Annotated in this window: 51 protein-coding genes and 1 pseudogene (1 of these 52 only partly in view); 32 read left to right on the top strand and 20 right to left on the bottom strand. The window is 68.9% G+C overall.

Annotated features, from left to right (window positions below):
• The 3 genes from KY661_RS22075 to KY661_RS22065 all read left to right on the top strand — a co-directional run.
• Positions 1-1,219, top strand: partial view of a M61 family metallopeptidase gene (locus tag KY661_RS22075; protein WP_225412100.1) — the 3' portion only. 551 nt of this gene lie to the left of the window's left edge; only the last 1,219 of its 1,770 coding nucleotides appear in the window; its start codon lies beyond the left edge, outside the window; the stop codon is at positions 1,217-1,219.
• 25 nt (positions 1,220-1,244) lie between these two features.
• The gene (locus tag KY661_RS22070) at positions 1,245-2,699 is read left to right on the top strand and encodes a hypothetical protein (RefSeq protein WP_225412099.1); all 1,455 of its coding nucleotides are present in this window, start codon (positions 1,245-1,247) and stop codon (positions 2,697-2,699) included.
• A gap of 133 nt (positions 2,700-2,832) precedes the next feature.
• Positions 2,833-3,468, top strand: a complete 636-nt coding sequence (locus tag KY661_RS22065) for a hypothetical protein (RefSeq protein ID WP_225412098.1) — start codon at positions 2,833-2,835, stop codon at positions 3,466-3,468.
• A 58-nt stretch (positions 3,469-3,526) separates the two neighbouring features.
• Here KY661_RS22065 and KY661_RS22060 read toward each other — a convergent pair whose 3' ends face one another.
• The gene (locus tag KY661_RS22060; RefSeq protein ID WP_225412097.1) at positions 3,527-5,233 is read right to left on the bottom strand and encodes a glycoside hydrolase family 71/99-like protein; all 1,707 of its coding nucleotides are present in this window, start codon (positions 5,231-5,233) and stop codon (positions 3,527-3,529) included.
• 342 nt (positions 5,234-5,575) lie between these two features.
• On the opposite strand from KY661_RS22060, the gene KY661_RS22055 reads away from it, so the two are divergent.
• From KY661_RS22055 to KY661_RS22005, 12 genes and pseudogenes are all read left to right on the top strand, one after another.
• The gene (locus tag KY661_RS22055; protein ID WP_225412096.1) at positions 5,576-7,021 is read left to right on the top strand and encodes an MATE family efflux transporter; all 1,446 of its coding nucleotides are present in this window, start codon (positions 5,576-5,578) and stop codon (positions 7,019-7,021) included.
• A 213-nt stretch (positions 7,022-7,234) separates the two neighbouring features.
• A complete protein-coding gene (locus KY661_RS22050) occupies positions 7,235-8,458 on the top strand; it encodes an inositol-3-phosphate synthase (RefSeq protein WP_225412095.1) in 1,224 nt (407 codons plus the stop codon).
• A gap of 3 nt (positions 8,459-8,461) precedes the next feature.
• Positions 8,462-9,487, top strand: a complete 1,026-nt coding sequence (locus KY661_RS22045) for a Gfo/Idh/MocA family protein (RefSeq protein ID WP_225412094.1) — start codon at positions 8,462-8,464, stop codon at positions 9,485-9,487.
• The gene (locus tag KY661_RS22040; protein WP_225412093.1) at positions 9,478-10,311 is read left to right on the top strand and encodes an MBL fold metallo-hydrolase; all 834 of its coding nucleotides are present in this window, start codon (positions 9,478-9,480) and stop codon (positions 10,309-10,311) included. Before KY661_RS22045 ends, KY661_RS22040 begins: the two co-directional genes overlap by 10 nt.
• Entirely contained in the window at positions 10,308-11,795 is a 1,488-nt protein-coding gene (locus KY661_RS22035) for a YcaO-like family protein (RefSeq protein WP_225412092.1), read from the top strand. Before KY661_RS22040 ends, KY661_RS22035 begins: the two co-directional genes overlap by 4 nt.
• The gene (locus KY661_RS22030) at positions 11,792-12,661 is read left to right on the top strand and encodes a sugar phosphate isomerase/epimerase family protein (RefSeq protein WP_225412091.1); all 870 of its coding nucleotides are present in this window, start codon (positions 11,792-11,794) and stop codon (positions 12,659-12,661) included. The genes KY661_RS22035 and KY661_RS22030 overlap by 4 nt, the downstream gene beginning before the upstream one ends.
• Entirely contained in the window at positions 12,658-13,944 is a 1,287-nt protein-coding gene (locus tag KY661_RS22025; RefSeq protein WP_225412090.1) for a glycosyltransferase family 4 protein, read from the top strand. Before KY661_RS22030 ends, KY661_RS22025 begins: the two co-directional genes overlap by 4 nt.
• Complete coding sequence (locus KY661_RS22020) at positions 13,941-14,723, top strand: PIG-L deacetylase family protein (RefSeq protein WP_225412089.1); 783 nt, start codon at positions 13,941-13,943, stop codon at positions 14,721-14,723. The genes KY661_RS22025 and KY661_RS22020 overlap by 4 nt, the downstream gene beginning before the upstream one ends.
• Positions 14,724-14,854: 131 nt before the next feature.
• A complete protein-coding gene (locus KY661_RS22015; protein ID WP_225412088.1) occupies positions 14,855-15,196 on the top strand; it encodes a carboxypeptidase-like regulatory domain-containing protein in 342 nt (113 codons plus the stop codon).
• Positions 15,197-15,257: 61 nt separating this feature from the next.
• Positions 15,258-15,401: pseudogene (locus KY661_RS37905) on the top strand (AHH domain-containing protein); the annotation flags it as partial.
• A 43-nt stretch (positions 15,402-15,444) separates the two neighbouring features.
• Complete coding sequence (locus KY661_RS22010; protein WP_225412087.1) at positions 15,445-15,780, top strand: DUF7668 domain-containing protein; 336 nt, start codon at positions 15,445-15,447, stop codon at positions 15,778-15,780.
• Between the two features lie 188 nt (positions 15,781-15,968).
• Positions 15,969-18,215 (top strand): WD40/YVTN/BNR-like repeat-containing protein, encoded by a 2,247-nt coding sequence (locus KY661_RS22005; RefSeq protein WP_225412086.1) that lies wholly within the window; start codon positions 15,969-15,971, stop codon positions 18,213-18,215.
• Between the two features lie 3 nt (positions 18,216-18,218).
• Here KY661_RS22005 and KY661_RS22000 read toward each other — a convergent pair whose 3' ends face one another.
• Positions 18,219-19,154, bottom strand: coding sequence for a DUF2267 domain-containing protein (locus KY661_RS22000; protein ID WP_225412085.1), 936 nt, complete (start codon positions 19,152-19,154; stop codon positions 18,219-18,221).
• A gap of 217 nt (positions 19,155-19,371) precedes the next feature.
• On the opposite strand from KY661_RS22000, the gene KY661_RS21995 reads away from it, so the two are divergent.
• On the top strand, positions 19,372-19,869 hold the full coding sequence (locus KY661_RS21995) for a VOC family protein (RefSeq protein ID WP_075007997.1): 498 nt from the start codon (positions 19,372-19,374) through the stop codon (positions 19,867-19,869).
• A gap of 30 nt (positions 19,870-19,899) precedes the next feature.
• On the opposite strand, the gene KY661_RS21990 is transcribed toward KY661_RS21995, so the two are convergent.
• The gene (locus KY661_RS21990; protein WP_225412084.1) at positions 19,900-20,682 is read right to left on the bottom strand and encodes an alpha/beta fold hydrolase; all 783 of its coding nucleotides are present in this window, start codon (positions 20,680-20,682) and stop codon (positions 19,900-19,902) included.
• Between the two features lie 540 nt (positions 20,683-21,222).
• Between KY661_RS21990 and KY661_RS21985 the strand changes: the two genes are divergently transcribed.
• Positions 21,223-22,494, top strand: coding sequence for an NfeD family protein (locus KY661_RS21985; protein WP_225412180.1), 1,272 nt, complete (start codon positions 21,223-21,225; stop codon positions 22,492-22,494).
• Positions 22,491-23,321 carry a slipin family protein gene (locus KY661_RS21980; RefSeq protein WP_225412083.1) on the top strand — a complete coding sequence of 277 codons (831 nt, stop codon included), beginning with the start codon at positions 22,491-22,493 and terminating at the stop codon, positions 23,319-23,321. Before KY661_RS21985 ends, KY661_RS21980 begins: the two co-directional genes overlap by 4 nt.
• Before the next feature lie 58 nt (positions 23,322-23,379).
• On the opposite strand, the gene KY661_RS21975 is transcribed toward KY661_RS21980, so the two are convergent.
• Both KY661_RS21975 and KY661_RS21970 read right to left on the bottom strand, forming a co-directional pair.
• Positions 23,380-23,559, bottom strand: a complete 180-nt coding sequence (locus KY661_RS21975) for a hypothetical protein (RefSeq protein ID WP_225412082.1) — start codon at positions 23,557-23,559, stop codon at positions 23,380-23,382.
• A gap of 254 nt (positions 23,560-23,813) precedes the next feature.
• Complete coding sequence (locus KY661_RS21970; RefSeq protein WP_075007993.1) at positions 23,814-24,017, bottom strand: cold-shock protein; 204 nt, start codon at positions 24,015-24,017, stop codon at positions 23,814-23,816.
• Positions 24,018-24,281: 264 nt separating this feature from the next.
• On the opposite strand from KY661_RS21970, the gene KY661_RS21965 reads away from it, so the two are divergent.
• Complete coding sequence (locus tag KY661_RS21965) at positions 24,282-24,824, top strand: GNAT family N-acetyltransferase (RefSeq protein ID WP_225412081.1); 543 nt, start codon at positions 24,282-24,284, stop codon at positions 24,822-24,824.
• 42 nt (positions 24,825-24,866) lie between these two features.
• Here the strand turns inward: KY661_RS21965 and KY661_RS21960 are convergent, their stop codons facing one another.
• Entirely contained in the window at positions 24,867-28,118 is a 3,252-nt protein-coding gene (locus KY661_RS21960) for a TIM-barrel domain-containing protein (protein WP_225412080.1), read from the bottom strand.
• A 1,026-nt stretch (positions 28,119-29,144) separates the two neighbouring features.
• Between KY661_RS21960 and KY661_RS21955 the strand changes: the two genes are divergently transcribed.
• Positions 29,145-29,357 (top strand): hypothetical protein, encoded by a 213-nt coding sequence (locus KY661_RS21955; protein ID WP_075007990.1) that lies wholly within the window; start codon positions 29,145-29,147, stop codon positions 29,355-29,357.
• A gap of 223 nt (positions 29,358-29,580) precedes the next feature.
• Here the strand turns inward: KY661_RS21955 and KY661_RS21950 are convergent, their stop codons facing one another.
• Complete coding sequence (locus KY661_RS21950) at positions 29,581-30,417, bottom strand: hypothetical protein (protein WP_225412079.1); 837 nt, start codon at positions 30,415-30,417, stop codon at positions 29,581-29,583.
• 838 nt (positions 30,418-31,255) lie between these two features.
• Here KY661_RS21950 and KY661_RS21945 point away from each other — a divergent pair.
• The 5 genes from KY661_RS21945 (at position 31,256) to KY661_RS21925 (ending at position 35,310) form a co-directional block, all read left to right on the top strand.
• Positions 31,256-31,780, top strand: coding sequence for a hypothetical protein (locus tag KY661_RS21945; RefSeq protein WP_225412078.1), 525 nt, complete (start codon positions 31,256-31,258; stop codon positions 31,778-31,780).
• A 5-nt stretch (positions 31,781-31,785) separates the two neighbouring features.
• Positions 31,786-32,622: a hypothetical protein gene (locus KY661_RS21940; RefSeq protein WP_075007986.1), complete on the top strand. Its 837-nt coding sequence runs from the start codon at positions 31,786-31,788 to the stop codon at positions 32,620-32,622.
• A gap of 341 nt (positions 32,623-32,963) precedes the next feature.
• Complete coding sequence (locus tag KY661_RS21935; RefSeq protein ID WP_225412077.1) at positions 32,964-33,743, top strand: hypothetical protein; 780 nt, start codon at positions 32,964-32,966, stop codon at positions 33,741-33,743.
• An 89-nt stretch (positions 33,744-33,832) separates the two neighbouring features.
• On the top strand, positions 33,833-34,684 hold the full coding sequence (locus KY661_RS21930; RefSeq protein WP_225412076.1) for a ribonuclease HII: 852 nt from the start codon (positions 33,833-33,835) through the stop codon (positions 34,682-34,684).
• Positions 34,681-35,310: a hypothetical protein gene (locus KY661_RS21925; RefSeq protein ID WP_225412075.1), complete on the top strand. Its 630-nt coding sequence runs from the start codon at positions 34,681-34,683 to the stop codon at positions 35,308-35,310. The genes KY661_RS21930 and KY661_RS21925 overlap by 4 nt, the downstream gene beginning before the upstream one ends.
• Positions 35,311-35,360: 50 nt before the next feature.
• Here the strand turns inward: KY661_RS21925 and acs are convergent, their stop codons facing one another.
• Together acs and KY661_RS21915 are read right to left on the bottom strand one after the other, a co-directional pair.
• A complete protein-coding gene (gene acs / locus KY661_RS21920; RefSeq protein WP_225412074.1) occupies positions 35,361-37,322 on the bottom strand; it encodes an acetate--CoA ligase in 1,962 nt (653 codons plus the stop codon).
• A gap of 93 nt (positions 37,323-37,415) precedes the next feature.
• Positions 37,416-37,886: a hypothetical protein gene (locus KY661_RS21915; RefSeq protein ID WP_225412073.1), complete on the bottom strand. Its 471-nt coding sequence runs from the start codon at positions 37,884-37,886 to the stop codon at positions 37,416-37,418.
• A gap of 70 nt (positions 37,887-37,956) precedes the next feature.
• Here KY661_RS21915 and KY661_RS21910 point away from each other — a divergent pair, with 70 nt between their 5' ends.
• The 3 genes from KY661_RS21910 to KY661_RS21900 are packed head-to-tail and all read left to right on the top strand — an operon-like array spanning position 37,957 to position 40,306.
• The gene (locus tag KY661_RS21910; protein WP_225412072.1) at positions 37,957-38,385 is read left to right on the top strand and encodes an NUDIX domain-containing protein; all 429 of its coding nucleotides are present in this window, start codon (positions 37,957-37,959) and stop codon (positions 38,383-38,385) included.
• Positions 38,386-38,397: 12 nt separating this feature from the next.
• On the top strand, positions 38,398-39,633 hold the full coding sequence (locus KY661_RS21905) for a M50 family metallopeptidase (protein ID WP_225412071.1): 1,236 nt from the start codon (positions 38,398-38,400) through the stop codon (positions 39,631-39,633).
• Positions 39,634-39,655: 22 nt separating this feature from the next.
• Positions 39,656-40,306, top strand: coding sequence for a hypothetical protein (locus KY661_RS21900; protein WP_225412070.1), 651 nt, complete (start codon positions 39,656-39,658; stop codon positions 40,304-40,306).
• A gap of 15 nt (positions 40,307-40,321) precedes the next feature.
• Here KY661_RS21900 and KY661_RS21895 read toward each other — a convergent pair whose 3' ends face one another.
• The 10 genes from KY661_RS21895 to KY661_RS21850 all read right to left on the bottom strand — a co-directional run bounded on the left by KY661_RS21895 (position 40,322) and on the right by KY661_RS21850 (position 50,103).
• Positions 40,322-40,984, bottom strand: coding sequence for a molybdenum cofactor biosynthesis protein (locus KY661_RS21895; protein ID WP_225412069.1), 663 nt, complete (start codon positions 40,982-40,984; stop codon positions 40,322-40,324).
• Between the two features lie 5 nt (positions 40,985-40,989).
• Complete coding sequence (locus tag KY661_RS21890; RefSeq protein WP_225412068.1) at positions 40,990-42,774, bottom strand: PKD domain-containing protein; 1,785 nt, start codon at positions 42,772-42,774, stop codon at positions 40,990-40,992.
• Positions 42,775-42,781: 7 nt separating this feature from the next.
• Positions 42,782-43,495 carry an MXAN_2562 family outer membrane beta-barrel protein gene (locus KY661_RS21885; RefSeq protein WP_225412067.1) on the bottom strand — a complete coding sequence of 238 codons (714 nt, stop codon included), beginning with the start codon at positions 43,493-43,495 and terminating at the stop codon, positions 42,782-42,784.
• Complete coding sequence (locus tag KY661_RS21880; protein ID WP_225412066.1) at positions 43,492-44,382, bottom strand: MXAN_2561 family MXYO-CTERM-anchored protein; 891 nt, start codon at positions 44,380-44,382, stop codon at positions 43,492-43,494. The genes KY661_RS21885 and KY661_RS21880 overlap by 4 nt, the downstream gene beginning before the upstream one ends.
• A 126-nt stretch (positions 44,383-44,508) precedes the next feature.
• Positions 44,509-45,537: an aspartate-semialdehyde dehydrogenase gene (locus tag KY661_RS21875; RefSeq protein WP_225412065.1), complete on the bottom strand. Its 1,029-nt coding sequence runs from the start codon at positions 45,535-45,537 to the stop codon at positions 44,509-44,511.
• 56 nt (positions 45,538-45,593) lie between these two features.
• The gene (gene tsaB, locus KY661_RS21870; protein ID WP_225412064.1) at positions 45,594-46,328 is read right to left on the bottom strand and encodes a tRNA (adenosine(37)-N6)-threonylcarbamoyltransferase complex dimerization subunit type 1 TsaB; all 735 of its coding nucleotides are present in this window, start codon (positions 46,326-46,328) and stop codon (positions 45,594-45,596) included.
• A gap of 9 nt (positions 46,329-46,337) precedes the next feature.
• Positions 46,338-46,793, bottom strand: a complete 456-nt coding sequence (locus KY661_RS21865) for a septal ring lytic transglycosylase RlpA family protein (protein ID WP_225412063.1) — start codon at positions 46,791-46,793, stop codon at positions 46,338-46,340.
• 8 nt (positions 46,794-46,801) lie between these two features.
• Positions 46,802-48,415, bottom strand: coding sequence for an RIP metalloprotease RseP (rseP, locus tag KY661_RS21860; RefSeq protein ID WP_225412062.1), 1,614 nt, complete (start codon positions 48,413-48,415; stop codon positions 46,802-46,804).
• Between the two features lie 78 nt (positions 48,416-48,493).
• On the bottom strand, positions 48,494-49,318 hold the full coding sequence (locus tag KY661_RS21855; RefSeq protein ID WP_225412061.1) for a phosphatidate cytidylyltransferase: 825 nt from the start codon (positions 49,316-49,318) through the stop codon (positions 48,494-48,496).
• The gene (locus KY661_RS21850) at positions 49,315-50,103 is read right to left on the bottom strand and encodes an isoprenyl transferase (RefSeq protein ID WP_225412060.1); all 789 of its coding nucleotides are present in this window, start codon (positions 50,101-50,103) and stop codon (positions 49,315-49,317) included. Before KY661_RS21850 ends, KY661_RS21855 begins: the two co-directional genes overlap by 4 nt.
• A 162-nt stretch (positions 50,104-50,265) precedes the next feature.
• Here KY661_RS21850 and KY661_RS21845 point away from each other — a divergent pair, with 162 nt between their 5' ends.
• Both KY661_RS21845 and KY661_RS21840 read left to right on the top strand, forming a co-directional pair.
• Positions 50,266-51,378, top strand: a complete 1,113-nt coding sequence (locus KY661_RS21845; protein ID WP_225412059.1) for a serine/threonine-protein kinase — start codon at positions 50,266-50,268, stop codon at positions 51,376-51,378.
• Positions 51,375-52,319, top strand: coding sequence for an RluA family pseudouridine synthase (locus KY661_RS21840; RefSeq protein ID WP_225412058.1), 945 nt, complete (start codon positions 51,375-51,377; stop codon positions 52,317-52,319). The genes KY661_RS21845 and KY661_RS21840 overlap by 4 nt, the downstream gene beginning before the upstream one ends.
• Here the strand turns inward: KY661_RS21840 and KY661_RS21835 are convergent.
• Positions 52,296-53,972 (bottom strand): long-chain-fatty-acid--CoA ligase, encoded by a 1,677-nt coding sequence (locus KY661_RS21835; protein WP_225412057.1) that lies wholly within the window; start codon positions 53,970-53,972, stop codon positions 52,296-52,298. The two genes, KY661_RS21840 and KY661_RS21835, sit on opposite strands and share 24 nt — an antisense overlap.
• A 41-nt stretch (positions 53,973-54,013) precedes the next feature.
• Between KY661_RS21835 and KY661_RS21830 the strand changes: the two genes are divergently transcribed.
• Positions 54,014-55,273, top strand: a complete 1,260-nt coding sequence (locus KY661_RS21830) for a DNA polymerase IV (protein WP_317987290.1) — start codon at positions 54,014-54,016, stop codon at positions 55,271-55,273.
• A gap of 140 nt (positions 55,274-55,413) precedes the next feature.
• On the top strand, positions 55,414-56,244 hold the full coding sequence (locus KY661_RS21825) for a mechanosensitive ion channel family protein (RefSeq protein ID WP_225412056.1): 831 nt from the start codon (positions 55,414-55,416) through the stop codon (positions 56,242-56,244).
• The last annotated feature ends 72 nt before the right edge of the window (positions 56,245-56,316 follow it).

Raw genomic sequence — 56,316 nt, 5'->3', positions numbered from 1 at the left:
TTGGGGTGACACCGTCCCGGACGCGGAGAAGCTGACCGCGGACCTGCAGCGCATCTGCGAGGCCCAGGCCCGGCTGTTCAACGGGCTGCCCATGACGCGCTACCTGTTCCTCGTCTACCTCACGGACAAGGGCCGGGGCGGCCTGGAGCACAAGAACTCCACGGCGCTGCTATTCCCCCGCGCGGGGCTGCACAGCGTGCGCGGCTGGGAGGACTTCCTCACGCTGGCGGCGCACGAGTACTTCCACCTGTGGAACATCAAGCGCATCAAGCCGCGCTCGTTCGTGCCCTTCGACTACTCGCAGGAGAACTACACCACGCTGCTGTGGGCCTTCGAGGGGATGACGTCCTACTACGACAACCTCTTCGTGCGCCGCGCGGGGCTCATGTCCGCCCAGCGCTACCTGACGCGCCTGGGGGAGACGTTCACCCTGCTCCACGGCACCCCGGGCCGGCGCACCCAGACGCTGGCGGAGGCCTCGCTGCTGAGCTGGATCAAACACTACCGCCCCGACGAGAACTCGCCCAACAGCGCCATCTCCTACTACCTCAAGGGCGAGGTGGTGTGCGTGCTGCTGGACCTGGAGATCCGCCGCGCCACGCAGGACACCAAGGGCCTGGACGACGTGCTGCGCCTGCTGTGGGAGCGCTACGGCGATGGCTCGGGGATGCCCGAGGACGGCATGGAGGCGGCGGTGCGGGAAGTCTCGGGCCAGGACCTCACCGCCTTCTTCGACCTGGCGGTGCGCTCCACGCGCGAGCTGGACTACTCGGTCCTCTCCCACGTGGGCCTGCAGGCGGAGTTCCGGGTGCGCGAGTCCACCAGCGACAAGGGCGGCACGCCGCCGCCGCGCAAGTCCAGCGAGGTGAAGCCCCGGGGCTGGCTGGGGCTGACCACCAAGGGCAGCGGCACGCTGGCCACCGTGGCGGAGGACTCGCCGGCCATGGAAGCCGGGCTGTGCCCCGAGGACGAGCTGGTGGCGCTGGACGGCTACAAGGTGGACGCGGCCAGCCTGCTGAGCCGGTGCGAGGACAAGCGCCCCGGCGACACGGTGCGCCTCACGGTGTTCCGCCGGGACAAGCTGATGGAGCTCTCCGCCGTCCTGGGCCAGAAGCCCGCGGACGCGATCTACCTCAGCCGGGTGGACAAACCGTCGGACGCCCAGAAAGCCGCCTTCCAGGCCTGGCTGGGAGCGACTTGGGACGAGACCCTGAGCTAGCCTTTCCCTCCTGAAGGGGAAGCGCATGACAGACACCTCCCCGGGGCCCTGCCGCCAGCACCCCCGGACCGCCGCGGGCTGGAGCTGTGAGGCGTGCCAGGCGAGGCTCTGCCCGGACTGCGCCACCGTGCGCCGGGCCCTGTCCACGGAGTACCTGGCCTGCGGCCGGTGCCAGGGCCCCATCGAGCCCATCCTCCTGCACCGCTCGAGCGTGCCGCTCACCGTGCGGCTGCGCCAGGCCTGGCGCTATCCCATGTCCTCGTCCGGCCTGCCCTTCCTGCTGGGGCTGAGCGCCGTCCTGGCCGTGCTGCGCTGGGCGCTGGTGGAGACCTTCCTGCTGCTCAAGTGGCTGCCCACGGTGATGTGGCTCGGCGTCTTCTGGGGCGCCTTCTTCTCCGTTGTCCGCTCCACGGCCCGGGGGGCGCGGGAGCTGGACGTGCCGGACTACTCGGACGTCTACAAGGACTGTGTGGCGCCCGCGCTCCGGGGCCTCGTGGCCACCTCCGTGGTGTGGCTGCCCGTGACCATCTACCTGCTGGGCTTCAAGGCCTGGGACGTGCGGGGGCCGGTGACGGACCTCTCCAACCAGCCCGCCTTCTACGTCACCGGAGGACTGCCCGCGCTCGACTGGGAGCCGGTGGTGACGGACCCCGTGCTCTGGCTGCTGCTCCTGGCCAGCTTCGCGTACCTGCCCCTGGTGCTCCTGCTGGCGGCGGCGGGCACCGGGGTGTTCCAGATGCTCAACCCGCTGACGGCCCTGCGGGCCGCGGCCCGCCTGGGCAAGGACTACGCCCTCACCCTGGGGGCGCTGGCCCTGCTGTGCGGCGTCATGGCGCTGGGCCATGGCGTGGCCGCGGGGTTCCGCTGGCTGCACCTGGCCTTCGTCTCCCCCTTCGCGGCGGAGTTCGTCACCAGCATCGCCCCGGTGCTCATGGCCCATGTCCTGGGCCTGCTGCTGTACACCCGGGGGGATGCACTCGGGTATGGCGAGCCCCGGGACTACTTCATGCCCGTGCTGGGCGCGGTGCAGCCCCGCACGGTGGCGCCCGCCATACGGGAAGGCCCGCCGCCGGCGGCCGAGGCCCCCACCGGGGCGCCCCCTCCCCAGGACGGCCTGCTCCAGGCCCTGGCGCAGGCCGTGGAAGCAAAGGATCCGGAGAAGGCCCTGGCGCTGTACGCCGGGCTCCAGACGCCCCAGGAATGGAAACAGGTGGAGGCCGCGCAGCACTTCTTCGTCGGCCAGGCCGCCATTGCCCGGGGTGAGTACGCGCTGGCCGTGAAGGCCCTGGAGTCCGCGGCCGACGTGGCCCCGGAAGGGCCCCTGGCCTCCCGGGCGCTCGTGCTCCAGGCGCGCGTCTGCGCCGAGCGCCTCCGGGACACCGAGCGGGCCGAGAACCTCTACCGCTACATCCTCCACCGGTACCCGGGCACGGAGGCCTCGCGCTTCGCCCAGAAGCACCTGCCCCGCCCCATCGCCTGAGCCAACGCTTCCGCCACCACAGGGCGAAGTCCGAGCCATACCCCCGAAGGGGTAAAGACGCCACGGCTTCAGTTGGCCCATGGTGCGCCGCGAACCTCAGACCGGCGCAACACAGGCCCTGTCTCACGGAGCTATGAAAAAACACCTCGTATGGATCTCGGCGGCCCTCTTCACCTGGGTGGGCTGCGGCGACGACTCGTCCGGAAACGACAACCCAGGGGGCAATCCCCCAGCGGCCAGTTGCAGTGCGGCGAACTGCGCCGGCTGCTGCTTCAACAACACCTGCCAGGCGGGAAACACCTCCGCCGCGTGTGGCAAGGCGGGGGCCGCCTGCACCACCTGCGGCACCGCCCAGGTGTGTCTGACGGCTCAAACCTGCGGCGTGGATCCGGACAGCGCCTGGCGGGTGCAACCCCTGTCTGCCCGGATTGCCGCTACCAACAATGGCACGGCCTGGGACGGTGAAGGCTCCGCGCCGGACGTCTTCATCGTCATGAAGTGCCCAGGCTCGGAGACCACCACGTCCACGCCCGAGGTGGAGAGCTACACCCCTGCGTGGAGCACGGGGGGGTGCACCGCGAGGGCGGGCCAGCTGCTGGCGGAACAGTGGATGTTCCAGGTGTGGGACAGCGATGTTACCAGCGATGACACCATCACCAGTGCCCTGGCGGTTCAGTTCACCGGGGAGCACTTCACCCAGGGAACGCTCACCTTCGAAGGCTCGGGGGGAATGACGTCGCTGACGGTGCAGCTGCAGAAGCAGCCTTGAGCGGTACACCCGGGCGCCTCCTTCCGGAAGCGCCCGGGCCCTTCGAGGACTTCAACGCCTACTGGCGGATGATCTGCACGTCGTCCAGGTGGACGAAGCTGCTGCCGGTGAAGGCCTGGGTGTGCAGGCCGAACTCCAGGTAGCCGTTGGTCACAGAAATGGTGGGCGTCTCCAGCTGCGTCCAGCTGCTGTAGGTGCCGAGGTTCGTGGCGGCCGGCGAGCAAGAGGCGCAGGTCTTCGCCTGGAGCCGCGAGAAGCCGAAGTCACCGCCCTTGCGGACCCAGGCGCGCACCCGGTAGTTGCCGTTGGGGATGCCGTTGACCGTCTGGTACGTCCACGTCTCGAAGGCCCCCGGGCTGTAGTGCGTCAGGTGGTAGGCGCTGTTGTAGCCCCCGTTGTACGTCTCGGTGAACGCGGCCCCCGCGGTGTTGTTGGGCGACCAGGTGTTCCAGCCGGACATGCCGGACTCGAAGCCCGCGTTGGTGACGGCGGGGTTGTTCGTGGGCGGCGGCGTGGTGCCACCGCCGTTGAGGATCTTCGCCGCCTCGTCCGGCCGCAGGTTCACGAAGTGATCGAACGCGGTGTTGAGCTGGGCCTGCTTGGCCGAGTCATTCGCGTACTGCTTGCGCTGCTCGTAGAGCTTGGCGATGAGCTCCAGGTGGCTCTGGTTGTAGGGCACGCCCAGCTTCTGCTGCAGGGTGGTCAGGAAGCCGTAGCCGAACTCGCGCGTCGGCTCGATCATCGTGCCCTCGCCGTAGTCATTCCACGTGGCGAGCTGGATCCAGTTCACGCCGCTGTTCTTGGCCAGGTCCAACGTCTGGCCGAAGGTGCCCGTACCGTTGTGGGCCAAGCTCCATCCGGGGCCCCCCCAGCCACCGGCGGTGTAGAAGGTGTTGAAGCCCGGGTAGGCCACGCCGAACTTCACGCCCAGCGGACGGTTGTTGTAGAAGTTCTGAAGGCCCGTCGTGAAGTCCGAGTAGATCCACGGGTACTCACCCTTGGCGTTGGTGCCAGCCTCCTGGCTCTCGTACCAGAGCGTCAGGAACGTCGGCTTGACGGACAGGGGCGAGAAGATGTTGCTCCAGTCCGACGGCGAGCTGAAGGTCTGCGGCCCGAAGTCCAGGAGCAGGGGCGCGTTGTTGATCTTGATGTGATTGCCGCGGGAGAAGTAGTTGTCCCGCAGGTAGACCATGTCGTTGCGGGCCGCGGCGAGCTTGTCCGGGACGGGGCAGCCGCTCTGGGGGGCCAGCGTGTAGTTGTTGTCCTCGTAGACCACCGCGAACTCCAACCCCACCGAGGAGGTCTTGTTGATGACGGCCTCGGAGTTCTGCTTGTTCTTGGGGTAGTCCAGGCAGTTGAGGGTCCCGGGCCAGTCGATCAGGACGCCATCCACGCCCGCGTACTTCATGAGCAGCAGCTGGTACTCGACGACATCCTTGTCGCCCGACGCATAGGGCCCGATGAGCGGGTAGTAATACGAGGCGATCTGCCGCTTGCCCGAGCCGTCGATGACGTTGGGGTTCTTGTTGGCCATCGTCCAGTGGATGCCCCAGGAGCCATTGCCCGAGGAGGTGTTGCTCTCGAACCAGGGCATGAGGTGGACGTAGATCTTCTTGTTGAAGCTCTTGGGCACGGAGGCCAGCGGGGCGGTGACAGCGGCGGCCGGTGCCTCCACCTCGGGCTCGGATGCCGCCTGCCCACAGCCCACCAGCATGAGCGCGGCGAACACGCCCGCTCCTCCGTTCACGAAACGATGACGCGTCATGAGAATGCTCCTTCGAGTCGGCTCGGGGGGCGTCGGTAGCACAGCGCCCAGGAAACAGAAATACCCATTCAACGCGTAAAACGACTTAAAACAGAAAATCTCGTTCTGAACGCTGGGGCGCTGCTCCCCTCGGAATACCGTGAGCCGCCTGCTGGGTTGTGGCGCGGTGAGCTTGCTCGCCGTGGGGCAGTGACGCCGCCTTCACCCTGGCGAGGACTCATGCTTCTGGCAGCCCCGCCCGCCCCCGAGCGGCTGTGGGCCCCCAGGAAATGAACGAGGGGACAGGGGCCGTTCCCTCGCGCGCAACGGTTTCACCCTTTTCTTCCCCCACGGCCCCCCTTCATGTCTCAGCCCTCCCTGTCCGCCGAGCTCACCTCGGAGGCCTCGCCCCCCGTCCTGGCCCGTCCGGGCTGGCGTGCCGCGCTCGCCGAGGCGGTGCGGGGCACCCACCACGACTTCTCCACGGGCTCCGTGGATCGCGCCCTGCTGCTGCTCTCCATCCCCATGGTGCTGGAGATGGTGATGGAGTCCATCTTCGCCCTGGTGGACGTCTTCTTCGTCTCGCGCCTGGGGGCGGACGCCGTGGCCACGGTGGGCCTCACCGAGTCCATGCTCACGCTGGCCTATACGGTGCCCCTGGGGCTGTCCATCGGCGCCACGGCGCTGATCTCCCGGCGCATGGGCGAGAAGGATCCCGAGCGGGCCGCGCGCACGGCGGTGCAGACGCTGGGGCTGGGCTTCGTGCTGTCCCTGCCCATGTCGGTGCTGGGCGTGCTGTTCGCCCGGCCGCTGCTCTCGGCCCTGGGCGCCTCCCCGGCCGTGGTGGCACAAGGCGCCGTCTACACCCAGGTGATGCTGGGCAGCTTCGTCATCGTCATGCCGCTGTTCCTCATCAGCGCCATCCTGCGCGGCGCGGGGGATGCGGCCACCTCCATGCGCGCGCTGCTGCTGGCCAACTCCGTCAACCTCGTGCTCGCCCCGCTCTTCATCTTCGGCTTGGGCCCGGTGCCCGGCCTGGGCGTGCTGGGCGCGGCGATCGCCACCACCGTGGGGCGCGGCACGGGCGTGCTCTACCAGCTCTACCGCCTGCTGCGCGGCGGGGGGCGGCTCTGCCTGGGGCGGCGCCACCTGAGCCTCGAGCCCGCCACCCTGGGGGCCCTCTTGCGGCTGTCCGGCGGCGCCATCCTCCAGTCCGTGCTGGGCCTCTCCAGCTGGCTGGTGCTGATGCGGATCGTGGCCAGCTTCGGCAGCGCGGCGATGGCCGGCTACACCCTCGTCATGCGGATCATCCTCTTCGCCCAGCAGCCCGCCTGGGGGATGAGCCACGCGGTGGGCACCCTGGTGGGCCAGAGCCTGGGCGCCCGGGACGCGGAGCGCGCCGAGCGCGTCACCTGGCGCGCCAGCTTCTTCACCGTGCTCTTCCTGGGCGCGGTGAGCCTGGTGTTCCTCACGTGCTCCGAGCCACTCATCCGCGCCTTCACCCTCGAGGCCGACGTTGTCTTCCACGCCTCGCGTGGCCTGCGGATCCTCAGTTGGGGCCTCATCCTCTACGCCTTCGTCACAATTATTCCTCACGCCTTTAACGGCGCCGGCGATACGCGCACGCCCACCGTGGTCAACCTGGCCTGCTCCTGGGGGCTACAGATTCCCCTCGCGTACGCACTCACCGGCCCCGCGGGGCTAGGACCCGAGGGCGCTTTCCTGGCCATCGCCATCACCTATGCGGCGCTGGGCGCCGTGAGCGCCGCCCTCTTCCGCCAGGGAAAGTGGAAGGCACAGGGCCTCTGAGCCCCGGCTTCATCGACCCGACACTCCCCTCTTGCTCCAGGCTGTATTGAAGCCTCGCCCCCGGGTGAGGACTCTCTTGGGGTACTCGCAGCGGGCGGATGCTTGGAAGCATCCCCCGGCAGCAGCTCCACACATCCGGGAGCCGCTCTCCAGGCACACCTGGAGCCATGGCGAGTTGGGGATGGTGCTGTCCGGGGGAGGAGTCGCAGGGTCATGGCTGAGAATGAGCGCTTGGGTGTTGCGATTGTGGGTTTGGGCGGGGCGGTAGCGACGACGGCGGTCGCGGGCCTGGAGCTGCTGCGCCGCGGGCGCGTCGACACCAAGGGGCTGCCGCTGGCCTCCGCGCGGGGCATGGGCCTCATCGACTACGAGGCCCTGACGTTCGGCGGCTGGGATTTGTTCGAGGATGATCTGGCGCAGGCGGCGCGCAACCACGCGGTGCTGACCGAAAGCCAGCTCGAGGCCGTGGCGCCGGTGCTCAGCCAGATGCGGCCCTGGAGCGCCGTGTCCAACCCGCGCTTCTGCAAGAACGTGGTGGGCACCTCCAGCAAGACGACGCGCAGCCTGCGCGAGCAGGTGCAGGCCATCCGGGAGGACCTGGCGCGCTTCCGCCAGGAGCAGAAGGTCAACCGCGTGGTGGTCATCAACCTGGCCTCCACCGAGCGCGCGGTGGACCTGACGCAGCCCAAGTTCCTCACGCCCCAAGCCTTCGAGGCGGCGCTCGACGCGAATGACCCGGACATCGGCCCGGCGATGCTCTACGCGTACGCGGCCATCGCCGACGGCACGCCGTTCGCCAACTTCACGCCGAGCATCGCCGCGGACGTGCCGGCGCTGCTGCTGCTGGCGCAGCGCAACGGCTCGCCCCTGGCCGGCAAGGACGGCAAGACGGGGCAGACCATGCTCAAGACGGCCATCGCCCCCGTGCTCCGGGACCGGGCGCTGCACGTCGAGGGCTGGTACTCCACCAACATCCTGGGCAACCGGGACGGGGAGGCCCTGAATGATCCGGCCTCGAAGGCCAACAAGATCGACACCAAGGGCGCCGCGCTGGACAGCATCCTCGGCTACAAGGTCCAGGACCACATCGTCCAGATCCAGTACTACCGGCCGCGCGGGGACAACAAGGAGGCCTGGGACAACATCGACGTGGTGGGCTTCCTGGGCCAGCCCATGCAGCTGAAGCTCAACTTCCTGTGTAAGGACTCCATCCTGGCCGCGCCGCTCGTGGTGGAGCTGGCGCGCACGCTGGACCTGGCCAAGCGCCGCGGCGAGGCGGGCGTCATCGACGCGCTGGGCTGCTTCTTCAAGGCCCCGATGACGCAGGACGGGGGCAAGGTGGAGCACGCCATGGCGGAGCAGCAGCGCCGCCTCATGAGCTGGCTGTCGCTGGGCCGCGTCCAGCCCACCCTCGGCAGAGAGCGCATCCGGGGCTGACCCATGTCCACACTCCCGCGAAGACTCGGCTGGGCCATCGTGGGCTGTGGCTGGGTGGCCCGCGACTACGTCGCACCCGCCCTCCAGGCCGCGGACAACGCGCGCCTGGTGGCCCTGTGCGACTCGGACGCGGAGATGCTCATGCGCATCTCCGGCAACGAGGCGCTCCGGTACACCTCGCTCCCGGAGGCGCTGGCAAACCCCGAGGTGGAGGCGGTCTACATCGCCACGCCCAACCACCTGCACGCGGCCATGACGGAGGCCTGCGCGGCCGCGGGCAAGCACGTGCTGTGTGAGAAACCCATGGCCCTCACGCCCGAGGACGGCACGCGCATGGTGGAGGCGTGCCGGCGGGCGGGCGTCCACTACGCCACCGCCTTCGATCAGCGCCACCACGCCCTCCACCGCCGCCTGCGCACCCTGGTGCAGGAGGGCATGCTGGGCACCGTCACCCAGGCGCGCATCCACTATGCGTGCTGGCTGCCGCGCGACTGGGCGCCCAACAACTGGCGCGTGGATCCGCGCAAGGCCGGTGGCGGGGCCATGATTGACCTGGCCCCCCACGGGCTGGACCTACTGGAGGTCCTGCTCCAGGACGAGTGGATCTCGCTCACCGCGCTGCTGCAGCGGCACGTCCATGACTACCCGGTGGATGACGGGGCGGTGCTCATGGGCCAGTTCCGCAGCGGCACCCTCGGCATCCTCCAGGTGGCCTACAACTGCCCGGACGCCTACCCACGGAGGACCCTGGAGCTGATCGGCACGAAGGCCCGGGCCCTGGCCTCCAAGAGCATGGGGCAGACGCCGGGGGGCACGCTGACGCTCACGGACGCGGTGACGGGCGAGGAGATGCCCGTGCCGGTCTCGCCCGCCGAGGACCGGTCTCCCTTCCTCAACCAGCTCCAGGCCTTCTCGGCCTGCGTCCTGGAGGGCAAGCCGCAGCCGTTCTCGCCCGAGCGGGATGTCCGCCTGGTGCGGCTGCTGGCGCAGGCCACCCCGCCGTTCCCACCCGAGACGCCATGCCCCTGATCCGCTACGCCTGCTCCCACTGCGGCACGTGGCAGCCCTGGTTCTCGCATGAATCCCCGCCGGGCTGTCCCACGTGCATGGACGTGCGCAACGCCCTGCCCGAAAGCGGGTGGAACTTCCGCTCCGCGGGCCAGGTGAGCGAGCTGCTCACCACGTCCTGGGCCGAGGCGCTGCCCGGCATCCTCGGCTTCCACTGCACGCCGGCCTTCGGGCTGGGCTCCACGGGGTGGCTGCTGCGGCGGCCCGAGGGCAACGTGGCCTTCGAGGGGGCCCCCTGGTACTCGCGGGGGGCGCTGGAGCACATCGCCTCGCTCGGGGGCATCCGGGTGCTGTCCGCCTCGCACCCGCATGGGTTCGGCGCGCTGTGGCAGCTCCAGGAGCGGTTCGACCCGCTGCTGGTGCTCCACCGCGATGCCATCCCCTACACCAAGGCCTTCCAGGTGCGCTGGCCGGTGGACGGCGTGCACGAGGTGGCGCCGGGGCTCACGCTGCACCCCATCGGCGGCCACTACGAGGGCCAGTGCGCGCTGTACGACGCGGCCACCCGCTCGCTCTTCTGCGGGGATGCGCTCAAGGTGGAGCTCGGCCCCCAGGGCGAGCCCACGGGCCTCTCGTGTCACAAGGGCTTCCACTACGCCATCCCCATGAGCCACGGGGAGCTGCGCCACTACCGCGCGGTGTTCGAGCAACTGCCGTTCGAGAACGTCTTCACGCCGTTCGAGTTCGCCCGGGGCGTCACCCGCGCGCACGCGCTAGCCCTGTTCGACCGGCTGCTGGCGGGCAGGCCGCACACGCAACCCATTCCCATGAGGGAGCTGTCATGAAGGACCTGCCCAGCCTCGCCGAGGCCTTGGAAGCCTACACGCGCGCCCTGCCCGCCGGAGAGCTGCTGCTGTTCCGGGACGATGGCATCGACCGGATTGGCGTGCCCGTGGTCGCCTCCAGCCTGCGCATGGAGAACGGGCCGTGGATCACCTCCCATGGCTACGGCGCCACGGAGGAGGAGGCTCGCGTCAGCGCCATCGGGGAGCTGGCCGAGGAGGTTTTCGCCGAGAAAGCCCTGGCGGAGCGGCCGCGCTTCCACGGCAGCTATGTGGAGCTGGTGCGCCAGCGGGGTGTCCAGGGGGTGGCGGATCCCCTGACGCTGGGGCTGCCCGCGGGAAGTCCCTACCACCCGGACATGCCGCTGACCTGGCTGGAGATGACCCGGCTTTCCACCGGGGAGCCCGTCCTGGTGCCCGAGGAGTTCGTGGCCATCCACCCGGGCCAGCTGCGCGGACGCGCCCCGCTCATCCTGCCCATCACCAATGGCCAGGGGGCGGGCCTGAGCCAGCCGCAAGCCCTGGCCCACGCCCTGCTGGAGCTGCAGCAGCGCGACGGCAACGGGCTGCAGTTCCGGGCCATGGATCAGGGCGTCGTGCTGGACCTGGAGGGCGCTTCGCTGCCCCCGGACATCCAGGAGCTGCTGGAGCGCTACCGCCGCGCGGGCATTGAAATCATCCCCAAGCTGGCCAGCACGGACTTCGGCCTCGTCAACCTGTACGTGGTGGCCCAGGACCCCTCGCCCGGTGAGCAGCCGCTGATGGTGACCGCCTGTGGCGAGGCGGCCGATCCGGACCGCCACCGCGCCCTGCGCAAGGCGCTGCTGGAGTATGCCGGCTCACGGGCCCGCAAGGCCTTCATGCACGGCCCGCTGGAGGCCGTGGCCCGGGTGGCGCCCCCCGGCTACCTGGAAAGCTTCCTGCCGCAGGTGAACCTCCGCCAGGAAGAGCCCCGGGCCCTCCAGGGCATGGTCGAGTGGGCCAGCATGCCCGTGGGCGTGTTGCGCGCGCTGATCGCGCCGACGGTGCAGCACCGCTGCACGGTGCGCTTCACGGACCTGCCCGAAGCCGCGGCCGCCGAGGCGCCCCCGAAGCGCTGCGCCCAGGTGGTGGAGGGGTTGCACCAGAGCGGCTTCGACGTGCTCCTCATCGACCTGTCACCCGCGGACCACTCCATCCACGTGGTGAAGGCGCTCGTCCCCGGGCTCGAGGTGGAGACGATGACCTACTCGCGCATCGGCGAGCGGAACGTGGCCCGCCTGCTGGCGCGCCAGGATCCGCTGGTGGGCCTGGGCACGCCCCCCGAGGGCGCCCAGCGCGTGCGGCTGACGGCGGCCGCGGAGGAGCGGCTGGGCGGCCCCGCCTGGTTCAACGTCCGGCTCGCCGAGCAACGGCTGGGCTCGCTCTACTCGCTCTACCGGGAGCCGGGCCGCCACAGCGTGCAGACCGTGCTGCGTACCCGCCGTTTTGGAGGAGGCCTGTCGTGACCCTGCGCTTCGCGTACAACACCAACGGGGTGGCCAACCACCGTCTCGGAGACGCGCTGCGGCTCATCGCCGACAGCGGCTACGACGGCGTGGCCCTCACGCTGGACCACCACCACTTCGATCCCTTCGCCCCCAACCTCATCTGCCGCGCCGAGATGCTGGCGGGGCTGCTGGAGCAGCTCGGGCTCGGGCTGGTGGTGGAGACCGGCGCGCGCTTCCTGCTCAACCCCCGGGCCAAGCACGAGCCCACCCTCATCAGCCCCGAGGCGGAGGGCCGCGCGCGGCGGCTCGACTTCCTGCGCCGGGCGGTGGACGTCTGCGCCACCTGCCGGGGCGAGGCGGTCTCCTTCTGGGCGGGCGTGCCCCGGCGCGGCGAGGTGGAGCTGAAGGACACCTGGCGCTGGCTGGTGGATGGCGTGGCCCACCTGTCGGACCATGCCGCCTCCCGGGGCGTGGTGCTCGCCATGGAGCCCGAGCCCGGCATGCTGGTGGAGACGGTGGATGCGTGGCGCCAGCTCCAGGAAGAGGTGAAGCTGCTGGGCGCGGCCCCCTTCAAGCTCGCCCTGGACGTGGGACACCTGCTGGTGACGCAGGAGCGCGTGCCCGCGGACGCCGTGCGCGAGTTCGCCCCGGTGCTCGGCACCGTGGCCCTGGAGGACATGAAGCGGGGCGTGCACGAGCACCTGCCCTTCGGCGAGGGAGACCTGGACGTCGTCCCGGTGCTCCGCGAGCTCATCCAGGCGCGCTACGACAAGCTCGTCTGCGTGGAGCTGTCCCGGGACGCGCACCGCGCGCACACCATGGTGCCCGGGGCCATCGAGTGGCTCCGGGCCCGGCTGCCCGCGGACGAGGGGGTGGCGGCATGAGCCCCAACGCCCTGCGCGTCTGCTTCATCTCCCGCCGCTTCTTTCCGGCCATCTCCGGCATGAGCGTCTATGCGCTCAACCTGGTGCAGGAGCTGGTGGCATGCGGCCACGACGTGACGATGGTCAGCCAGTACCGCAATGACGCGGCCGGGGCCTCCGTCTACGGCGGCGGGCCGCCCCCGGGCATCCCCGGCGCCCGCGTGGTGGGCCGCGAGTCCCAGGGCGAGCAGCGCATCAACGACGGCCTGCCGGCGAGCTTCGAGCAGGATGTCGAGGACATGGTCGCCACTGTGGAGAAGGAACACCGCGAGCGCCCGTTCGACGTCATCCACGCCCAGTACGGCTACCCGTGCGGCCTGGCGGCGCTGGAGGCGAGCCGGCGGCTGGGCCTGCCCAACGTCGTGTCCATCCAGGGCGGCGATGGGCACTGGGTGGGCACCTGCTGCGGCACCCACAAGCAGGCCATGCTGGCGGTGCTGGGCCACTCCGGCTCGCTGTTGATTGGCAGCCGCACCTTCGCCGAGGAGGTGAAGGGCCACCACGGCACCCCGCTGGAGCGCTTCACCATCGTCCCGGGCGCCACGGACACCCGCCGCTTCTCCCCCCGGGACGAGCAAGCGCTCGGGGCGCTGCGGCAGCCGCCCGTGCTGCTCTACCACGGCCGCGTGGACGCGCGGAAAGGCGTGATGGAGCTGCTGGATGCGGTGAAGCGGCTGGTGGTGCGCGAGGGCCGGACGCTGAAGCTCCGGGTCTCCGGCATCGGCCCGGACGTGGACGCGGTGAAGGCCCGGGTGGCCCGCGAGGGCTTGCAGGGCAGCGTGGAGTTCACCGGGTATACCCCGTATGCGGAGGCCCCCCAGCTGTACCGGCGCGGCGACATCTTCGTCTCGCCCACGTACGCGGAGGGCTTCTCCAACACCATCCTCGAGGCCATGGCGGCCGGGCTGCCCATCGTCTCCACCCGGGCCGTGGGGGTGCTGGACTGCCTGGAGGATGGGCGCAACGGCCTGCTCGTGCCGCCCCGGGACGCAGACGCACTGGCCGAGGCCATCGCCCGCATGCTGGATGACGCGGAGCTGCGGCGCCGTCTGGCGCGCACCGCGCTGGACGAGGTGCGGGAGCTGTACTCGTGGCAGGCGGTGGGCCGACAGATTCAACAGGTCTACAAAGACCTGCGGGGCACCCGGCCGGACACGCGCTGGACGAACGTTTACGACCCCGCCACCAGCACGGTGAACGCGGATCCCTCCTGCCGCTTCCGGAGCGCCCCCCACCTCTTATGAGCACCGCCCTCTTTCTCTCCCCCCACCTGGATGACGTCGCCTTCTCGTGCGGTGGGACACTGGCCCGGCTGAAGGCGCGGCGGTGGAAGATCATCCTGGCCACCGTCTTCACCCGCTCGGTGTCCCGCCCCACCGGCTTCGCCCTGGCGTGCCAGACGAGCAAGGGGCTGAGCCCGGACGTGGACTACATGGCGCTGCGCCGCGCGGAGGACCGCTCCTTCGCGGCGTGGATGGGCGTGGATGAGCTGGTGTGGATCGATCTGCCGGAGGCCCCCCACCGGGGCTACCACAGCCCCGGGGCCCTCTTCGCCCCGCCCCGGACGGACGATGACATCATCCCCACGCTGGAGGACCGGCTCTCGCTGCTGATGGAGGACGTGCGCCCGGACCTGGTGTTCGCGCCCCAGGCCCTGGGCAGCCACGTGGACCACGTTCAGCTCGTCCGCACGCTGCCCTCGCTGAACATCCAGGTGTCGCAGATCCTCTGGTACCGGGACACCCCGTACGCCGTGCGGCAGCCCCAGGCGAAGCCCGACTACTCGCTGCCCGACGGCCTGCGGCCCCTGGCCCTGAACGTGACGGCGGAGCTGTCCCGCAAGGTGTCCGGGTGCGTCTGCTACCGGAGCCAGATTCCGTTCCAGTTCGGTGGGGAGGCGGAGGTGGCCCCCACGCTGGAGACCTTCCACCAGCAGGAAGCCGCCGATTACGGCCAGGCCGGCCATGCGGAGGTCTTCCTCGCGAGAAGCAACTTCGAGTCCGAGTGGCGGGGACGGCTCTGAGCTGCACCTTCTGGTGGAGACCCCTTCCGGTGACTTCTGAACACCCCGGATTGCCGCCCGGAGGATCCGATCCCACATTGGTACCCATGGTTTGGTCGAGGGTCCTTCCGGTGTGTTTGAGCCTCCTGTGCATGACTGCCTGTGACAACAGGCCGGTCGTGGACCAGGGCGAAGAGGACACCTGCGAGAACGAGTGGGTCGTCTTGAACGTCAAGGTGGTGACGGCCGAGGGCGTCCCCGTCAAAGGCGCCACGGTGACCGCGACGAGCCTGGAGACGGAGCAGAGCATCACCGGCGTCACGGACGAGACGGGCATCAGCCGCGCGGTGAATGAGTCGCTCGCCCCGGGCAGAACCCACCTGAGCGCCATCGCCGGGCCCAAGGTGTCCTCCTCCTCCGAGGTGGAGTGGACCTGTGACGGCTGCCACTGCACGCCTGAACCCGGAATGGTCGAGCTCCAGCTCAACCCCTGACACTGTCCGGCGCTTGGTCCGGTGACGCGAGCGGCTGGTCTGGAGCGCCGCTTCCTCCTGGCTGGTGGACAAGCCCTTCCTGGATGGGGATGCCAAATAGGCACTGGCCATGGCGATTGCTCACACCAAGATCCTGGGGGCCATGAAGGACATTGATGGGTGGCTAGTGCTGATGAAGGAAGTGGATCAGGCCACCACCTTCGACCAACATCGACCCGAATCCCCGGCAATCGGTAGGAGGCCGCACGATGGACATGAAATTGATGGGTCAGGTCCGTCGACTGATAGAGGATCTGGCGGCAAAACGGTATGCGGAGCTCGCAGCGGATGGTCGAGCCGGGCGCCTGACCGAGGCGGAGCTGAGAACTGCTGTCGAGCAGTATGGGCGGACCCTTGTTCCCTTGCCAGAGCACGGTGAGCGGCTTGTAGATGTCTACGAGCACGCGTCTCAGCAGGATGCGGTCACCCTCGATGTACCTCTGTGGACACGGGAGGAAGGCCGCAGCGACGTGACACTTTCTGTAACGGCGCTCAAGCAGGGCGAAACCTACACCGTCGAAGTGGACGATCTGCACGTTCTTTAGGAACTGTTAGCCCAACCGCAACGCGGCCCCCCAGCACCCTTATGAGGGACCGCTTCCCTGGCATGCGAGCTGTCGTCCCATCTATTGGACGCCTCCCGTCATTGTGCATTCGTCCAATGGCCTTACAGCGGCAGAGTGACCAATCCCTTTCCACTGCCCGTTTTCACTCCCAGAAGAGGATTCCCAGCATGAGATTGGCTCTGCGTTCACGCGCTCCCCTCGGGGGAGCCCTGCTTCTGGGGTTCCTGCTCTTCACGGCCCGTGTCTTTGCCTCGCAGCCGGTGGCGCCCATTGGAGACAGCCTGGGGTTGACGGTCCCGGCCCAGCGGCACGTGGTGCGGATGGCTCCTCCAGGAGGGGGCGTTGCCTGGCTGGTGGCGCTCCAGCAGCGGGGGCAGCAGGGCAAGGGGCTCGGCCTGTGGCGCAGCAATGACGAGGGCCAGACGTGGAGCCCTGCCGGCCCGATTCAGAATGACTGGACCCATCACGACACGGCGGACCTGCTCCCCGTGGGCTCGGATGTGGCCCTGGTGTACTCCTACGAAGGCTCCACCTTCACCGGCTCCCCCCGGCACGACGTGTACTTCCAGTGGTGGCGCTATCAGGCGGCTACCCAGAGCTGGACGCCCACGGCCGCCGTGCGTGTCTTCGACTCGCCGGACGCCACCACCGGCTACAGCCGCGCGGAGCTGGCCCGCGACTCCCAGGGCCGGCTTTGGGTTCATGCCTTCCGCCTCGAGCCGGATGGCTCCAACACCGCGGTGCTGGCCGTCAGCACGGATGGGGGCAGCACCTTCCAGCCTCAGCAGTCCCTGGCCAACCTGCCCCGGCGCGGCGGCGGCCGGCTCCTGCACCTGGGGGACCGGCTCCTGTTCCTCTATGGGCAACAGGGAACAGGCCCCGCCTGGTTCCGGGTGCGCAGGGACAGCGCGCCGCTGGGCGCCTGGGAGCCTCAGCAGCAGGCCTTCGCCGAGGGCATCTACCATGGGTTCTCCCTCAGCGCGGTGTCCCCGGGCTCGGGCCGCATGCACCTGGTCTACAAGTCCTCGGCAGAGCAGCTCTTCTACCGGGCCTTCAACGGCACGGGGTTCGGTCCTCCCACCCCCCTGGTGAGCTCCGGGAACTGGACCCTCCAGCCCGCCACCACGCTGGTGGGCGAGGAGCTCGTCATCTTCACCAATCCCGCCGTGACCCTGAATACGCACCACACGCTGTCGGCGCAGGTGCTCTCGGGCGGCAGTATCAGCACGCCCTTGGTGTTGGAGGGCTCGACGCGCTTCCGAGGCTACCTGGCGGCCCCGGAGCACCTGCCCACCTCGGTCACCCGCGTGCCCTGCCTGAGCGCGGAGACGCCGGACCCGAACGCGGCCGGAGTGGCCACCGTCGCCTTCTTCCCCCGGGGCGGGAGCAGGCCCGGCCTGGAGGTGGTGCACACCAACACCACCCACCGCTTCCTCACGCTGGCGCCCTCGGGCAGCGCGTATGCGCTGCGGCTGGATGACTCCCCGAGCCGCCTGTATGTGAGCACCGATGGGGCGCGGACCTGGAGCTTCAAGGGGCGGCACCCGCAGGGGGCCGAGTTCCGCTTCATGGCCGCGATGTCCGATGGGACGCTGCTGGCCAGCACCGCCCGCCAGGGCCGCAACGCCATCTCCCGCTCGGGGGATGGGGGCGCGACCTGGAGCGACGTGCTGTCGATCGGCGACTACCGCCTGCTCACCCCCCGCAGCTTCGCGGAGCTCGACGGCACGCTGTACGTGCTTGAGTACCAGGCCTTCACGACAGCGGACACGCCCATCCGGCTGTACGCGAGCACGGACCGGGGCCAGACGTGGCAGGTGCGCCACACCTTCTCCGGGCACCGCCACGGGCATGGGATGGCGGTGGATCCGGTGCGCCACGCCCTGTGGGCCTTCTTTGGAGACACCCTGCGCCAGTCGGGCACGTTCCGCTCGACGGATGGGGGCCTCACGTGGAAGAGCATCGCCCCGGGAGCGCTGGGGCGTGTCGTGGACGCGACGGTGATGGAGGACGGCAGCCTGCTGTACGCCCAGGACAACGTCTATCTGCCGCCGCGGCCCTACATCGTCCAGTTGCAGCCGGATGGGACGTATGTCGAGCTGGCGCTGCTGCCGGGCCCCTCCTACTCGACCTTCGCCGCGAGCGCTGGCGCCTACGTGGTGGGCAGCGCGCGCGAACCGGGCGGAGACGTCTACCCGGAGGGAGAGGAGAGCGCCCATGTCTGGGCCAGCTTCAACACGCTCGACTGGGAGAAGCTGCTCAGCTATCGCCGCATGAGCACCGAGGCCACGGTGCGCGCGGATGTCTACTACGAGCTGCCCTCAGGACTGCTCATCCTCCAGCTCCAGAATGCCCAGGGGTTCGGCCCCGGGGGCCATGGCTACCAGCTGCTGCGCGTCACCCAGCGTCCATGACGCTCAGTGCATGGGCTGCCAGGAGCGGTTGATGGCCTTCAGCGGCCTGCCTGCCGTGTGCTCCCCCAGTGCCTCGGCGATGGCCTTCAGGGACAGGATGCCCACGAGCTTCCCCTGGCGGTCCATCACGAGGAGCCGGCGGATCTGCTTTGCGTCCATTCGCCTGGCCGCCTCGCCCAGATCCTCGTCCATGAAGATGGATTCCACCTGATGCGTCATGGCCGCCGAAACGGGCGTCGTGTTGGGGTCCCACCCCTGGCAGACCGCCCGGATGACGATGTCCCGGTCGGTGATGATGCCCAACACGTGGTCCCCCTCGCACACCGGCATGGGCCCGATGTTGTGGGTCCGCATCTTCTCCGCCACGGCCTTCAGCGTTTCGTGGGGCGCCACCCACTCCACTCCTTTCTTCATCACCTCGGAGATCCGCAGGCGCGAGGTGGGGTCCGGCTGGAACCACAACGTCCGCAGCTCGAAGGGGAGCTGTCCCAGCACGTCCTCGGCCTCGCCCGGCGTGAGGTGCTCCCGGACCGTGGACAGCACCGCGCAGCTGATGCGCTCTGCCTCGTCCGCCGAAATGCTCAGGTGCGCCGTCACCCTGTGGAGGAATTCCTCCCGGCCGAATTTCTCATAGGGCAGGTCCTGGTGTTCTGAACAGCGCTTCACCAACGCCACCACCTTTCTCGGCAACTGGGCCTCCATGTGCCGCGACTCGTCGCTCATCAACCGCCGCTCCATCACGCACAGGACCGCTTGAATCGCCTGCTCCGCCAGCTTCCGCTCGAGCCCCTTCGCCTCCAGATCTCTCAGGAAGAAGGCGTAGGTTTGGGCCGCTCGAGATTCACTGCGCTGAGCCCGGCCTTCCCGCACCGGCTCTTGATGCTTGCTTCCCTGCTCCAAACCGGAGCCTTGAAGAATGTCTTTTCCTTGTGTCGCCATGGCCGTCCTCCGTGGTTTCCCATGGGAAATGTGGTCACCCCCTGGCGCTGAAGCGCCCAGGTGAGGCCCATCCTCCCGAGGGGTACCCGGCAGTCCTGCCCGGAGGACGAGCCCCTCACCCAGGCGTCATGCCTTCACACACACAGGGAGCCTCCGCATTGTTACCCCACGAGGCGGCCGGTCACTTTCCGCCCTCCTCCAACCCCGAGGAACTTCCATGCCCAGCGTTCGCTCCATCGCCCCCTGTCTCTGGTTCGACGGCCAAGCCGAGGAAGCGGCGAGTTTCTACACGTCCATCTTCAAGAATTCGAAGATCGAAAAGGTTCAACGCTACAGCCAGGCAGGGCAGGAGGTTCACGGCCGCCCGCCGGGCAGCGTGATGACCGTGGTGTTCGAACTGAACGGCCAGAAGTTCACCGCCCTCAACGGCGGCCCGGCGTTCAAGTTCAGCGAGGCCATCTCGTTCGAGGTGCACTGCGAGACGCAGGAAGAGGCCGACGCCTACTGGGAGAAACTGTCCGCGGGCGGCGATCCGAAGTCACAGCAGTGCGGGTGGCTGAAGGACAAATACGGCGTCTCCTGGCAGATCATCCCCGCCGGGATGGACGAACTGTTCGACGATCACACCTCGCCTCAGACGCAGCGCGCCATGCGGGCGATGCTGCAGATGAAGAAGCTGGACCTCGCCGCCTTGAAGCGCGCCTACGAAGGCTAGGCGCACGAGGTGCCCGGAGGGCCGGACGGCTCAGGGATGGGGCCTGCAATGGCCCAGGAACCGGACCAGCTCCGTATGGAACCACTGGGGCGAATCGAGCATCAGCCAGTGGCTCGCGTGCGGCGCTACGGTGCGAGACAGGGCAGGCCGCTGCGCCACCAGCGTCTCCGGGCCGGTGGCCGCCGCCAGCGCGTGGGTAGGCCCCTTGAAGCTCTCGAAGGCCTCATCCGGATTGTAGCCATAGAGCGACTCCAGGTATCCGGCGATGGCCTCCCTCCGCGAGGTGCGCATCGTCTTCATCACCAGCGTGCGTGTCGTCACCTTCGCTTCCAGCAACAGCTGCGTCAGCCAGTGCTCGTGGAAAGTGCCATACTTCGCCGCGCTGAAGTTCTCGAGCCAGGCGGCCGCATCGGCCTTCGACCCATGGCGCAGATCTCCCGGCGCCTCGACGTAGAGGAGCCCGGCGAGCCGCTCGGGGTAATACGCGGCGAAGGCGCCGGCCACTGCGGCCCCAAAGCCGTGGCCCACCAAGGCGAACTTCCCGGGGAGCAACGCGTCCGCCACGGCGGCGACATCCTCCACCGCCGCCTCGACGCCAAAGGGGCCGTGACCGCCGCTGCTCTCGCCCAGCCCGCGCAGGTCAAACGCGACGCTGTGGGTCGCGAGGCCATGCTGCGTCTCCGCCCAGTGCGTCCGATCGCCGGCGTTGTCGTGCACAAAGAGGATGGGGATCCCCCCCTCGCCTTCGACCGTCGCGATCAGCCGCCCCACGGGTCCGGCGACCGTCATCATCTTGGGTTCCTTGTGCTTCATCGCTTGACTCCCCAGGCCCCGGCCGGGCACTGCCCAGCCGCCCTCCCGCGCATCAAGGCCTTGTGCCAAGTCTGCCTGATTTCCATCGGGGCTGCGTCGCGGGCCCGTCCTTCATCGCGTCTACTCAACGTTGGGTGACAGCCCCCCTCCTTAAGGAGGCAGGAAGAAATAAGTTTTTCTGAGAGGAATCGCATCCCCGAGCGAGAATGAGCGAGTTTCTCGTCCAAGTCGGAAAAGTTATTTCCTCCGGCCTCCTAAGCCTGCTTCCACACCTGCCGCAGGCGAACACTTCCAACACGACTCGCTGCGGCCTGGGGCGCCTCGCTCGCCAGTCCTACTGCCCGCACGCCCTCCAGGCCCACGACTTCGCGCCGGTGCCGTCCCTGGCTTCCATGCACATCGTGTTCGAAGCGTGTGTGCGCGAGGAACGAGCCCCCGGGGGATGCGGTCGCGATGCGGAGGCATATCGAAAGCAAGGCCGGAAACCGTCACGCCTTCATGGGCTGGCTCGTGGCCTTTCTTTTCCTCGCCGGCCTGCTGATGCCCACGCGCGCGGCTGCATCGTCCGTCGTCGCCCGATGTGAGCTGGAGGGCGTGGTGGACGCGGGCTCGGGTGCGTACCTCGCGGACTGCGTGCGACGCGCGGAGGCCCGAGGAGCCACGGCGCTGCTCGTACGGCTGGATACACCCGGGGGCTCGCTGGAGGCCACGCGCTCCGTCGTCCGGGCGTTCCTGGGCTCGCGCGTGCCCGTGCTCGTCTGGGTGGGACCGTCCGGCGCGCATGCCGGCAGCGCAGGCGTGTTCATCGCGCTCGCGTCCAACGTCGCGGCCATGGCGCCTGGGACGAACATCGGCGCCGCGCATCCCGTGGGTCCCGGCGGCCAGGACGTGGAGGGCGCTGGCGGGGAACACCTGGCCCGGAAGATTGAAAACGACACCGTGGCCTTCGCGGAGGGCATTGCTCAGCAGCGGGGACGCAATGCCGCCTGGGCCGCGTCCGCCGTGCGCGACAGCGCCAGCGTCCCCGCGGACCAGGCCGTCACGCTGCGCGTGGTGGAGTCCGTCGCGCCCACCGAGGCCGCGTTCCTCTCCTCCGTCGATGGACAGCGCGTGGAGGTGGCGGAGGGGAAGACGGTGACGCTCTCCACCCGCGACGCCCAGGTGGAGACGCTGGAGCCGGGGCTGTCACAGCGGGTGGTGCATGCGCTCGCTCAGCCCTCCATCGTCTACCTGCTGTTCCTGGCCGCGGCGCTGGGGCTGGTGGTGGAACTGTCCCACCCAGGCGCGATTGCGCCGGGACTCATGGGCGGCGTCGCGCTGGTGCTGGCGTTGATGGCCTCGGCCACGTTGCCGGTGCGTTCAGGGGCGTTGGTGCTGATGCTCGTGGGCGTGGGGCTCATCATCGCGGAGCTGTTCGTCACCCATGGCCTCCTGGGCACGGCGGGCGTGGGGCTGATGCTGCTGGGTGGTGTGCTGCTGGTGGACCGCTTCGAGCCCGGCTGGTTCGTGGAGCCATCCTTCCGGCTGTCCTGGGCCGTGATGCTGCCCACGGCGCTGGTGCTCGCGGGGGCCGCCGCGCTCATCGCATACCGCAGCGCCCAGACTCGCAAGCTGCCACAGCGGGGCGGCGACGTGGGGCTCGTGGGTGAGGCGGGCACGGCATTGGGGCCCGTCACGCCTTCGGGCGGCGAGGTGTTCGTCCACGGCGAGCGCTGGCGCGCCGTCTCCTTCACTCCCATCCGCGAGGGCGCCCGGGTTGTGGTGCGCGCCGTGGAAGGACTCACCCTCACCGTCGCGGAGGCATTGCCATGAACGAGCTGTTTGGTGCCCTGGGTTACCTCTTTCCCCTGGCCCTGGTGTTCATCCTCTTCGCCTCCGGTGTGCGCATCGTCAGCGAGTATCAGAACGGCGTCGTGTTCCGGCTGGGCCGCTACGTGGGCCTCAAGCGCGCGGGCTTCCGCTGGCTCATCCCGTTCGTCGAACGCATGGTCATCATCGACCTGCGCACGGTGGCTCGCGACGTGCCCCCGCAGGACGTCATCACCAAGGACAACGTCACCGTGAAGGTGAACGCCGTCGTCTACTTCCGCGTCATCCAGGCGGACAAGGCCGTGCTCGAGGTGGAGGACTACCTCTACGCCACCAGTCAGATCGCCCAGACCACGCTGCGCGCCATCCTGGGCCAGGTGGAGCTGGACGAGCTCTTGTCCGAGCGCGAGCGCATCAACCAGGAACTGCAACAGGTGCTGGACGCGCGGACCGGCCCTTGGGGCGTGAAGGTCTCCAACGTGGAGGTGAAGCACATCGACCTGCCCCTGGAGATGCAGCGGGCCATCGCGCGGCAGGCCGAGGCCGAACGCGAGCGCCGCGCGAAGATCATCGCCGCCGAGGGCGAACACCAGGCCGCGGAGAAACTGTCCCTGGCCGCGGATGTGCTCAGCCGCAACCCGGCGACGCTCCAGCTGCGCTACCTCCAGACGCTGGTGGAAATCACGGGCGGTGGGAACCACACCATCCTGCCCATTCCGCTGGAGTTGCTGCGCGCGTTCGGAGCAGTGCCCGCGCGGCCTTTCCGGCCGGAGGAGCCGCGCGATGATGAGCCCGAGGACAACGAGGACGCGTCCCCGGGTCTGTCTTGAGGACGGAGATGAATCACCCCAGCAGCCTGGATGCGAAGCGGGGAGATGACGCGGCTCATTACTCCAGCGGAGCTTGGGGCCCCGGAATGATGTGCGCGATGTCCGGATCGGCTCCGCCGCTCACGCGGGCGGGGCGTTCGGCCTTCTCGCGCTTGAGTTGCTCGCGCTTGACCTGCTTGTCCTGATTGCGCTGCTGACGAGCCCGCTCCTTCTGCCGCTTGATGAATGTGACCGTCATGAGTCTCCAAAGAGAGTGAGTAAGCGGCCCAGCTCCTTCTGGAGACCGGGACCGTGCCTGCAGTCCTAATGCGCCGGGAAGCGGCCCGCCATGCCGAGGAGGCAGAGCCGCCCTGGCAACCCTTCGCGGTACCGCTCGGGAGTATCGAACTAAGCTAAGCACTTGGATCGCGGATGCCCACCCCGCCAAGAAATGAAAAAGGCCCAGCCTCACGGAGGAGACTGGGCCGGGCACAGGGCCGGGCCAACGCGCTGTTAGGCGAGGCGGACGTTCTGCGCCTGCAGACCCTTGGGGCCGCGGGCCACATCGAACTGGACCTTCTGACCTTCCTGCAGTGAACGGAAGCCATCGGCCTGGATCGCGCTGTGATGGCAGAAGAGATCCTCACCTGCGCCATCCTGCGTGATGAAACCGAAGCCCTTCGCGTCGTTGAACCACTTCACGGTACCGTTTGCCATAAACTTGTCTTCTTTCTCATCCGGCACACTGAGTTGAACCGGAGGCCGCTCCCCTGTCCGGGGCCGACCATCACCGTGTGTCACGTTTCCAGGCTCTTGGCCAGGAGCCGCTCTGCATCTCTGCGAAAAGCGGCCCCGTGACTGGCGGCTGAGGGTGGAACCTTCGGTCCCGGGCGTTCATTCCCCCTCCCCTTCCGGCCGCAGCGCTCCGCGGCGCGGTGACAGGACGCCGGGGGCGGGGCCCTCCGGTTAGAATGTGCGCCGATGACGACCCACGAGATGCGTCCTGCGCACGCCGTGAAGATCCGCCCCGCGACGCTGGCGGACGCGGCGGTCCTCACGGAACTCGGCGCGCGCACGTTCCGAGACACCTTCGCCGCCGACAACACCCCCGAGAATGTGGAGGCGTTCCTCGCCTCGCACTACCGGCCGGAGCTCCAGGAAGCGGAGCTGAAGGATCCGCGCAACCTGTACCTGCTGGCGGAGCTCTCCGGAGCCCCCGCAGGCTTCGCCCTGCTGCGCGACGGAGCCCGCGAGCAGGGCGTGCAGGCAGAGCGCCCGCTCAACCTGGCCCGCCTGTACGTGGACCAGCACTTCCTGGGAGCCAGGGTGGGGGCCGCGCTCATGAGCCGCTGTCTGGAGGAGGGGCGCACGCGGAGGCATGACGTGCTGTGGCTGGGCGTGTGGGAACGCAACGCCCGCGCACAGGCCTTCTACTCGCGCTGGGGCTTCACCGAGGTGGGCGAGATGCACTTCCTGCTGGGGACCGACTTGCAGCGAGATCTCGTCCTCGCCCTCGCGCTCTGATCGTCACCAGGGCGGGGGCGAGGACGAGCCTCCCATGGTCCGCTACGGTGAGATCGTCACGGAGTCGAGGTTGACGTGGCCCGAGTCTCCCGCGCCGTAGACGTAGGCGAGGGTATGGGTGCCCACGTTCAGCGGGATTTGCGCGGTGTAGGTCGACCAAGTGTCCCAGTTCGCCGTCGCGGGCAGGGTGAGCTGGGTGCGCACGCCATTCAGCACCATGGAGAGCGTCCTGGCCGCGCCGTTGCCGTTGCTGTACTTCAGGGTCGCGGAGTAGGTGCCCGCCGTGCTGGCCTGCACGCTGAACGTGGTGGCCGCTCCCGAGTTCCAGTACCCGGCGACGAACCCGCGGCCGGAGTAGCCCGGGTGGTCGCTCAGGGTGATCGCTCCCGAGGACAGCGCCGCATCCTCCGCCTCGAGCACGAGCATCGGAGGAGGAGGCGGTGAGATCGTCACGGAGTCGAGGTTGACGTGGCCCGAGTCTCCCGCGCCGTAGACATAGGCGAGGGTATGGGTGCCTGCGTTCAGCGGGATTTGCGCGGTGTAGGTCGACCATGTGTCCCAGTTCGCCGTCGCGGGCAGGGTAATCTGGGTCCGCACGCCATTCAGCACCATGGAGAGCGTCCTGGCCGCGCCATTGCCGTTGCTGTACTTCAGGGTCACGGAGTAGGTGCCCGCCGTGCTGGCCTGCACGCTGAACGTGGTGGCCGCTCCCGAGTTCCAGTACCCGGCGACAAACCCGCGTCCAGAGTAGCCCGGGTGGTCGCTCAGGGTGATCGCTCCCGAGGACAGCGCCGCGTCCTCCGCCTCGAGCACTCGCGTCAGGGGGGGAGTGGGAGGAGTGCTCGGGGTGCCGTCGACCACGACCGTCCGCGCCACCCCCGCCGCGATGCGCACCGCGGTGTACGGACCGTAGACATCGACCCCCGTCGTCCACCCCTCGCCCGTGGCGGCCTTGAGCGCCGCGAGGTTGCCGTAGCGGGTGGGGACGGTCCCATTGATCCGCGCCGCCGTGCCCGCCGTGGCGTTGACCTTCACGATGTAGTGGGCGAGCGCCGGGCTGAAGCTGCCAGTCTTCGCCTGGGTCTCCACGGTGACGGAGGTGCTCGTGCGCTGCGCGGTGATGCGCTGCTTGAAGAAGACCCCGTTCTCATAGGCCCGGGTCAGGCCGTCGTCGTCGTAGAGGGTGAACTCGCTCTGGGCCGTGGTGGGGAAGACATCAAGGTCGATCTGCTTGACGGGCTTCTCGTTCACGTACTGCAGCACCTCCTGAGTCGGGAGGATGGCGCCCGCCTTGACGAACAGCGGGATGTCCTGCCAGGTGGACGCGTTGACCGGGTAGTTGAACGTGAGGGGGCCCGTGTAAACGGAGCCACGGGTGTAGTCGGTCCAGGTGCCCGCGGGCAGGTACACCTGCTTGCTGGCTGCCCCCGGCTCGACGACGGGAGCCACGAGCAGCGACTCGCCGAACATCCACTCGCTGGTGAGGTTCGCGGCGTTCGGATCGGTGGGGTAGTCGTAGAACAGGGGCCGCACCAGACCGATGCCCGTCTCGTAGTTGATCCGCTCATGGGCATACAGGTAGGGCATCAGCCGGCTGCGCAGCTCGAGCGCCCCCTTGGCCGCGCTCTCCGCGGTGGCCCCGTAGACCCACGGCTGGCGCTGCTTGCCATCGACGCCATGGGCCCGGTAGACGGGCACGAACGCGCCGAACTGCATCCACCGCGCGTAGTTCTCCGAGGACGGATCCCCGAAGAAGCCGCCGATGTCCATGCCCCATTTGGTCTCGCCAATGTTGATGCTGGTGAGCATGCGGGTGCGCTGCTCGGCCATGATGCCGAACCCGGACTCGATGTCGCCGGACCACATGCCGTAGCCGTAGCGCTGGGCGCCCAGGTAGAAGTTGCGGTTGAGCGAGAACACCCGCCGGTCCGAGGCCGCCCGCTGCCCGTCATACAGCGACCGCTGCATGTTGAAGTGCTGGAGGCTGTTGAACAGCGTCCCGTTCGCCTCGTCGGCCTCGTCGTTCCACCAGCCCGCGATGCCCGAGTCGAACAGGGTCCGGGAGTGCTGCCAGTACCAGTCACGGCACGTCTGCTTGGAGAAGTCGACGTCGTTGGCGGGCCGGCCGGAGAAGTACTCGGTGTAATCGGCCTGGCCTGGGTAGAAGCAGCCGTTGGTGCGCGCCCACTGTCCCTGCGCCGTGACGCCTCCGCCCGCCTTGCCGACGATCACCCGGGGCTTCATGATCCCCATCAACATGACGCCCCTGGCCGCCAGGTCCCGGGCGAACGTCCCGGCCGCCCCGCTGGGGAACTTGTTCGGGTTCACGTTGCCGCTGGCGGAGGTCGAGTTCCACCGGAACTCGCCGTAGTCGTCCTCGCCCCAGGCCTTGAAGTCGAAGTCCAGGGTGAAGGCATCCAGAGGGATCTTCCGATCCCGGTAGCCCTGGACGATCGAGAGGACCTCCGTCTGCGTGGTGCCCCACTCGCTGTTGTTGAACCCCAAGGCCCACTTGGGTGACAGGGCGGGCTTGCCGGAGATCTCCGCGACGCCCGCCATCACCTTCCGGGGCGGACCGACCAGGACGTAGTACGCGACGTTGCGATTCGACACGCCACTGAACTCCAGGGTGGTGTCGGTGATGGCGAAGTCCCCATCGATGGAGTCCACCAGCAACCCATACCGGTGGGTGAAGGCGAGCGGAGCCCCCCCGTCCCCCTGCATGTTGGCGTTGACCCGGCCGCCGTCGTTGCGCTGCATGCCCTCGGCGAGGTTCTGCTTGGGATCCTTCTCGGCCCAGGACACGGGGTTGCCGGTGATGCCGTAGAACGCTTGTCCGGACCCATGGTTGAACTTCACCCCGTCCGCGTACACGCCCTCGGCGGCCTGCTCGCTCAGCACCAGCGCTCCCGTGGCGTCGAAGACGGAGAGGCGGGCGGGATTCCGGCTGATCTTCACGGTGAGCTGCGCCGTGGTGAGCACGATGGGATTGGACGCCGTGTCGGCAGAGGTGATGTTGCCCGTGGCCCACGTCTTGGCGGGATCGATGACGGCCGTGGGAGAATCGACGACGCCATTGGGGCGGTAGTCCACCTTGACGATGTCCGGGCGCACGGCCTGGACGAGGAGCCTGTCGGCGCCGACGATCAGGGTGAGGGTGTCACCCGAGAGGGAGGCACTGGTGACCGACCCGAGGGCGGCGTGAGCGGGTAGGGCCGACAGGCCGATTCCGGCCATGGAGGAGAACAACGTGGCCGCGAGAAACCTCGCTCGGCGGCGGTGGGATGCGAACATGGGACAACCTCCCGGGATGGGAATGGGATGCGCGCGACGCGGAGCGCGAAGGCCGATCAGCGGAGCCCGGCATCGGAGCGGAAAGAAGCTGCGGACGAGCTGCCAGAGGCAGGACCCCCTGAACCGGGATCTCTAGAATCATGACACCGGGAAACCATGCTTGCAATGAAAAGCCGTTTAACCAGTTTTACAAACGCATAGGCGGGACAGGGGCACGGGTAGGTGCGAGGAAGGGGCCTGGAGCGGCAGCGGAGGGTGGCTGACGGGGTCCCAGGGCTGTGCGCGGTGTGCGGACGAGCTGTTACCCGAGTCCTTCCCTGGAATCACACCGTTGATGAAGTCCAAGCTGAATGCCTCCGCCTTCACCGCGAATCCGCTTCGTCGCATCGCGGTGAACGCAGGGCTGCCAAAAGGGGCAGATAGCGAGAGAGGATGCGGTCAGCCACCATCATCAGGGCATACAAGAAGGTGTTCCTCGTTGGCGTGCTTGCCATGGAAAGTTTGGGCTGTGTAACGAATTCAAGGAAAAATACGGACGGAAGTTGAGAGAACAAGTCTCTGGTTCCAGAGTATCGGAATGTGTCACCCCAGGTATCGGGATCGTGTATTTTGATCTCCCAGAAGAAGTGAAACCATGAATGACTTCACTCTCGAAGAGTGCATCCGGGTTGCCCATACTTACTTTCCTGAGGGCTTCCCAATAGAGACTGACGACCCTTCTCAACCGCTTCATCCTTATCAACGCACGCCACAGTATCAGCGTTGGACTGAGGCGTGGGATCAAGCATTGGCTTGGGCGAAGTGGGACGCGCTGCTCGATGAGCTTCAGGGAGCGTTCCCACGGCACAAAGCAGGGGATGTCACTCAACCGAGGATGGCGTCCTGCCTTCGCTGTTGCGTGTATTTCGAGGAGCCTCTCCCAGGAGGGGGCGATTCATCACCCGGGTTGCCGCCGCCGTCAGCGTGTTGATGCCTTCGTACCTTGTCTATGCAACGACCCAGATCCTCTGGAATCGCAGGAGCGCGATGCTCCCGCAGCTCTTCGTCGAGCCCTTGAGTGGGGCGCGGCAGCCAGCCGCCACCCTCGCAAGCCTCCTGGAGCGGGGGCTGGACTACAAACCCTTCCCTCTTCAACTGGCGGAGGTGCCTTTACCGGAGATTCGCGTCCCCTATCTCACCCAGGCTCGGCCCACGCTGCTGACGGCGTTGCTCTCCGACCACTTGGAGAATCTGCCCTGAAGCAGGACGCTGTCCGATGAGCGCGAAGCGTTCTATCCCGACGCGGTCAGAATCCTCCAGCGGTTGCGTCACCCGGAGCGCATCAAGCTGCTTGCGCTCCGTGCCCCCTGACAGATGGCGTAGAGATTTCATCCCGCCCGGCGCGGGTTCGAATCCCGCCGCCTCCAAACAACAAGCAGAGGGGTTGCATGGCCTGGAAAGGCCGCTGCAACACGAGGGTTGATCAGACAACGTGAGCAACCTCCTCGTTGAGGTTTCGCACCTTGAGTTTTTTGAGCAGGCGGTAGAGGCGCTGGGAAATGATGAAGAGCGGGTGGGGACGGAACAGCCCCTGCCGCGCGCCGAGCAGCCCGCGGAGGGCCTGCCAGTCCAGGGCCTTCAGGCTGGAGCGAGCTACGTGGAGGGGAGAGAGCAAACGCCGCCCCAGGACATGGCCCCGGGGGCAGCGGGTCTCATCCGGCTCTGGGGCAAGATAGCTCTTGCCAAAGCGAGCCAGAGGGGCAGCCTCCACCGTGGCCGAGGGGATGATGAGCTGGTGCCAAGCCTCCGTGGGTTTGCCGCCCTTGCTGAGCACAGGGCGCAGCTCGAAGCCGGTGATGCGGTGTGCCCGCATGGCTTTGACCAGGCGCGAGGAGACGACGAACTCAGCGCCGGGGGTGACGGCCAGGTCCCGGCTCTTGGGGATGCGGCCCACGTTCAGGCGCAGCTCACCAAGCTGGGGCGCGCCCGCTCCGCACAGGGGACAGGCGCGCGCATCCTCATATTGAGTGCCGCACTCCTCACCGGAGGGCATGAAGAAGGGCCAGAACTCGACCTTGAGATGCTCCGCTGCTTGAAGCTCTCTCGGGGTGTAGTGGCGGCGGACCGCACACATGCTGAAGAGCGTCGTGCCCTGCGCTTGATACCCGGCTTCGATCGACCGTAGCTTCTCCACCAGCGGGTCGTTGACATCCCGGTGCAGCCTGACCGTATCGAGCGGGTCCAGGCCTTTGGTGGCATACCCGGGAACGTACAGAGCGGCTTCTTCTGCGGACAGTCGAAGTTCAAGGAACTCGCGCATGATCAGAAGTGCACTCCAGGCAGCGGATACTTCGAATACACCTTCTTCATGATCCTCGATTGCTCATCGAGCGTTGGGACACCCTGGCCGTATGCATACTCATTGCGGAACTCGTTGGTGATGAGCTGGTCCGCGGGGAAAACGAGGGCGGCCTGCCACCGGTCCGGAGATTTCGCCCTCGTAGCGAGTGCTGTACAGAGGGTGTGGCTCGGACGCGCCCGCACATGCCAGGAGCACAGCCCACCCCACCATCCAGGAAATGAGCGCTACGGGGAACCGCTTCATCAGGTCTCTCCAGAGGAAGGGAGTTCATGGTCCCACGAGCCAGGTTCGAAGTCTCGAAGGTGGGGCTATCTCGCCTTGGGCGTGGCCTTCTCCTGCCTTGGTGAGCCCCGAGTGGCCGGGGCTGGCTCTGGCAACTCGCGTCCGGGAGTGACTCCACGACGCCGGACCGCATGTGCCCCCAGTGTGACCCTCCAGCGGGGAATTGAACGGGACGAGATGGGATGGAGCGGGGGAACGAACCGGTGTGAGATCAAGGCGATAGCGGGTAACAGCGCGACCTGCCTGGTGTTTTGCTCTCGCCTTGTTGCGGGTTCGATTCCCTCCTCCACTATGATGCTCCGGTTCTTCGCAAAGTGAGCCACTGATGCGCTTCCTCTTCTGCCTTCTGGCCTGCTGTCTCACCCTACTGGGGTGCACTTCGGATAGTCAGGTTGTTCGAGGGGCCGAGGAGACGGAAGAAGTATCTACCAGGGCCTTCCCTCCTGCAGCGGGAGTGCTGGTGCTCCGGGCTTCGGAGGCAGACCGCGCGGAAGTTCCCCATGTCTTCCTACCCATGGTGTTGCTGGAGTGGGAGCAGTGGGATGAGGAAGCGTTGGAAGCGGCGGGGTGGAACGTCTCCTTCGTGGAGGAGGAACCGGTAGGCGAGGTGGAGCCAGTGATGGCGCGCCGTCCGCTTCGCAGGGGCGGTCGTGGTGGGCTGGGCGGGCGCACACAACCACCGTTGCTCAACCCTCGGGCCACACCTGAAAAGCTCGCGGCGAGGAGGCGTCAGACCGAAGAGTACCTGCTGCTTCGGCAGGCTCGGGAGCGGTACCACCAGGCATTGGCAGAGGCGAGAGCCCGTTACCCGAATCATCACGGGCATCAGGAGCACCACTTCATTCCCCTTTATCTCGGTGGGCCGAGGAACGGCGTGACGTACCCGCTTCAGTCTGCCTATCACCAGGCCATCACCCAGGAGTTCCGTAGGCAATGGGGGTATGGCCAGGGCCAGCCCCGTCCCGAGAGACTCCAGCAGATCCTCATCGAGGTTTACTCCAGATACCCCATCCCTCAGCTCATCGGGATGAGCCCCTGAGAATCATGCGCGAGACGATCGAATTTCGAGTTCCCGCGAGCCACGCGGACCAGTTCCTCGAGCCTGAACTGGGGACGATGCTGGGAGACAGCGTCCGGAAGATCGTGCTGCCGATGGAGGATCCTCGCGTCAAGTTCATTGCCGACCTTGACCGTGAGTTCCTGAAAAAAGGTCGAGCGTTCTTCACCTACTCACACATCTCCAGGCACTACACGCGAAAGGAGCTGGAGGCCGCGGAGCTGCTCCAGCTCCTCGTTCGCCCGACGTTCGAGCCGCCAGGCGAGATGTGCGGGACACAGTACGACGACGCAGTGGCCTGCCCCCATTGTGGTGCAGGTGCCAAGCAATTGACGGACCTCCACCTGGATGTGCGGCGCATCCCCAAGAAGAAGGCTCTGGCTGTCACCATCGCGGGGGAGCTCGTTGTCGCTGCCCGACTGGCCGAGGCTCTCCTCGAGAAAGGCATCAGCGGAGCGGATTATCGGCCGGTGAAGCACCAGACAGGGAAGCTGGCGCAGCAATGGCGTCAACTCGTCGTCACGTCGAAGCCCGTGGACATGGTGCCACCCACTTGCGTGGGAGATGACCCCTTTGATCTGGATGAACGAGGGCGCCATCGCTGCCCCCAAAAGCATGTAGCCGGGCTCAACCGCCTCTCGGAGCTGTGGCTCAAACGTGCCGGGCATGATGGGAGCGACTGGGTCCGAACGCGGCAACTCATCGGGGCTCGCCAGGGTGTACTACGGCCCAGGGAGCAACTGCTGATCTCCCCCCGGCTCTACCGTCTCCTGCTGGAGCTGAAAGCCAGTCGCTTCGAGGTCGAAGTGGCTCACTGGGTCTAGCGAAACGGGACGCTCCCCCTCGTACCGAAGACGGCGGCGGGTTCGATTCCCGCCGCCTCCACTCCGCTCATTTCAGGTGGGAAGTGAGAAGTGCTGGGATGTCCCAGAGAGCGCCTTCTCTTTTGGAGAGTGGGCCGATCCGAACCTCAGCGCTGCGGTCAAAGCTCCATATGCCTCTCTTTCGAGGACCCCGCATGCTCCGATTCGCCCTTCTCATCCTGCTATCGGTTCTCGCAGGCGGCGCATGTACGCTCGAGGACGAGGTGCCTCACGTCTCAGGCAATGACACCTGCGAGTCTTCGGCGCCACTGCCTTCCGGAGGAGGACTTTTCGAGGGCTCGATGAAGGGCCTTCAGGATGACTTCCAGCTCTCCTGCAGCGAGGCCGCCAATCCAGACGCGGTCTACACCTTCACCACGGCGGAGCGCTCGCGGGTGTGGATCCGCTCGTTCGGCAAGGACAGGCCGACGGTGGCGCTTCATCTGAAGCAGGGTGGCTGCGGTGGAACCTCGGTCAAGTGCGACAAGACCACCACGAGCGGCTTCTTGACCCCCAGCACCGTGGAGCCGCAGATCCTCTTGGAGGTCGACCCTGGCGAGTACGCGCTGCTCGTGGACTCGGCGGTCGACTATACGCTTCGCTCTTCGATCGGGCCGGTGCGCGAGGTCTCCGGAAACGATGGGTGTGAGGCCGCTTATGAAATCCCACCGGAGGGCGGCATCTTCAAGGGAGACCTGCGAGAGGCCAGCGACGGCGCGACGCCGCGGTGCGGGAGTGTGACTTCGAGCGGTCCACACCCCGACGTGGTGTTCACCTTCCAGCTCGACAAGCCTCTGCGTGTGTTGATCAACAACGAGCCCGAATACGGCCAGGGCGTCCCCTATGCCGACACAGTCGTCTCCCTCCGCAGGGGCTCGTGTGAGGGAGCGGAGCTGCTCTGCAACAGCCACTCCTCGGCTGGGAGTTCGGTGATGGCCGGTTTCGACAGGATCCTGTTGCCTGGGCGCTACTACCTCCACCTGGACACCGAGGACTCGAACAACGCACCGCCCACCGGGCTCTACCGCCTCGACGTGAGGTTCTTGCCACCCTCCGAAGCTGAACTAGCGAACGCCGGTTGACCGGGACGATGCACTGGGTAGGCCCTGGAGCAGGCAACCCACCGGTATGGGTTGTCCCGCGAGGGCGAGGCCGCTAGCCTCTGAGGGCTATGTCGAGCGTAGAACAACTCCTCCGGGCCCCTCTTTCCGAGCTGACTGACCGCTACCTGGTGCGTGCGCAGGCCGTCCCCACGGGACTGCTGGCTGCCCTGGAAGCGGACTGTCGTCAGGGGGCCCGGCTGCTCGCCCGGCGGATTCGCAGCCGGCAGGAGAAGAACCGCGCCGAGGGCCAGCGCCTGCGCCACCTGCTGCGCCACGAGACGGAGCTGTGGGAGCAGGGCCTGGAGCGCGTGGCGGGCGTGGACGAGGCAGGCATGGCGCCCCTGGCGGGCCCCGTGGTGGCCGCCGCGGCCATTCTTCCCCGGAGCTACCGGCTCAAGGGGCTCGATGACTCCAAGAAGATCCTCGATGCCGAGCGGCGCGAGGAGCTGGCCGCCCTCATCAAGCAGGATGCGGTCGCCTGGGGGGTGGGCATCGCGGAGGTGGAGGAGATCGACCGCCTCAACATCTACCACGCGGGGCTGCTGGCCATGCGGCGGGCGGTGCTGGCGCTGGGGCTCACCCCGGACTACGCCCTGGTGGATGCCCGGAAGATCCCCGAGTGTCCCTGTCCGCAGCGCGGCATCGTGCATGGGGATGAGCTGTCGATGAGCATCGCCGCGGCGTCCATCCTCGCGAAGACGACGCGGGACCGGATGATGGCCGAGCTGGATGCCCGCTATCCCGGCTACGGGCTCGCGGCGCACAAGGGCTACCCCACGCCCCAGCACGTGCAGGCCCTGCGGGCGAAGGGCGTGTTGCCCATCCACCGCCGGAGCTTCGGGCCCGTGCGGGAAGCCCTTGGCGAGCCGCCTGCCCAGGCGGAGCTCTTCCCACCGGCTCCACCCGTGAACCCTCCATGAGCGCGGACCGGGACATCGAGGAGTGGTTGGCCGAGCGTGGAATCGTCTCCTCCACCTCGCGCGACCGGGCCCGCGCGTGCCTCCTGGATGAGAAGGTCATCAACCCCAAGAAGTCGCGCATGAGCGACCAGAAGCTGGAGCGCGCCACGGCGCTGCTGGCCGAGCGCTTCTACCTCGTCTGTGGCGCCCCGGCCTGCATGCCGGTGGCCCATGCCAGCGGCCGGGAGCCGCTGCCCGTCGAGCCGCGCACGCACTGCGAGCGGTGTGGCGGCTCGGACAACCGGCGCGCGGTGGTGGACTTCCTGGAGGCCTGCCAGCGCAAGAACGTGCGCAAGCTGGTGGTGGTGGGCGGCTCCCCCGCGGTGCGCGAGGAGCTGGAGGCCCAGCTCGGAACCCGCATGGAGCTGCGCATGGTGGATGGCACCGAGCGGCGCACGGCGGACAAGGCCCGGCATGACCTGGACTGGGCGGACCTGGTGCTCGTCTGGGGCGCCACGGAGCTGCACCACAAGGTCAGCGAGCACTACACCCACATGCCTCCCCCGCTGAACCGCAAGGTCGTGCACGTGGTGCGCCGTGGGGTGGCCTCGCTGCTCGCCGAGGCCATCACCCACCTGAGGCGCTGAGACATCCCCGGGGCGCGCCGCCGCGGCGGCGCATCCCGGTGGGTGGCGGGCTACTCCTCGTCCTGACGCAGCGTCGCCAGGACGTTGAGGTCCTCCAGCGTGCTGGTGTCCCCGGTGCTCTGCTTGCCCGCGGCGACGTCTCTCAGGAGCCGGCGCATGATCTTCCCCGAACGCGTCTTCGGCAGCGCCTCGGCGAACCGGAGCTCATCCGGCCGGGCAATGGCGCCGATCTCCTTGGCCACGTGGGTGGCCAGCTCCTTCTTCAGCTCAGGGGAGGGCACCGTGCCCTTCTTGAGCGTGATGAAGGCCACCAGCGCCGTGCCCTTCAGATCGTCCGGACGGCCCACCACCGCCGCCTCGGCGACGCGGGGGTGCGCCACCAGCGCGCTCTCCACCTCCGCCGTGCCCAGGCGGTGGCCGGCGACGTTCACCACGTCGTCCACGCGGCCCATGAGCCAGATGTAGCCGTCGGCGTCCGTGCGGGCGCCGTCACCGGTGAAGTACTTGCCCGGCAGCTCGCTGAAGTACGTCTTCACGTAGCGGTCGGGGTCGCCGTACACCGTGCGCAGCATGCCAGGCCACGGTTGGGTGACGAACAGCAGGCCCCCCTGCCCCTTCGGCACCGGCGTGCCTTCCCGGTCCAGGATCTCCGCGTGGATGCCCGGCAGCGGGAACGTGGCCGAGCCCGGCTTGGTGGGCGTGGCGCCCGGCAGCGGCGAAATCATGATGCCGCCCGTCTCCGTCTGCCACCACGTGTCCACCACGGGGCACCGCCCGCCGCCGATGACGTTGCGGTACCACATCCACGCCTCGGGGTTGATGGGCTCTCCCACCGAGCCCAGCAGCCGCAGCGACGACAGGTCGTGCTTGCGCGGAATCTCGTCCCCCAGCCGCATGAAGGCGCGGATGGCGGTGGGTGCCGTGTAGAGGATGGAAATCTTGTAGCGCGTGATGATTTCCCAGAACCGGTCCGGTCCGGGCTGCGTGGGCGCGCCCTCGTAAATCACCGACGTCACGCCGTTGAGCAGCGGGCCGTACACCACGTAGCTGTGCCCCGTCACCCAGCCCACGTCCGCGGTACACCAGTAGATGTCGTCCTCCTTGAGGTCGAACACCCAGCGCGTCGTGAGCGACGCGTAGACCGAATAGCCGCCCGTGGTGTGCATCACGCCCTTGGGCTTCCCCGTGGAGCCCGAGGTGTAGAGGATGAACAGCGGGTGCTCGCTCTCCACCCACTCCGGCTCGCAGGTGTCGCTCTGGCCCTTGACGAGCTCCTCCCAGGACACGTCCTTGGGCCCGGGCGTGCCGGCATCCCCGGCGCGCCTGGCCACCACCACCTTCTCGATGGTGCGCATGTTGGGCAGCGCCGCATCCACGTTCTTCTTCAGCGGCACCACCGCGCCCTTGCGCCAGCCGCCATCGGCGGTGAGCAGCACCTTGGCGCCCGCGTCGTTCATGCGATCCTGGAGCGCCTCCGCGGAGAAGCCGCCAAACACCACCGAGTGCACCGCGCCGATGCGCGCGCACGCCAGCATCGCCACCGCCGCCTCGGGCACCATGGGCAGGTAGATGCCCACCCGGTCACCCTTCTTCACGCCCAGCGACTTCAGCCCGTTGGCCAGCCGGTTCACCTGTGCCGCCAGCTCCCCGTAGGTGACGGTGCGCCGGTCCCCCGGCTCGCCCTCGAAGAGGATGGCCGGCTTGTCCTTGAGCTTCGGCAGGTGCCGGTCCAGACAGTTGTAGGCCAGGTTGGTGCGCCCCTCGACGAACCAGCGGGCATGGGGCGGCTTCCAGTCCAGCACCGTCTGGAAGGGCTCCTTCCAGTACAGCTCTTCCCGGGCCCGAGCGCCCCAGTACGCCTGAGGGTCCTTCGCCGCCTCTTCCCGCAGGCGGTGGTAGTCCTCCATGCTGCGCAGGTGGGCCTTCCGCGAGAACTCCTCGGGAGGAGGGAAGACTCGGTTTTCCGTGAGGACCGACTGGATCTCCTGCTGCGGACGCTGCGGTTCAGCCATGGGCTTCCTCCAAGCGTGACGGACAGACCCCTTCTGTAAATCGTCAGGGCGGCTGGCTCAATCTGTAAATCGCTGGAGCCCCATGCTTCACGCTTACGGCCGCGAGGAGCAGGACCGCCCATTCTGCACTGCGTTGAACGTGGCCCACAGCTCGCAGACGCAGCTGTCGGGCCGGCGCGCCTCGTACCGCACGCGCAGCGTGCCGTTGAACTCCGTCTCACAGACGGTGGTGGCATCGATGTGAACGCTCACCTGATCCAGTAGGCATTCTTGCCCATTGGCGGTGACCTGGGCGTTGGCCACGCTGCCATCCACGGTGAACATCTCTCCGCCCGCCAGGAAGCGGCCGATGAGCTGCATCCTCAACAAGTCGAAGTCCATGCGGACCACCTGCCCGGAGATGACCAGAAAGCCATTCCAGAAGTCCGAGCCGGGCGGCAGCAGGTTGCAGTCATCGCGCAGCACCTCGATGGGCTCCAGCTCATAGGCCCCCGGGTTCTGCAAGAAGGTGTTGCAGCTCAGGGTGGCCAGCAAGGCGAACAGGGGGAGGCGGCGGATCGGCACGTGTCCACCATAACCAATGGGGCGCGAGAGTGCAGTGACAGAGCGCGCCCCGGGGTTAGACTGTCCGCCCATGGCCGAGACCGAGTTCAAGAACCCCACCCCCACCGTGGACTGCATCATCGAGCTGAGCGGTGAGCGCATCGTCCTCATCCGCCGTGCCAACCCGCCCGTGGGCTGGGCGCTGCCCGGCGGCTTCGTGGACGAGGGCGAGCCCCTGCACGCGGCCGCCGTGCGCGAGGTGCAGGAGGAGACGGGCCTCCAGGTGGAGCTCCTCGAGCAGTTCTTCACCTACTCGGATCCGAAGCGCGATCCGCGCAAGCACACCCTCTCCACCGTCTACATCGGCCGGGCGCAGGGCGAGCCCCAGGGCTCGGACGATGCCGCCGAGGCCCGGGCCTTCCCCGTGGACGCCCTGCCGAAGGAGCTCTGCTTCGACCACGGCACCATCATCTCGGATTACCTGGCCTACAAGCGGACCGGCCAGCGCCGGAAGCTCTGACGCGCCGCGCGGATGTACGCCCTCCTGGCACTGCTTGCCCTCGGCCTGCTGCTGGCCGTGCACGAGCTGGGGCACCTCGTGGCCGCGCGGCTGCTCGGGCTGCGCGTGCCGCGCTTCTCGCTGGGCTTTGGCCCGCCCCTGCTGTCCTTCCGGCTGCTGGGCACCGAGTACGTCATCGCCGCCATCCCCCTGGGGGCCTCGGCCACCATTCATGGGATGAACCCCCATGCGCCGGGGCCGCCCGCCGATGCGAAGAGCTACCGGGACCAGCGCCCGTGGCGGCGGGTGCTCGTCACGCTCTCGGGCTCCCTGGCCAACTACCTGCTCGCCCTGGGCATCCTCTTCGCGCTCTACACCTCGGGCACGCACGTGGTGGTGCCGCTCACGGTGGGCACCGTGGTGCCCGGCTCGGAGGCCGCCCGCGCCCAGCTGCTGCCGGGGGACCGCATCCTCCGCGTGGATGGGCAGCCCACGAAGAGCTGGTCGGACTTCGTGGAAGTCATCGCCCGGAGCCCTGGCCAGGACCGCACCCTCATCGTCACCCGGGATGGGGAGACGCGCGTGGTGCAGGTGCGCCCCCGCGCCGATGAGCGGGGGGCGGGCCGCATCGGGGTGAGCCAGCAATACGTCTTCCGCCAGCACGCCGGGACAGAGGCCCTCACACAGGCCCTGCTGCACACCCGGCGCGTGGCCATCGAGGGTGTGAACCTCCTGGTGCGCATGGTGCGCGGGCCCGATCCGCTGGAGGAGCCCACGAGTTCCGTCACCGTGATGCGGCAGTCCTCCGACGCGGCCTCCAGTGGCTGGGACTCGTTCCTGCGCGTGCTGGTGACCATCTCGGTGGCGCTCGCGCTGGTGCACCTGCTGCCCGTGCCCGGGCTGGATGGGGGGCGGCTGGTGTTCCTCGCCCTCGAGTCGGCGCGGGGCAAGCCCATCTCCCCGCATGTGGAGACGCTGGCCCACACCGTGGGGTTCCTGGCCATGACGGGCGCCATCCTCGCCGTGGCGGCCGCCGAGGTCCGCCATGCCCTGTCCCCTTCCCCCCCGCCCCCCGCCCCCCTGGCCGCCGCGCCGCCCCCCCCTTCGCCGGATGCGGGCGTGCCTCCGCCCCCTCCCCTGGATGGGGGGCTTCCGGCCGTGCCCACGCCGCCCCCCTCTGTGCCGGACGCTGGGACAGCAGCCGGCCCCCTGACAAAACCCGACGGAGGGCCGCTGCCGGCCGACGGAGGCGCTGCGAACACCGGGTGAAGGCTCTATTGTCGGGCGGCCCATGAAACCCACCGCCAGCGCCGGACTCTTCTGTGAGCTCTACTGGGGCACCTCCCTGTCGGAAGCCTGGAGCTTCGGCCCCACCCATGAGCAGGTGCATGCCGCCCTGGACGGGAAGGCCCCGCTGCCGCTCTACGGGTTCACCCTGCCGGAGGAGCCTTTCCTCCTGGCCGAGCGCACCGGGCAGGGCTACCGGGTCTTCGTCCCCCCGGCGGCGACGGTGGAGCGGGACGTCCCGGGCGGTGGCTTCCAGGCCGTGCCCGAGTCCCTGCTCTCCCGGAAGGAGGGCCGCGTCAGCGTGGAGCTGCCCGAGGGCACCACGCTGCGGCTCACCCAGGGCCAGCTCCACCTGTGCCTTCAGCACTCGGTGGCCAAGGACCGGGTGTCCGGACTCCGGCCGAGAGACATGGCCTGGTTGGCCCTGGTCGCCGTCGTGTTCGTGAGCGCGCCGCTGAGCTTCATCATCGCGGGGCCCAGCCCCGAGCGCGTCGCGGAGAGCAACGCGCGGGTGCTCGCCGAGGCGCGTGAGAAGGAAGCCGAGCGGCGCAAGCGCCTGGGGGTCGACACGCCCCTGCGGCCCATCACCGAGGTGCCGCAGGCGGGCGATGGCGGCACGCAGCTCAAGGTCCCCGCGAGCTTCAGCGTCCAGTAGTCCGGCGCGAGCCCCTCAGGGCCCCAGCCCCACCCAGACCTCCCCATCCTCGAAGAACTCCTTCTTCCAGATGGGCACATCCTGCTTGAGGCGCTCGATGGCGTGCTCACACGCCAGGAACGCCTCCTTCCGGTGCGGGGCGGCGGCGGCGATGACCACCGCCAGCTCGCCGGGCGCCAGCGTCCCCACGCGGTGCATGATGGCCAGCCGCGTGCCGCCAAAGCGCTCCGCGGCCTCCGCGCCGATGACGGCCAGCTGCTTCTCGGCCATGGGCGGGTACGCCTCGTATTCGAGCCGCAGCACGCGCCGGCCCCGCGTCTGGTTGCGCACCGAGCCCGAGAACGTCACCAGCCCGCCGTACGCCTCGCCCGACACGGCCGCCACCACGTCCTCCAGCCGCAGCGGCCGGTCCACCACCGCGAACAGCCCCGAGCCGCCCGCCACCGGCGGAATGAGCGCGAGCTCGGCACCCGGGGGCACGGGGGCCTCCACCGGCACGAACTCCTGGTCCACCGCCACCCGCAAGTGCGGCAGGAGCGGCAGGAGCGCCGGGTGGCGCGCCACGAGCAGCCCCAGCACGTCCTTCACCCGGGCGCCCTCGGCGACGTCCAGCGCCTCGCGCGCCAGGCCCGCGCGCTCCCGGGCCACGGCGAAATAGAGAATGGTGACGGTTCCCATGGGCGTCAGCGCTTGCGCAGCACCACCCGGCCTCGCAGCCGGGCGCCGCCCGCTTCGGGGGTGAAGTCCATGAAGGCGTGATCGAACGGGGTGAGCTGATCCAGGAAGGCCCCGCCGAGCGCCTTCGCCGCGCCGAGCTGCACCTGCGGCACGCCCGGCACCTCCCGGGGCGCCTGCAGGTCCGCGCGCAGCTGGCCCAGGTCCACCATCAGCGACAGGTGGCCGGGTCCGAAGGCGCTGGGCGCGAAGCGCTCGCTCAGCGCGGCCGCCACGTTCTTCTTGGGCCGGGCCGCCAGGGGCTCCCCCGCCTCGAGCCACAGCCGGTCCGCGCCCACCGAGAGCAGCAGCGGCTGCTCCAGCACGCGCATCCGGAAGCGGGTGATGCCGGGCTCCTTCACCGTCTCCACGTTCCAGGTGCCCTCGGCGAACATCTTCGTCAGCATCGCCACCACGGGCTCCGGGCGCGTGAGCCCCGCCTCCAGCAGAATCGTTCCGCGCGGCTCGGGCTGCCGGTTCGCCACGAGGTTCCGGTAGAAGGCCGGCGCATCGAAGTACGCCAGCAACGACACGTCACCCCGCATGGCCTGGGTGAGCGCCTCGGCGTCGATGCCCTCCTGCTTCCAGGCCTCCGTCACCTCCTGGCGCCGCGGGGAGCCGGGCGCGCCGAAGATCCACGAGGCCAGCTGCTCCGGGGGCACGGACAACGTCGCCGCGGCCACGGGGCCCGCGGGCGCCTGGGCCAGCAACGCGGGAACAGGGCCCTGCTTGCCCTCCATCAGCGGCTTGTCCGCCGCCAGGAAGCCGTCCAGCTCCGCGAGCCCCTCGCCCACCCGGATCGACGCCAGCATCCCGGGGAACGCCGAGCCCTGCTCCACCAGGCTCGTGAAGAGGTACGCCTGGCCCTCGGCCACCTTGCCGCGCAGCTGCTCCAGGACGGGCAGCTCGGAGAGCCCCGCCCCCGTGAAGCCCGCGATGAGCCCTCGCAGCGCGCCCACGTCCGGCCCGAGGCTCGCCTGCGCCCTCACCGTCTGGCCCTCCTCCGGCGTCTCCGCCTGCGGGAGGGCCAGGTACAGGTAGCCCCGGTCGAGGAACAGCGAGATGGGAGCCCCCCGCCCGCGCTGCACGGAGGCGCTGCCATCCTCCTGCCGCCGCACCTGGGCGCCCCCGGCCTCGAACTCCTGGAGCACCGCGTCCATGGCCGCCGGGCCGTCCGTCACCCCCAGGAGCACCACCGTGCCCTCGAAGGAGGACAGCCGGAACAGCCCAAAACCCTCCTCGGGATCCACCAGGCGCGCATCCCCCCGGGCGCTGCGCAGCAGCAGGGGCAGGAAGGGCGCATCGCCCAGCTGGTTCCGGGCCAGCGACGGCCCCACGAGCTGCTCGTAGAAGGTCAGCAGGGGCTCCACCGTGCCGCGCAGCTGGGGCACCCAGAGGGCCACTCGCGCCTCCGCGGGGACGGCCCGGAGCACGGGCCGGGGCACCACGGTGAGCTGCACACGGCCTACCTCCCGCGAGCCCTCCAGCGCCCGCACCGTGTACGTGCCCGCCGAGGCGAAGGCATGGGAGATGCGGGCCTGCTTCACCTGGGGGCGCTGGTCGCCGAAGTCCCAGGTGACGGGGGTCGCATCCTCCCGCGGCGAGCCGAAGTCCACCGGCACCCCCGCCTCCACCGTACGGTCCACCCCCAGCTCCGGCTTCACCGCACGGTGGCAGCCGGAGGCCAGGAGGCCCAGGATGGCCGCGCACCACAGCGGCAGGAGAGACGGGGACGCGAGGGGGGAAGACCGCATGGACGGTCTAGTAGTCCAGCGACAACCCGAACATCCAGTGCCGGCTGGACAGAACCAGCCCCGAGCTACCGAAGTTGTTCACTTCCGCGTACGTGTACTCGGCGAAGAGATACGTGTGGTTGATGCCCAGGTCCGAGTCGAAGTCCCGCGCCAGCCGGGGCTCCAGCACGTCCATCAGGAAGGCGACGCCGCCGGTGAAGCCATAGCCCCAGCGGCCCCCCCGGCCCTTGCGGCCATTCACTTCCTGGGTCTTGTCCCCCTTGGACACCCACCAGGGCGTGTAGATGAGCCCCGCCTTGGCGTAGGGCACCAACGGGATGTGCCAGCGGAACGCCGCGTAGTCGAACTTGTAGACCGCGCCGAGCCGCAGCGGGGCGACCTTGAGCGACGTCGTCTCGGGGGACTCGACGCCCTCCAGGTTGACGGCACTCCCATACTTCTCCGCGTAACCGGCGGAGACCGACACGCCGGCCGAGCCAATGCCCTGGTAGAAGTAGCGCTGGATCTCCAGCTCCACCAGCAGCATGGACGAGTTGCCGAACGTGTCCGCGTAGGGAGCGCTCGTCAGGCCCTCCTCGGTGTCGATGCGGGGCGTGTATCCCCCCAGCTTCACGGCTATCGCGCCCGAGCGCGGCGACTGGATGGGCGTGGAGGTCTCTTGCGCCTGGCTCGGCAGCGCGCCGAGGAACACCGCGGCGCCGAGGGCTACTGCTCGACTCATGACCGGTTTCTCCTTGAAGACAGCCAGAACCCCAGCACGGCCAGCACCAGGCTGCCCGCGACCCCACCGCCCGCCGCGCCACAGCCTCCCATTTCCTCGCCGCCGGCTTCATCGTACCTGTCGAGGAAGCCCCGGGTGGGCTCGGGCGTGCCCTCCTTCGCTGCGGACGGGGCGCTCTCGTTCGAGGCCTCATCCACGGCGCGGGCCACCACCGTGTACTTCACCCCGTTCTTCAGTCCCTCCACGCGGACCGTCTTCAGATCGCCCGGCTTCTCGACGGTCTTGCCGTCCGTGCCGTCCTCCCGCGCGACGGTCACCCGGATGAACTCGGCATCGTCCGGCGCCGTCACGCTGACGGAGAGCGCACTGTCCAGCGCGGTCACATCCCCGAGGGTGGGCGCCGAGGGAGGCTTCGCGTCGTAGACGACCTCCAGGTCGTCGCGCTGGAAGGAGCCGGAGCCACACTCGGTCCCGAACGAGCCGCCTGGCAGCTTGATGGACGCACACACCCGGTAGGTGTCCTCCCGGTCATTGGCGGGGCACGTCACGGCCCCCGTGAAGCCGGGCAGCTCCCCGATATTGAAGGTCACCGTCCCCGTGGGCTGGTTCACCACATCGTTCTGGGACAGCGTCTTCAGCAGCTTGAAGGTACCGGTGGGCTCGTCCGAGCAGGAGGAGCCCTGCACGAGCCAGATTTTCAGATCCGAGCAGACGACCGTGGTCGACGAGGCATAGGCGTAGTTGACGGTCTGGGTCCGGTCACACGGCTCCCTCGGCACCCGGAGGGAAGTCGCATTGTTGGGGAGCGTCAGCGAGATTTGGGCCGTGGTCTGCCCCAGGGCAGTGGACGCACAGAGCGTGGTCAAGACAATGAGCGGAAGGCGCATGGGCGAAGGCGAACCTAGCAAGGGAGAGGCCACTGGGAACGAAGCCCGAATCCCTCCATTCCCGGGCCGCTTGCCCCCCGGGACGCGCCAAATGGGCAAGGCGTGCCAGGGGGCCGTGCCAAATTGTCAGGAGGGCCGCTGGAGCAGCCGCAGGCCGGCCTCCACGAGGTTGAGCGCGGCGCCCCGGCCCGCGTTGTCGATGGCGGCGAAGAGCGTGAGCCACTCGGGCGCCTGCGGAAAGGTGCGCAGCCGGCCAACATGCACCGTCGGGTCGGCCGTCACCAGCATGGGCATGGGGTAGACCTTCTCGGCGGGCGCATCCAGGACCTTGAGGGCCGGGGAGGCCTTGAGCACCATGCGCACCTGGTCCACGGGGACGGCGGCCTTGAGCTGCACGTGCACGCTGAGCCCGTGGCCGTAGAACACCGGCACCTGGACCGCCGTCCCGGCGATGACGGGGGTGTCCCCCCGGGCGCCGAACAGGCGTGCGGCCTCCAGCGTCCAGCCCGCCTCCTCCTCGGTCCACGGCGACTGGGCGAGGAAGTCCCCCACCTGGGGAATGAGGTTGAAGCCGATGCGCTGGGGGAAGGCGTGGGACTCCAGCTCGCGGCCCGACAGCAGCCCCGCCGTCTGGCGCTCCAGCTCCCCGACGCCCGTCACCCCCGCGGAGGAGGCCCCCATCATCGCCGTCACCTGGGCGCGGACGACGCCGAAGGCCTTGTGCAGCGGCGCCAGCAGGGGCACCAGCGCGCCCGTCACCGCGGAGGGGATGCAGACCATGCGCCCCTTGAAGGGCGCCCCCAGCAGCTCCGGGTTGAAGGACGGGAGCACCAGCGGCACGGAGCCATCCGCGCGAAAGGCAGAGCTGGCGTCCACCACCCACGCGCCCGCGGCCTGCGCCGTGGGCCCCAGGGTCCGGGAGGCGTTCGCCGGGGTGGCCAGCAGCACCAGCGCCATGCCCCGGAACGACTCGGGCGTGGTCTTCTCCACCTCCAGCGTGTCCTCGCCGTACTCCAGCTCCACCGCCTCGGAGCGCTCGGAGGCGAGCAGCGTGAGCCGCTCGGAGTCAATGCCCGCCTCGAGCAGCGCGGAGAGCACCTCGCGGCCCACGGCCCCCGTGGCCCCCACCACGGCGATCTTCCCGTTCTCGTTCATGGCGCGTCCCCTTATCACCAAATATCCTGCGGGGCGCGCACGGCTGCCCCCGGGGCTCAGTCCTCCTTGAGCCGGGCGGTGGGCGCGGGGCCCGGCAGCGGGGGGAACTTCGGGTTGCGCTCGGGCTCGGAGGCCCGCACGTAGTGCGGCTCCAGCGCGAAGAGCGTCTCCAGCGGCTGCTGCTCCGGGAAACGGATGAGCCGCGACAGCTCCACCGCGGAGGGAAACTCCGGCCCGGCCAGCAGCCGCCCGGGCGCCACCCCCGCGGCCTCCAGCGCGGCGCGATACCCGGTGAGCGCGGGGCCCAGCGCGAGCGCCTGGGGCTCGGCCGCCATCCGCGCCGCCACCTCCTCGGGGGACATGGCCGTCTCCGGCTCCAGCGCCTCCACCTGGTGGCCCCGCCGCCGGTAGGCGCCGAAGTACAGGTCATCCTTGCGCGCCACCGCGAGACAAAACAGCGGCGGCCCCTCGGGGCCCTCCAGCGCCACGGCCGCCAGGGAGGAAGCCCCCGCCACCTTGAGGCGCGCCGCGTACGCCAGCGCCTTGACCGAGGCCAGGCCGATGCGCAGGCCGGTGAAGGAGCCGGGCCCCAGCCCCACGGCCAGCCCCTCCAGCTCCGCGAGCTTCACCCCATGCCGCGCGAGCAGCTCGCCCACGAGGCCGGGCAGCGCCTCGCTCTGCTTCAGCGGAGGCCCCGCCACCACATGCTCGAGGACGCGCACGTCCTCCCCTGCCCGCTCCACGAGGGCGAGCGACAGCGTCAACGTGGAGGTCTCCAGCGCGAGGAACACGGCCCTCCTCTACCCCGGCAGCGGCGGGTCCGGCACGGAAAAGACGGACACGGGCTCCGCACAGCGGTACAGGCGCACCCGCGCGAGCCCCTTCTCCAGCATGCCCAGCTTGCGGGCGGCCCCCTTGGACACATCGATGATGCGCCCTGCCTTGAAGGGGCCCCGGTCGTTGACGCGCACCTTCACCGAGCGCCCGTTCTCCATGTTCACCACCTGCACGCAGGTGCCGAAGCGGGCCGTGCGGTGCGCGGCGGTCATCGCCTCCTGGTCGAAGCGCTCCCCGTTGGCCGTCTTCCGGCCGTGCAGCCCGGGGCCGTAGAACGAGGCCAGCCCCTCGCCCAGGTACGTGCCCGAGCCCTTGCCCGCGGGCTCATCGCGGGGCGCGGGCGCCGTCCGGGACGAGCGCGAGGCACACCCGGTCATCAGCCCCAGCGCCAGGGCCAGCAGCAGGACGCTCCGCCCCATGCGCGCGCTCACCGGGTGATGTCGTTGAAGAAGGCCACCAGCATCAGGGCCACCAGCATGGCCAGCCCCACGACGTTGGCCACCTCGCGCACGCGCACCGGAATGGGGCGCCGGCGCACGCTCTCCCAGCCCGCGGCCACCAGGTGGAACCCGTCCAGGATGGGGATGGGCAGCAGGTTCACCACGCCCAGGTTGATGGAGATGGCCGCCATGAGCTGCAGGTAATAGTCCCAGCCCAGCTCGGAGCTCCGGGCCGCCATCTGGTACATCATGATGGGCCCGCCGATGGAGCTGAGCGGCACCGAGTTGTCGAACAGCCCGGCGATGGCCTTCACCGTCTGCTTGATGATGGTGGGCACGATGCGCGCCGACTGCGTGAGCGCCTCGTGCCACTCCAAGTTGAGCTGGATGCGCTCGGCCGGCGAGGAGAAGTCCCAGGACTGCACGCCCAGGATGGGGCCGGTGCTCACCTGGCCGAACTCCTCCTTCACCTGCACGGGGGCCCGGGCGATCTGCACCGTGCGCTCCCCCTCCGCGCCCCGCCACGTCAGGCCAAAGGGCTTCTCGCCCAGCCCGCTGATCTGCACCTGGAACATGTTGAAGGAGCGGATGGGCTCGCCATTGAGGCTCACGAGCCGGTCGCCCCACCGCAGGCCCGCCTTCTCCGCGGGGCTGCCGGGCAGCACGGAGGACACGTAGAACTCGGACGACTCGGCCCCGAGCGCCGCCAGGCCCTCGCCCGGCTGCTTCTCCAGCGAGACTTTCAGCACCTCGGGCAGGCGGGCCACCACGGCGCCGGACTCCACCGGCCGCCCGCGCTGCACCGTCAGCTCCAGCGTGCCGGACTGCTTCGCCAGGACGTCGTAGAGCACCGCCTGGTCCGGCACCACCGTGCCGTTGATGGCCAGCACCCGGTCGAACGTGCGCAGCCCTGCGCGCGCCGCCGCCGAATCCGCGGGCACCCCGAGGATGGGCACGCGGGAGCTGGACTCCACCCCCATGACGCCCCGCTCGATGGTCTCGATGGGCGAGGACTCCACCTTCTTGAGCGGCGTCACCTCGACGATCTGCTGCTTGCCGTCGCGCTCGATGGTGAGCGGAATGGGCCGCTCGAACCGGCCGATGAAGGCCTCCGCCATCTCCTGGTAAGTGCGGACCTTCTCGCCCTCCACCGCGAGCACCCGGTCCCCGGGGCGCAGGCCCGCGGTAGCCGCGGGGGACTCGGGCAGCACGTTGCCCACGCGCGTGGAGGTGACTTCGTGGGCACCCCAGAAGACGAAGAAGTAGATGAGGATGGGGAACGCCAGGTTGAACACCGGGCCCGCCAGCACGATGAGCATGCGCTTCCACGGCGCCTGGGCCAGGAAGCCCCGGTGGGCCTCCTCGGGGGCCAGGTCCTCGCCCGGAATGTCCCCGGCCATCTTCACGTAGCCGCCCAGGGGCAGCAGCGCGATCTGGTACTCCGTCTCTCCCTTGACGAACCCCAGGAGCTTGGGCCCGAAGCCAAAGGAGAACTTGAGCACCTTCACCCCGCAGGCCTTCGCCACGAGGAAGTGACCCAGCTCATGCACGGTGACGAGCACACCGAGGAGCAGCGCGAAGAGCCCGATGTTCTGAAACATGGGGCCAACACTAATCGCGCCGTCCCTTCAGGACAACGCACATCCGGTTACACTGACCGGCCGGACACAGCCCTGCCCTCAGAGCAGGTGGCGGATGAACTGCACATAGATGAACACCAGCGGCGCGTTGAACAGGAGCGCGTCGATGCGATCCAGGATGCCGCCGTGGCCGGGGATGAGCTTGCCCGAGTCCTTCACCCCGTAGGCCCGCTTGAGCATGGACTCGCACAGGTCTCCAATGGGGCCCAGGATGCCGCCGGCGATGCCGGTGAAGACGCAGTCCATCACCGTCAGCTCCGGGAAGAACCCCGCCCGCGCGATGAACATGCCGCCCACCGAGCCCACCAGCCCGCCGAAGAAGCCCTCCCACGTCTTGTTCGGGCTTACTTCCACATACAGCTTGTGGCGCCCCAGGAAGCGGCCCGCGAAGTAGGCGACGGTGTCATTGGCCCAGGTGATGACCAGCGCACAGATGACCCAGGCCATGCCGTCCGGCAGCATCCGCAGCGCGGACAGGGCGGTGAGCCCCACGCCGCCATAGAGGAAGCCGGTGATGAGCTGCGCCGAGCGCACTGGCGCCTCGGGCAGCGGCCCCCGGATGAGGTGGTAGGTCCACGCGAAGAAGAAGTAGCCCGCGGTCACCCAGAAGGCGACCTGCCCCACGTTCTCCGGCCCACGCAGCGGCAGGAAGGGCATGGCGCCTGCCAGCACGAGGCCCACCCAGGCGGCGGGCGACAGCCCCTTGAGGGTGATGGTGTAGTACTCGCTGGCGCAGGCGGCGGCCGCCAACCCCAGGAGAATCGCGCTGTAGACGCCCCCCTTCCACAACAGGAAGAGCACGACGGGCAGCAGCACCACCGCGGAGACGATGCGGATGAGGAGGTTCTTGTTCTTCTCGTTCACGCCTTGGCCCGCTGGGTATCCTCGCGTTGGATCTGCGCGGACGTCAGTCCGAAACGCCGCTCGCGCTGCTGGTACTGGGCCAGGCAGCGCAGGAACGCCTCGGAGCGGAAGTCCGGCCACAGCACGTCCGCGAAGCACAGCTCCGCGTACGCCATCTGCCAGAGCAGGAAGTTGGAGACGCGGAACTCACCGCTGGTGCGCACCACCAGGTCCAGCGGCGGCAGCCCGTTCGTCCACAGGTGCGCTTCCAGCTCCTTCTCGCCCAGCCGGTCCGGCGACAGCTCGCCGCTGGCCACGGCCCGGGCCACCCGCTGCATGGCGTGGAGAATCTCTTCCCGGCCGCCATACGAGAGCGCCAGCGTGAGCACCATGCCCTGGTTGTGCGCCGAGTCCCGGCGCAGCCGCTCCAGGGGCTCGCGCACGTAGCGCGGCATCTTGTCCACCTCGCCAATGGCGTTGAGGCGGATGCCGTTGTCGAGAATCTCCGAGTACTCGCTCTCGAGGAACTCGCGCAGCAGGTCCATGAGCCCGGCCACCTCCTCGGCGGGGCGGGCCCAGTTCTGGGAGGAGAAGGCGTAGAGCGTCAGCGCGGAGATGCCCACGCGGCGCGCGGTGCGCGTCACCTCGCGCACGCTCTCGGAGCCCTCGCGGTGCCCCTCCAGGCGGGGCAGGCCGCGAACCTCCGCCCACCGGCCATTGCCGTCCATGATGATGCCCACGTGGCGGGGCAGAGGCCGGGTCTTGACCTGGTGTTCGAGCGCGCTGGCGACCGAGGGGCGTTCCATGAAGCGCCGCACCTTAGAGGCCCCGCCGGGCGCCGTCCACGGGCGTGTGCGTCCCCTGTCCCCCCCTGGACCCTGATTGGCTGCCTGGCCAGGGGTGGGTATGGGTTCACTCCCAGCTTGTTTGACCCTGGAGCAACCTGCTCCGTAGGATCTGCCCCGCTCATGCCCCCCAAGCTGATTGGTCCCTACCGCGTCATGGACACGCTTGGCAGCGGAGGGGTGGGGACCGTGTACCGGGCCCTGGACCGCCGCACCAACGATACCGTGGCCCTCAAGCTGCTGTCGGCGGCGCCCGCGCTGGACGCCCGGGCGGCCCAGCGGCTGGTGCGAGAGTACGAGACGCTCGCGGAGCTGGCCCACCCCAACGTCGTGAAGGTGTTCGACGTGGGCGTCTTTCAGGGCTATCCCTACCTCGTCATGGAACTCATCGAGGGGCTCACCCTCCGGCACTACCTGGACCTGCGCGGCAGTGACATCCACTCGCCCTCGGGCTCGTACTCCGGGCCGCGCTTCCGCGCCCTGCCCCCCGACGACGACGACTCGGACGAAGGCGACTCCCCGTTCAACCTGGCGGCCTTCAGCGAGGAGGAGCCCAGCGAGGACATCAGCCTGCAAGGGGGCACCGGGCCCGTGCGGGCGCTGGCCGATACCGCGGACGAGCCGGACACGGACGGCACGCCGGAGCCCCAGGCCAGCGCCGTGCCTCATGCGGATCCCAAGGTCCAGCTCGTGGAGCGCCGCATCCAGGAGGCGCGCACGGACGAGCTGAACCGGCCCGAGCGCATGGGCCGGCTCAAGGACGCCATGCTCCAGGTGTGCGAGGCGCTGGCGTACATCCACGGCCACGGCCTGGTGCACCGGGACCTCAAGCCCTCCAACATCATGGTGGACGAGGACCGGCAGGTGCGGCTCATGGACTTCGGGCTCGCCAAGTTCCTGGCGGACGACGCGGGCCTCACCGGCGATGGGCGCTTCGTGGGCACCTTCCGGTACATGTCCCCGGAGCAGATTCTCGGCGAGCCGCTGGATGCGCGGGCCGACCTCTACAGCCTGGGCGTCATCCTGTACGAGCTGCTCAGCGGCCGGCCCCCCTTCGACGCGAAGACGCCCAGCCAGCTCTGGCAGCAGGTGCTGGAGGTGGAGCCCGCGCCCGTGCTGGCCATCAACCTGAAAGGAGACCCTCAGCTGGCGCGCGTGGCGCACCGGCTCCTGCGCAAGGAGCTGGATGACCGCTACCAGACGGCCGAGGAAGTCTACGAGGCGCTCGCCGAGTGAACACCACCACCACGCATACCCTCACTGTGGACGCCGCGAAGGCGGGCCAGCGCGTCGACCTCTTCATCGGCGAGGCCCTGGGCCTGTCGCGCGCGAAGCTCAAGCGCCTCTTCGAGGAGGGCGCGGTGCGGGTGGACGGCCGCCCCGCGAAGAAGGGGCTCCTGGTGGCCGCCGGGCAGCACATCCTCGTGAAGTGGGAGGAGGAGAGCCGCGAGGCCGTGCCGGACGCGGACTTCCCGCTGGCGGTGCTGCACGAGGACGCGGCGCTGGTGGTGGTGGACAAGCCCGCGGGCCGCCCCTCTCACCCGCTGAAGCCCGGGGAGACGGGCACGGTGGCCAACGCCCTCATCGCCCGCTACCCCGAGTGCGCCCAGGCCTCCGAGGACTCGCGGGAGGGCGGGCTGTGCCACCGGCTGGACATCGAAACCTCCGGGGTGCTGCTCGCCGCGCGCACGCGCGAGGCCTGGCAGCGCATGCGCACGGCCTTCAGCGGCCGCGAGGTGGACAAGCACTACGTGGCGCTCGTCACCGGGCCCCTGGCGGACGAGGGCGAAATCGAGCTGCCGCTGCGCCACCACCCCCGGCACCCGGACCGGGTGGAGCCCGCGCTGCCGGGCGAGGACGGGGCGCGCGAGGCGCACTCGCTGTTCCAGGTCCAGGCACGCGCGGGGGACTTCAGCCTCGTGGAGGTGCGCATCCTCACCGGCGTGCTGCACCAGGTGCGCGCGCACCTGGCCGGCATCGGCGCGCCCCTCGTGGGGGACATGCTCTACGGCGGGCGCGAGGAGCCGGGCCTGTCCCGCTTCTTCCTGCACGCCCGGGCGCTGGGCTTCACCCACCCGGAGACGGGGAAGCGGCTCCAGGTAGAAAGCCCCCTGCCCCCGGAGCTCACCGAGGTGCTCCGCAAGCACGGCCTCTCAGGCGGAGGGCGGCCCGCGTAGCTCGCGGCGGAGAATCTTCCCCACGTTGCTCTTGGGCAGCTCCTGGCGGAACTCCACGGAGCGGGGCCGCTTGTAGCCCGCGAGCTGCTCGCGGCAGAAGTCGAGCACCTGGGCCTCGGTGAGGGAGGGATCCTTCTTCACCACGAAGAGCTTCACGGCCTCCCCGGAGTGCGCGTCCGGCACGCCCACGGCGGCGGCCTCGAGGATGCCCGGGTGCATGGCGGCCACGCCCTCGATTTCGTTGGGATAGACGTTGAAGCCCGAGACGAGAATCATGTCCTTCTTGCGGTCCACGATGCGGGTGTGGCCCCGCTCGTCCATGATGCCGATGTCGCCGGACTTGAAGAACCCATCGGGCGTCATGGCCTGGGCCGTCTCGTCCGGGCGGTTCCAGTAGCCCGCCATTACCTGCGGCCCCCGGATGCAGATCTCGCCGGGCTGGCCCAGGGGCACCTCCTTGCCCTCGTCGTCCCGGATGGAGAGCTCCGTGGACGGCAGGGGCAGCCCGATGGTGCCGGAGTACTCCGTGGCATCCGGCAGATTGCTGGTCACCACGGGCGAGGTCTCCGACAGGCCGTACCCTTCGATGAGGGGCACGCGCGTGAGGGCGATCCACTTCTCGGCGACCGCCTGTTGCACGGCCATGCCGCCGCCGTTGGCGATCATCAAATGGGAGAAGTCGAGCTTCTGGAAGTCCGGGTGATTGAGCAGCGCGTTGTAGAGCGTGTTGACGGCGGGCAGGACGTGGAAGGGCTGCTGGGACAGCGTCTTCACGAAGGCAGGAATGTCGCGGGGGTTGGGAATGAGGATGATCAGCGCCCCCAGGCGGATGCCCATCAGCCCGCAGACGGTGAGCGCGAAGATGTGATACATCGGCAGCGCGCAGACGAAGTGGAGCTGCTTCACGCCCTTGCGCTGGAAGGTGGGCTGGCTCCACGCATCCACCTGCAAGATGTTGGCAATCACGTTGCGGTGCAGCAGCGTGGCGCCCTTGACGACCCCCGTGGTGCCGCCGGTGTATTGCAGGAAGGCCACGTCATCCCGCGACACCTGCACGGGTGCCAGTGTCAGGGATTGGCCCTCCGCCAGCACGCGCTTGAACGGCACGGCGCCGGGCAGGTGAAAAGCGGGCACCAGCTTCTTGATCTTCCGCACCACGGTGTTGACGAGCAGGCCCTTCAGGGTGCCCAGCAGGTCTCCCATGGAGGCCACCACCACGTGCTGGACGGCCGTGCGCGCCAGCACCTGCTGCAGGGTGACGGCGAAGTTCTCCAGGATGAAGAGAGCCTGGGCGCCGCTGTCCTTGAGCTGGTGCTCCAGCTCGCGCGGCGTGTAGAGCGGGTTGACGTTCACCACCACGTAGCCCGCGCGCAGGATCGCCGCGACGCACACCGGGTACTGCAACACATTGGGCATCATGATGGCGACGGTGGCGCCCCGCGGCATGCCCCGCGCCTGCAACCATGCCCCCACCTGGCGCGACAGCGTGTCGAGCTCGCGGTAGGTGATGGAGTGGCCCATGCACTTGAACGCGGGGAGATCGGCGAACTTGCGGAAGGACTCCTCCAGCAGGTGGGTCAACGACGGGTACTGCCGGTCATCGATTTCCGCCGGAATCCCCGGGGGGTAGTGCTTGAGCCAGAGCTTCTCCATACGCGCGATTGCCTCGCCAGCCGAAGGTGCCGTCCCCGACGATACTACTCGCCCATCACCCTCGAACACTCCCCCGCTCCGTCAGGAGGGTCCGCTACAGTGTGAACCCCATGCGCGCCATCATCCACGTCGATATGGACGCCTTCTATGCGTCCGTGGAGCAGCGGGACAACCCGTCCCTGCGGGGCAAGCCGGTGATTGTCGGCGGGCACGCCCAGCGGGGCGTGGTCGTCGCCGCCTCCTATGAGGTGCGCCCCTTCGGTGTCCGCAGCGCGATGCCCATGGCCCGCGCGGTGAAGCTCGCCCCGCATGCCCTGGTCGTCCGGCCGCGCTTCGCCGCCTATGCCGAGGCCAGCGAGCAGGTGTTCGCCATCTTCGAGCGGTACACCCCCCTCATCGAGCCGCTCTCGCTCGACGAGGCCTTCCTGGATGTCACCTCCTCCGTGGGGCTGTTCGGCTCCCCTGCGGACATCGCCCGCCGCATCCGCAAGGAGATCGCCACCGAGCTGAACCTGCCCGCCTCGGCGGGCATCGCCGGGGTGAAGTTCGTGGCGAAGATCGCCTCGGATCTCGCCAAGCCCAATGGCCAGCGCGAGGTGAAGCCCCACGAGACGGTGGCCTTCCTGGCGGGCCTGCCCCTCTCGCGCCTCTGGGGCGTGGGCCCGAAGACCGAGGAGGAGCTGACGCGCGCGGGGCTGAAGACCATTGGCGATGTGGCCTCCCGCGACGTGGAGTGGCTGGAGGCCCGCCTGGGCAGCCAGGGGCGCCACCTCTGGGAGCTGGCCCAGGGGCATGATTCCCGCGAGGTCGTCCCGGACCGGGCCGCCAAGAGCGTGGGCGCCGAGGACACCTTCGAGGAGGACCTGACGGGCGTGGACCTGCTGCGCCCCCACGTGCACGCCCAGGCGCTGCGCGTGGCCCGGCGCCTGCGCAAGGCGGGCGTCAAGGGGCGCGTCATCCAGCTCAAGCTGAAGTTCTCGGACTTCAGCCTCATCACCCGGCGCACCACCCTACCCTCCCCCACGGACGATGGGCAGACGCTCTACCGGGCCGCCCTGGAACTCCTGGAGCGCTCCCACGCGGACCGCCCCATCCGCCTCACGGGCGTGTCGGTGCAGTCCCTCGGCGAGCAGGAGCCGCAGCAGCTGGGCCTCTTCTCCGCCCCCCCGCCCCGCAGCGCGAAGCTGAACGCCGTGCTGGACCGCATCACCGAGCGCTTCGGCGCCAAGGCCATCACCACCGCGGACATCGCCGGGCACGACGCCGACGAGGAAGACGGGGACCCCGGCACGCGGCACTGACAGGTCATCCAGCCGCGTTGACATGTCAAACGGGTGCGCTGACATCCCGGCGAACGCTCTGTCCGAGGCAGGAGCGCCCGGCACTGGATTTGCTGAGCACGGGATGACCGTCTGGCCCCCTGTACCTTCCAGACGGAGAAATGAAGGTTCCGATCGTGGAAGCGCTCCTTGCTCAACTCCAGACCCTCGCGGTCGCGGAGGCCGTTCCTTTCCTGCTCAAGCTGTGTGGTGCCATTGCCCTGTGGTTCGTGGGGCGCACCCTCATCAATGGTTTCCGGCGCGTGCTGCACCTCACGATGCAGCGCCGGAAGATCGACTCCACGCTGATCCGCTACGTCGAGTCCCTGTTCGCCGGCGCCCTGACCATTCTCCTGCTGCTCTCGCTGCTGGGGCTGATCGGCGTGGAGACCACGTCCTTCGCGGCCCTGCTGGCGGCGGCGGGCATCGCCATCGGCTCCGCCTGGGCGGGGCTGCTGTCCAACTTCGCCGCGGGCGTCTTCCTGCTCGTGCTCCGGCCCTTCCGGGTGGGCGAGGAGATCAGCGCGGCGGGCGTCACGGGGCTCGTGCAGGAGATTGGCCTGTTCGTGACGTCCATCGACACGCCCGACAAGCTGCGCATCGTCGTCGGCAACAGCAAACTGCTGGGCGACAACATCACCAACTACGCCCACCACCCCCACCGGCAGCTCACCTTCAAGGTCCCCCTGCACTACGGAATCGACCTGCCGGAGTTCCGGCGCCTGCTGGGAGCCCAGGTAACGGCGATTCCGGGGGTGCTGCCGCAGCCGGGCCCCTCCTTCGAGATCGCCGAGTTCACCGTGAACGGCCCGGTGCTCGCGGTGCAGGCGTGGTGTGAGCACCCGGATGCCGGCGCGGTGAATACCGGCATGAGCCGGGCCATCCAGGAGACCCTCACCACGGTGGGCTACCTCCCTGCGATCCAGCCGGGCTGGACCTCCAAGGCCGCCTAGGAGTCTGTTGGGGTAACCGAGAGAACCTACTCGACGGGTAGGCGAAGACATGATGGGGTTGCCTACCCATGA

Source organism: Allostigmatella hybrida (genome assembly GCF_020103775.1).
GTDB classification, from domain to species: Bacteria; Myxococcota; Myxococcia; order Myxococcales; family Myxococcaceae; genus Hyalangium; species Hyalangium aurantiaca.
This window is presented reverse-complemented; position numbering and strand designations above follow the sequence as displayed.

Bases quoted from the DNA above. Each gene is read 5' to 3' on its own strand.
- KY661_RS22070 (WP_225412099.1), top strand. From the start codon at position 1,245: ATGACAGACACCTCCCCGGGGCCCTGCCGCCAGCACCCCCGGACCGCC.
- KY661_RS22065 (WP_225412098.1), top strand. From the start codon at position 2,833: ATGAAAAAACACCTCGTATGGATCTCGGCGGCCCTCTTCACCTGGGTG.
- KY661_RS22060 (WP_225412097.1), bottom strand. From the start codon at position 5,233: ATGACGCGTCATCGTTTCGTGAACGGAGGAGCGGGCGTGTTCGCCGCG.
- KY661_RS22055 (WP_225412096.1), top strand. From the start codon at position 5,576: ATGTCTCAGCCCTCCCTGTCCGCCGAGCTCACCTCGGAGGCCTCGCCC.
- KY661_RS22050 (WP_225412095.1), top strand. From the start codon at position 7,235: ATGGCTGAGAATGAGCGCTTGGGTGTTGCGATTGTGGGTTTGGGCGGG.
- KY661_RS22045 (WP_225412094.1), top strand. From the start codon at position 8,462: ATGTCCACACTCCCGCGAAGACTCGGCTGGGCCATCGTGGGCTGTGGC.
- KY661_RS22040 (WP_225412093.1), top strand. From the start codon at position 9,478: ATGCCCCTGATCCGCTACGCCTGCTCCCACTGCGGCACGTGGCAGCCC.
- KY661_RS22035 (WP_225412092.1), top strand. From the start codon at position 10,308: ATGAAGGACCTGCCCAGCCTCGCCGAGGCCTTGGAAGCCTACACGCGC.
- KY661_RS22025 (WP_225412090.1), top strand. From the start codon at position 12,658: ATGAGCCCCAACGCCCTGCGCGTCTGCTTCATCTCCCGCCGCTTCTTT.
- KY661_RS22020 (WP_225412089.1), top strand. From the start codon at position 13,941: ATGAGCACCGCCCTCTTTCTCTCCCCCCACCTGGATGACGTCGCCTTC.
- KY661_RS22015 (WP_225412088.1), top strand. From the start codon at position 14,855: ATGACTGCCTGTGACAACAGGCCGGTCGTGGACCAGGGCGAAGAGGAC.
- KY661_RS22010 (WP_225412087.1), top strand. From the start codon at position 15,445: ATGGACATGAAATTGATGGGTCAGGTCCGTCGACTGATAGAGGATCTG.
- KY661_RS22005 (WP_225412086.1), top strand. From the start codon at position 15,969: ATGAGATTGGCTCTGCGTTCACGCGCTCCCCTCGGGGGAGCCCTGCTT.
- KY661_RS22000 (WP_225412085.1), bottom strand. From the start codon at position 19,154: ATGGCGACACAAGGAAAAGACATTCTTCAAGGCTCCGGTTTGGAGCAG.
- KY661_RS21995 (WP_075007997.1), top strand. From the start codon at position 19,372: ATGCCCAGCGTTCGCTCCATCGCCCCCTGTCTCTGGTTCGACGGCCAA.
- KY661_RS21990 (WP_225412084.1), bottom strand. From the start codon at position 20,682: ATGAAGCACAAGGAACCCAAGATGATGACGGTCGCCGGACCCGTGGGG.
- KY661_RS21985 (WP_225412180.1), top strand. From the start codon at position 21,223: ATGCCCACGCGCGCGGCTGCATCGTCCGTCGTCGCCCGATGTGAGCTG.
- KY661_RS21980 (WP_225412083.1), top strand. From the start codon at position 22,491: ATGAACGAGCTGTTTGGTGCCCTGGGTTACCTCTTTCCCCTGGCCCTG.
- KY661_RS21975 (WP_225412082.1), bottom strand. From the start codon at position 23,559: ATGACGGTCACATTCATCAAGCGGCAGAAGGAGCGGGCTCGTCAGCAG.
- KY661_RS21970 (WP_075007993.1), bottom strand. From the start codon at position 24,017: ATGGCAAACGGTACCGTGAAGTGGTTCAACGACGCGAAGGGCTTCGGT.
- KY661_RS21965 (WP_225412081.1), top strand. From the start codon at position 24,282: ATGACGACCCACGAGATGCGTCCTGCGCACGCCGTGAAGATCCGCCCC.
- KY661_RS21960 (WP_225412080.1), bottom strand. From the start codon at position 28,118: ATGTTCGCATCCCACCGCCGCCGAGCGAGGTTTCTCGCGGCCACGTTG.
- KY661_RS21955 (WP_075007990.1), top strand. From the start codon at position 29,145: ATGCTCCCGCAGCTCTTCGTCGAGCCCTTGAGTGGGGCGCGGCAGCCA.
- KY661_RS21950 (WP_225412079.1), bottom strand. From the start codon at position 30,417: ATGCGCGAGTTCCTTGAACTTCGACTGTCCGCAGAAGAAGCCGCTCTG.
- KY661_RS21945 (WP_225412078.1), top strand. From the start codon at position 31,256: ATGGTGTTGCTGGAGTGGGAGCAGTGGGATGAGGAAGCGTTGGAAGCG.
- KY661_RS21940 (WP_075007986.1), top strand. From the start codon at position 31,786: ATGCGCGAGACGATCGAATTTCGAGTTCCCGCGAGCCACGCGGACCAG.
- KY661_RS21935 (WP_225412077.1), top strand. From the start codon at position 32,964: ATGAAGGGCCTTCAGGATGACTTCCAGCTCTCCTGCAGCGAGGCCGCC.
- KY661_RS21930 (WP_225412076.1), top strand. From the start codon at position 33,833: ATGTCGAGCGTAGAACAACTCCTCCGGGCCCCTCTTTCCGAGCTGACT.
- KY661_RS21925 (WP_225412075.1), top strand. From the start codon at position 34,681: ATGAGCGCGGACCGGGACATCGAGGAGTGGTTGGCCGAGCGTGGAATC.
- acs (WP_225412074.1), bottom strand. From the start codon at position 37,322: ATGGCTGAACCGCAGCGTCCGCAGCAGGAGATCCAGTCGGTCCTCACG.
- KY661_RS21910 (WP_225412072.1), top strand. From the start codon at position 37,957: ATGGCCGAGACCGAGTTCAAGAACCCCACCCCCACCGTGGACTGCATC.
- KY661_RS21905 (WP_225412071.1), top strand. From the start codon at position 38,398: ATGTACGCCCTCCTGGCACTGCTTGCCCTCGGCCTGCTGCTGGCCGTG.
- KY661_RS21900 (WP_225412070.1), top strand. From the start codon at position 39,656: ATGAAACCCACCGCCAGCGCCGGACTCTTCTGTGAGCTCTACTGGGGC.
- KY661_RS21895 (WP_225412069.1), bottom strand. From the start codon at position 40,984: ATGGGAACCGTCACCATTCTCTATTTCGCCGTGGCCCGGGAGCGCGCG.
- KY661_RS21890 (WP_225412068.1), bottom strand. From the start codon at position 42,774: ATGCGGTCTTCCCCCCTCGCGTCCCCGTCTCTCCTGCCGCTGTGGTGC.
- KY661_RS21885 (WP_225412067.1), bottom strand. From the start codon at position 43,495: ATGAGTCGAGCAGTAGCCCTCGGCGCCGCGGTGTTCCTCGGCGCGCTG.
- KY661_RS21880 (WP_225412066.1), bottom strand. From the start codon at position 44,382: ATGCGCCTTCCGCTCATTGTCTTGACCACGCTCTGTGCGTCCACTGCC.
- KY661_RS21875 (WP_225412065.1), bottom strand. From the start codon at position 45,537: ATGAACGAGAACGGGAAGATCGCCGTGGTGGGGGCCACGGGGGCCGTG.
- KY661_RS21865 (WP_225412063.1), bottom strand. From the start codon at position 46,793: ATGGGGCGGAGCGTCCTGCTGCTGGCCCTGGCGCTGGGGCTGATGACC.
- rseP (WP_225412062.1), bottom strand. From the start codon at position 48,415: ATGTTTCAGAACATCGGGCTCTTCGCGCTGCTCCTCGGTGTGCTCGTC.
- KY661_RS21850 (WP_225412060.1), bottom strand. From the start codon at position 50,103: ATGGAACGCCCCTCGGTCGCCAGCGCGCTCGAACACCAGGTCAAGACC.
- KY661_RS21845 (WP_225412059.1), top strand. From the start codon at position 50,266: ATGCCCCCCAAGCTGATTGGTCCCTACCGCGTCATGGACACGCTTGGC.
- KY661_RS21835 (WP_225412057.1), bottom strand. From the start codon at position 53,972: ATGGAGAAGCTCTGGCTCAAGCACTACCCCCCGGGGATTCCGGCGGAA.
- KY661_RS21825 (WP_225412056.1), top strand. From the start codon at position 55,414: ATGAAGGTTCCGATCGTGGAAGCGCTCCTTGCTCAACTCCAGACCCTC.